Source organism: Pseudonocardia halophobica, assembly GCF_027922425.1.
GTDB lineage: Bacteria > Actinomycetota > Actinomycetes > Mycobacteriales > Pseudonocardiaceae > Pseudonocardia > Pseudonocardia halophobica.
In genome coordinates, this window is record NZ_BSFQ01000018.1 from 1 (window position 1) to 55,480 (window position 55,480).

57 protein-coding genes (1 of these 57 cut by a window edge) are annotated in these 55,480 nt (G+C 73.9%); 26 read left to right on the forward strand and 31 right to left on the reverse strand.

Translation table 11 applies throughout. From position 1 onward, the window contains the following. A partial coding sequence (locus PKE99_RS20485) for a hypothetical protein (protein WP_271214900.1) occupies positions 1-269 on the reverse strand: 269 nt, incomplete at its 3' end. A gap of 318 nt (positions 270-587) precedes the next feature. On the opposite strand from PKE99_RS20485, the gene PKE99_RS20490 reads away from it, so the two are divergent. Further along, a complete protein-coding gene (locus PKE99_RS20490; protein ID WP_037043052.1) occupies positions 588-1,055 on the forward strand; it encodes a hypothetical protein in 468 nt (155 codons plus the stop codon). Between the two features lie 103 nt (positions 1,056-1,158). Here the strand turns inward: PKE99_RS20490 and PKE99_RS20495 are convergent, their stop codons facing one another. Further along, complete coding sequence (locus PKE99_RS20495) at positions 1,159-1,623, reverse strand: hypothetical protein (RefSeq protein ID WP_037043050.1); 465 nt, start codon at positions 1,621-1,623, stop codon at positions 1,159-1,161. 64 nt (positions 1,624-1,687) lie between these two features. Here PKE99_RS20495 and PKE99_RS20500 point away from each other — a divergent pair, with 64 nt between their 5' ends. Beyond that, on the forward strand, positions 1,688-2,485 hold the full coding sequence (locus PKE99_RS20500; RefSeq protein WP_197040537.1) for a sulfite exporter TauE/SafE family protein: 798 nt from the start codon (positions 1,688-1,690) through the stop codon (positions 2,483-2,485). Positions 2,486-2,489: 4 nt separating this feature from the next. Here PKE99_RS20500 and PKE99_RS20505 read toward each other — a convergent pair whose 3' ends face one another. The 3 genes from PKE99_RS20505 to PKE99_RS20515 all read right to left on the reverse strand — a co-directional run bounded on the left by PKE99_RS20505 (position 2,490) and on the right by PKE99_RS20515 (position 5,806). Beyond that, a complete protein-coding gene (locus PKE99_RS20505) occupies positions 2,490-2,747 on the reverse strand; it encodes a helix-turn-helix domain-containing protein (RefSeq protein ID WP_197040536.1) in 258 nt (85 codons plus the stop codon). 861 nt (positions 2,748-3,608) lie between these two features. Beyond that, positions 3,609-4,571, reverse strand: a complete 963-nt coding sequence (locus PKE99_RS20510; protein WP_081923931.1) for an alpha/beta hydrolase — start codon at positions 4,569-4,571, stop codon at positions 3,609-3,611. Positions 4,572-4,633: 62 nt separating this feature from the next. Then, a complete protein-coding gene (locus PKE99_RS20515; RefSeq protein ID WP_051737092.1) occupies positions 4,634-5,806 on the reverse strand; it encodes a serine hydrolase domain-containing protein in 1,173 nt (390 codons plus the stop codon). 158 nt (positions 5,807-5,964) lie between these two features. Here PKE99_RS20515 and PKE99_RS20520 point away from each other — a divergent pair, with 158 nt between their 5' ends. After that, complete coding sequence (locus PKE99_RS20520) at positions 5,965-6,489, forward strand: GNAT family N-acetyltransferase (protein ID WP_051737091.1); 525 nt, start codon at positions 5,965-5,967, stop codon at positions 6,487-6,489. 34 nt (positions 6,490-6,523) lie between these two features. On the opposite strand, the gene PKE99_RS20525 is transcribed toward PKE99_RS20520, so the two are convergent. Further along, positions 6,524-7,072, reverse strand: a complete 549-nt coding sequence (locus PKE99_RS20525; RefSeq protein WP_269322956.1) for a GNAT family N-acetyltransferase — start codon at positions 7,070-7,072, stop codon at positions 6,524-6,526. A 196-nt stretch (positions 7,073-7,268) separates the two neighbouring features. Between PKE99_RS20525 and PKE99_RS20530 the strand changes: the two genes are divergently transcribed. Then, complete coding sequence (locus PKE99_RS20530; RefSeq protein ID WP_051737089.1) at positions 7,269-7,691, forward strand: ATP-binding protein; 423 nt, start codon at positions 7,269-7,271, stop codon at positions 7,689-7,691. 256 nt (positions 7,692-7,947) lie between these two features. Here the strand turns inward: PKE99_RS20530 and PKE99_RS20535 are convergent, their stop codons facing one another. Then, positions 7,948-9,615, reverse strand: a complete 1,668-nt coding sequence (locus tag PKE99_RS20535; RefSeq protein ID WP_037043047.1) for an FAD-binding dehydrogenase — start codon at positions 9,613-9,615, stop codon at positions 7,948-7,950. Positions 9,616-9,730: 115 nt separating this feature from the next. On the opposite strand from PKE99_RS20535, the gene PKE99_RS20540 reads away from it, so the two are divergent. Continuing rightward, positions 9,731-10,477, forward strand: a complete 747-nt coding sequence (locus PKE99_RS20540) for a DUF899 domain-containing protein (protein ID WP_037043045.1) — start codon at positions 9,731-9,733, stop codon at positions 10,475-10,477. A gap of 180 nt (positions 10,478-10,657) precedes the next feature. On the opposite strand, the gene PKE99_RS20545 is transcribed toward PKE99_RS20540, so the two are convergent. Further along, positions 10,658-10,879: a hypothetical protein gene (locus PKE99_RS20545; RefSeq protein ID WP_037043043.1), complete on the reverse strand. Its 222-nt coding sequence runs from the start codon at positions 10,877-10,879 to the stop codon at positions 10,658-10,660. Positions 10,880-11,122: 243 nt separating this feature from the next. Between PKE99_RS20545 and tatA the strand changes: the two genes are divergently transcribed. Further along, the gene (gene tatA / locus PKE99_RS20550) at positions 11,123-11,398 is read left to right on the forward strand and encodes a Sec-independent protein translocase subunit TatA (RefSeq protein ID WP_037043042.1); all 276 of its coding nucleotides are present in this window, start codon (positions 11,123-11,125) and stop codon (positions 11,396-11,398) included. Positions 11,399-11,402: 4 nt separating this feature from the next. Here tatA and PKE99_RS20555 read toward each other — a convergent pair whose 3' ends face one another. After that, positions 11,403-11,879 (reverse strand): NUDIX hydrolase, encoded by a 477-nt coding sequence (locus PKE99_RS20555; protein WP_037043041.1) that lies wholly within the window; start codon positions 11,877-11,879, stop codon positions 11,403-11,405. Positions 11,880-11,967: 88 nt separating this feature from the next. Here PKE99_RS20555 and PKE99_RS20560 point away from each other — a divergent pair, with 88 nt between their 5' ends. The 3 genes from PKE99_RS20560 to PKE99_RS20570 all read left to right on the forward strand — a co-directional run bounded on the left by PKE99_RS20560 (position 11,968) and on the right by PKE99_RS20570 (position 13,954). After that, a complete protein-coding gene (locus PKE99_RS20560; RefSeq protein WP_037043039.1) occupies positions 11,968-12,405 on the forward strand; it encodes a hypothetical protein in 438 nt (145 codons plus the stop codon). A 122-nt stretch (positions 12,406-12,527) separates the two neighbouring features. Beyond that, complete coding sequence (locus PKE99_RS20565; protein WP_037043038.1) at positions 12,528-13,346, forward strand: Bax inhibitor-1/YccA family protein; 819 nt, start codon at positions 12,528-12,530, stop codon at positions 13,344-13,346. 152 nt (positions 13,347-13,498) lie between these two features. Next, entirely contained in the window at positions 13,499-13,954 is a 456-nt protein-coding gene (locus tag PKE99_RS20570; RefSeq protein ID WP_037043035.1) for a pyridoxamine 5'-phosphate oxidase family protein, read from the forward strand. Between the two features lie 59 nt (positions 13,955-14,013). Here the strand turns inward: PKE99_RS20570 and shbA are convergent, their stop codons facing one another. Then, positions 14,014-14,589 carry an RNA polymerase sigma factor ShbA gene (gene shbA / locus PKE99_RS20575; protein ID WP_037043249.1) on the reverse strand — a complete coding sequence of 192 codons (576 nt, stop codon included), beginning with the start codon at positions 14,587-14,589 and terminating at the stop codon, positions 14,014-14,016. A 457-nt stretch (positions 14,590-15,046) separates the two neighbouring features. Here shbA and PKE99_RS20580 point away from each other — a divergent pair, with 457 nt between their 5' ends. The 5 genes from PKE99_RS20580 (at position 15,047) to PKE99_RS20600 (ending at position 21,258) form a co-directional block, all read left to right on the forward strand. Beyond that, positions 15,047-16,699 (forward strand): helix-turn-helix domain-containing protein, encoded by a 1,653-nt coding sequence (locus PKE99_RS20580; RefSeq protein ID WP_037043033.1) that lies wholly within the window; start codon positions 15,047-15,049, stop codon positions 16,697-16,699. A 21-nt stretch (positions 16,700-16,720) separates the two neighbouring features. Beyond that, positions 16,721-18,082, forward strand: coding sequence for a cystathionine beta-synthase (locus tag PKE99_RS20585; RefSeq protein WP_037043031.1), 1,362 nt, complete (start codon positions 16,721-16,723; stop codon positions 18,080-18,082). Positions 18,083-18,151: 69 nt separating this feature from the next. Continuing rightward, positions 18,152-19,099, forward strand: coding sequence for an endonuclease/exonuclease/phosphatase family protein (locus PKE99_RS20590; protein ID WP_037043029.1), 948 nt, complete (start codon positions 18,152-18,154; stop codon positions 19,097-19,099). Between the two features lie 10 nt (positions 19,100-19,109). Continuing rightward, positions 19,110-20,258, forward strand: coding sequence for a cystathionine gamma-synthase (locus tag PKE99_RS20595; RefSeq protein WP_037043027.1), 1,149 nt, complete (start codon positions 19,110-19,112; stop codon positions 20,256-20,258). Between the two features lie 121 nt (positions 20,259-20,379). After that, a complete protein-coding gene (locus PKE99_RS20600) occupies positions 20,380-21,258 on the forward strand; it encodes an alpha/beta fold hydrolase (protein WP_037043025.1) in 879 nt (292 codons plus the stop codon). A 39-nt stretch (positions 21,259-21,297) separates the two neighbouring features. Here the strand turns inward: PKE99_RS20600 and PKE99_RS20605 are convergent, their stop codons facing one another. Continuing rightward, positions 21,298-21,558, reverse strand: a complete 261-nt coding sequence (locus PKE99_RS20605; protein ID WP_051737088.1) for a hypothetical protein — start codon at positions 21,556-21,558, stop codon at positions 21,298-21,300. Positions 21,559-21,693: 135 nt separating this feature from the next. Here PKE99_RS20605 and ilvA point away from each other — a divergent pair, with 135 nt between their 5' ends. Continuing rightward, on the forward strand, positions 21,694-22,920 hold the full coding sequence (gene ilvA, locus PKE99_RS20610; RefSeq protein ID WP_231498128.1) for a threonine ammonia-lyase: 1,227 nt from the start codon (positions 21,694-21,696) through the stop codon (positions 22,918-22,920). Between the two features lie 3 nt (positions 22,921-22,923). Here the strand turns inward: ilvA and greA are convergent, their stop codons facing one another. Beyond that, a complete protein-coding gene (greA, locus tag PKE99_RS20615) occupies positions 22,924-23,412 on the reverse strand; it encodes a transcription elongation factor GreA (protein ID WP_197040535.1) in 489 nt (162 codons plus the stop codon). A gap of 396 nt (positions 23,413-23,808) precedes the next feature. On the opposite strand from greA, the gene mca reads away from it, so the two are divergent. From mca to abmR, 4 genes are all read left to right on the forward strand, one after another. Next, positions 23,809-24,702: a mycothiol conjugate amidase Mca gene (mca, locus tag PKE99_RS20620; RefSeq protein ID WP_037043021.1), complete on the forward strand. Its 894-nt coding sequence runs from the start codon at positions 23,809-23,811 to the stop codon at positions 24,700-24,702. 101 nt (positions 24,703-24,803) lie between these two features. Then, on the forward strand, positions 24,804-25,127 hold the full coding sequence (locus PKE99_RS20625) for a hypothetical protein (RefSeq protein ID WP_197040534.1): 324 nt from the start codon (positions 24,804-24,806) through the stop codon (positions 25,125-25,127). Positions 25,128-25,216: 89 nt separating this feature from the next. Then, positions 25,217-27,226, forward strand: coding sequence for a thioredoxin domain-containing protein (locus tag PKE99_RS20630; protein WP_037043019.1), 2,010 nt, complete (start codon positions 25,217-25,219; stop codon positions 27,224-27,226). A 97-nt stretch (positions 27,227-27,323) separates the two neighbouring features. Next, positions 27,324-27,926, forward strand: coding sequence for an ATP-binding transcription factor AbmR (abmR, locus tag PKE99_RS20635; protein ID WP_425566425.1), 603 nt, complete (start codon positions 27,324-27,326; stop codon positions 27,924-27,926). Between the two features lie 39 nt (positions 27,927-27,965). Here the strand turns inward: abmR and trhA are convergent, their stop codons facing one another. Then, positions 27,966-28,595 (reverse strand): PAQR family membrane homeostasis protein TrhA, encoded by a 630-nt coding sequence (gene trhA / locus PKE99_RS20640; RefSeq protein WP_081923950.1) that lies wholly within the window; start codon positions 28,593-28,595, stop codon positions 27,966-27,968. Between the two features lie 178 nt (positions 28,596-28,773). Between trhA and PKE99_RS20645 the strand changes: the two genes are divergently transcribed. Further along, positions 28,774-29,541: an isoprenyl transferase gene (locus PKE99_RS20645; protein ID WP_037043014.1), complete on the forward strand. Its 768-nt coding sequence runs from the start codon at positions 28,774-28,776 to the stop codon at positions 29,539-29,541. Positions 29,542-29,643: 102 nt separating this feature from the next. Here PKE99_RS20645 and PKE99_RS20650 read toward each other — a convergent pair whose 3' ends face one another. The 3 genes from PKE99_RS20650 to PKE99_RS20660 form a co-directional block, all read right to left on the reverse strand. Next, the gene (locus PKE99_RS20650) at positions 29,644-29,991 is read right to left on the reverse strand and encodes a hypothetical protein (RefSeq protein ID WP_271214901.1); all 348 of its coding nucleotides are present in this window, start codon (positions 29,989-29,991) and stop codon (positions 29,644-29,646) included. Positions 29,992-30,252: 261 nt separating this feature from the next. Continuing rightward, positions 30,253-30,600 (reverse strand): hypothetical protein, encoded by a 348-nt coding sequence (locus tag PKE99_RS20655; RefSeq protein ID WP_271214902.1) that lies wholly within the window; start codon positions 30,598-30,600, stop codon positions 30,253-30,255. A gap of 270 nt (positions 30,601-30,870) precedes the next feature. Continuing rightward, entirely contained in the window at positions 30,871-31,260 is a 390-nt protein-coding gene (locus PKE99_RS20660) for a hypothetical protein (RefSeq protein ID WP_037043008.1), read from the reverse strand. 327 nt (positions 31,261-31,587) lie between these two features. Here PKE99_RS20660 and PKE99_RS20665 point away from each other — a divergent pair, with 327 nt between their 5' ends. Further along, positions 31,588-32,847: a hypothetical protein gene (locus PKE99_RS20665; RefSeq protein WP_051737087.1), complete on the forward strand. Its 1,260-nt coding sequence runs from the start codon at positions 31,588-31,590 to the stop codon at positions 32,845-32,847. 338 nt (positions 32,848-33,185) lie between these two features. Beyond that, positions 33,186-34,469 carry an RNA 5'-3' helicase PhoH2 gene (phoH2, locus tag PKE99_RS20670; RefSeq protein ID WP_037043240.1) on the forward strand — a complete coding sequence of 428 codons (1,284 nt, stop codon included), beginning with the start codon at positions 33,186-33,188 and terminating at the stop codon, positions 34,467-34,469. Between the two features lie 40 nt (positions 34,470-34,509). On the opposite strand, the gene PKE99_RS20675 is transcribed toward phoH2, so the two are convergent. From PKE99_RS20675 to PKE99_RS20725, 11 genes are all read right to left on the reverse strand, one after another. Then, positions 34,510-35,493: a hypothetical protein gene (locus PKE99_RS20675; protein ID WP_037043006.1), complete on the reverse strand. Its 984-nt coding sequence runs from the start codon at positions 35,491-35,493 to the stop codon at positions 34,510-34,512. A 121-nt stretch (positions 35,494-35,614) separates the two neighbouring features. Further along, positions 35,615-37,054 (reverse strand): GuaB1 family IMP dehydrogenase-related protein, encoded by a 1,440-nt coding sequence (locus PKE99_RS20680; RefSeq protein ID WP_037043004.1) that lies wholly within the window; start codon positions 37,052-37,054, stop codon positions 35,615-35,617. Positions 37,055-37,250: 196 nt separating this feature from the next. Continuing rightward, positions 37,251-38,687, reverse strand: a complete 1,437-nt coding sequence (locus PKE99_RS20685) for an FAD-binding oxidoreductase (protein WP_037043003.1) — start codon at positions 38,685-38,687, stop codon at positions 37,251-37,253. 183 nt (positions 38,688-38,870) lie between these two features. Then, positions 38,871-40,400 (reverse strand): ATP-dependent DNA ligase, encoded by a 1,530-nt coding sequence (locus PKE99_RS20690; protein ID WP_197040533.1) that lies wholly within the window; start codon positions 40,398-40,400, stop codon positions 38,871-38,873. 35 nt (positions 40,401-40,435) lie between these two features. Further along, positions 40,436-40,954, reverse strand: coding sequence for a DinB family protein (locus PKE99_RS20695; RefSeq protein ID WP_037043001.1), 519 nt, complete (start codon positions 40,952-40,954; stop codon positions 40,436-40,438). 118 nt (positions 40,955-41,072) lie between these two features. Further along, complete coding sequence (locus PKE99_RS20700) at positions 41,073-42,584, reverse strand: solute symporter family protein (RefSeq protein ID WP_037042999.1); 1,512 nt, start codon at positions 42,582-42,584, stop codon at positions 41,073-41,075. Between the two features lie 2 nt (positions 42,585-42,586). Further along, the gene (locus tag PKE99_RS20705) at positions 42,587-42,973 is read right to left on the reverse strand and encodes a DUF485 domain-containing protein (RefSeq protein ID WP_051737085.1); all 387 of its coding nucleotides are present in this window, start codon (positions 42,971-42,973) and stop codon (positions 42,587-42,589) included. Positions 42,974-43,315: 342 nt separating this feature from the next. Beyond that, a complete protein-coding gene (locus PKE99_RS20710) occupies positions 43,316-44,833 on the reverse strand; it encodes a class I adenylate-forming enzyme family protein (RefSeq protein WP_051737084.1) in 1,518 nt (505 codons plus the stop codon). Positions 44,834-44,835: 2 nt separating this feature from the next. Further along, the gene (locus PKE99_RS20715; RefSeq protein WP_051737083.1) at positions 44,836-45,756 is read right to left on the reverse strand and encodes an amidohydrolase family protein; all 921 of its coding nucleotides are present in this window, start codon (positions 45,754-45,756) and stop codon (positions 44,836-44,838) included. Beyond that, complete coding sequence (locus PKE99_RS20720; protein WP_051737082.1) at positions 45,757-46,566, reverse strand: enoyl-CoA hydratase/isomerase family protein; 810 nt, start codon at positions 46,564-46,566, stop codon at positions 45,757-45,759. Further along, the gene (locus PKE99_RS20725) at positions 46,563-47,798 is read right to left on the reverse strand and encodes a CaiB/BaiF CoA transferase family protein (protein WP_051737081.1); all 1,236 of its coding nucleotides are present in this window, start codon (positions 47,796-47,798) and stop codon (positions 46,563-46,565) included. Before PKE99_RS20725 ends, PKE99_RS20720 begins: the two co-directional genes overlap by 4 nt. 128 nt (positions 47,799-47,926) lie before the next feature. On the opposite strand from PKE99_RS20725, the gene PKE99_RS20730 reads away from it, so the two are divergent. The 4 genes from PKE99_RS20730 to PKE99_RS20745 all read left to right on the forward strand — a co-directional run bounded on the left by PKE99_RS20730 (position 47,927) and on the right by PKE99_RS20745 (position 51,987). Then, entirely contained in the window at positions 47,927-48,595 is a 669-nt protein-coding gene (locus PKE99_RS20730; protein WP_081923929.1) for a TetR-type transcription factor C-terminal domain-containing protein, read from the forward strand. Next, a complete protein-coding gene (locus PKE99_RS20735; RefSeq protein ID WP_037042995.1) occupies positions 48,592-49,944 on the forward strand; it encodes a phosphotransferase family protein in 1,353 nt (450 codons plus the stop codon). The genes PKE99_RS20730 and PKE99_RS20735 overlap by 4 nt, the downstream gene beginning before the upstream one ends. A gap of 38 nt (positions 49,945-49,982) precedes the next feature. Further along, on the forward strand, positions 49,983-50,948 hold the full coding sequence (locus tag PKE99_RS20740) for an NADPH:quinone oxidoreductase family protein (RefSeq protein WP_037042993.1): 966 nt from the start codon (positions 49,983-49,985) through the stop codon (positions 50,946-50,948). A gap of 67 nt (positions 50,949-51,015) precedes the next feature. Further along, the gene (locus tag PKE99_RS20745; protein WP_037042990.1) at positions 51,016-51,987 is read left to right on the forward strand and encodes a helix-turn-helix transcriptional regulator; all 972 of its coding nucleotides are present in this window, start codon (positions 51,016-51,018) and stop codon (positions 51,985-51,987) included. A gap of 37 nt (positions 51,988-52,024) precedes the next feature. On the opposite strand, the gene PKE99_RS20750 is transcribed toward PKE99_RS20745, so the two are convergent. The 4 genes in view from PKE99_RS20750 to PKE99_RS20765 are tightly spaced (at most 40 nt apart) and all read right to left on the reverse strand, a layout consistent with a single transcriptional unit that may run on beyond the window. Next, positions 52,025-52,882 carry an alpha/beta fold hydrolase gene (locus PKE99_RS20750; protein ID WP_037043229.1) on the reverse strand — a complete coding sequence of 286 codons (858 nt, stop codon included), beginning with the start codon at positions 52,880-52,882 and terminating at the stop codon, positions 52,025-52,027. Positions 52,883-52,922: 40 nt separating this feature from the next. After that, positions 52,923-53,918 carry an ABC transporter ATP-binding protein gene (locus tag PKE99_RS20755; protein WP_051737080.1) on the reverse strand — a complete coding sequence of 332 codons (996 nt, stop codon included), beginning with the start codon at positions 53,916-53,918 and terminating at the stop codon, positions 52,923-52,925. Beyond that, complete coding sequence (locus PKE99_RS20760; RefSeq protein WP_037043226.1) at positions 53,915-54,730, reverse strand: ABC transporter permease; 816 nt, start codon at positions 54,728-54,730, stop codon at positions 53,915-53,917. Before PKE99_RS20760 ends, PKE99_RS20755 begins: the two co-directional genes overlap by 4 nt. Beyond that, positions 54,727-55,480, reverse strand: partial view of an ABC transporter permease gene (locus PKE99_RS20765; RefSeq protein ID WP_051737078.1) — the 3' portion only. The gene runs 155 nt beyond the window's last position; the window shows 754 of its 909 coding nt (coding positions 156-909); the start codon falls outside the window, past its right edge; it ends in the stop codon at positions 54,727-54,729. The genes PKE99_RS20760 and PKE99_RS20765 overlap by 4 nt, the downstream gene beginning before the upstream one ends.

Consider the following 55,480-nt stretch of genomic DNA (forward strand, 5'->3'; position numbering starts at 1 on the left):
GCGCGGCGGGTCCAGGCCAGGGCGGCGCGGACTTCGTCGGACCAATCGCGTTCGCTCCAGCCGGGTTGGGTGGGGTCGTCGGTGCCGAGGGCGACCATCGCTCGGTAGAACCCGGCCCGGGAGTGGCTGTGCTGTCGGTGCCAGGCCTCGACCACGGTGAGCCGGTCGGGCAGCGGCAGGGTGAGCGGGTCGATCCGAGCCAGGGCAGCGGCGAGCGCCGGGCCGGGCGGGAGGTCCGCCAGGTCCTGGATCAGCTCGGTCTGCTGCACGGATCGAACATACATTCGAGCACCGACAAGTTCCGGCGCTCGCTGTCCCGCCCGTTCCCGAGCGGTGCCGCCTCTGGTCGCTGGGCTCCCTTCGCCCCAGGCTTCGCTGCGTTCACCCACTCCGAGCACTGCCGCTGTGCACGCGCGCTCATCAGGACGACCCTCCGACCGCTGCGGCCGCCCGTCGGTGACGGCCATGACCCGCACAGCTGCTGGTACCCGACTCGGCGATGAGGAACGAGGCGGCGTCGAGTCTCTCCTCCGAACCCGAACCCTAACCCGAACCCGGACCCGGACCCGGACCGAGGAGGAGACGCGATGGACGACGCCACCCGCACCGCGGCCCTGGAACGCTTGGAGCCGTTGGTGGGGGAGTGGGCGGTCGAGGCGCGGTTCACCCTCACCCCCGAGCCGATCCGCGGGACCCTCACCTTCGCATGGGAGCTGGGCAGGAAGTTCCTGCAGCAGCGGTCCACCACGAGCCATCCGGCGGCGCCGGGCGTCCTCGCGCTGCTGTCGGTGCCCGAGGAGGGCGACGGGCACGAGTACGTGCAGCACTACTTCGACTCACGCGGCGTGGTCCGCGTCTACCGCATGACGTTGCGCGACGGCGAGTGGACGCTTCTCCGGGACCGGCCGGACTTCACCCCGCTGGACTTCGCGCAGCGCTACACGGGCACGTTCGGCGACGCTGGGCGGACGATCACGGGCCGATGGGAGAAGTCACACGACGGCGGCGCGACATGGGAGCACGACTTCGACCTTGCCTACCGCAAGCTCACCTGATCGGCAGCGTGCCCGGCTGCGACCCCGGCCGCCGGCCCCGGCCCCGGTCGCTGGCCCCCGGCAACCGCCCCAGGTCCTTGACGAGGCTGCCCCGGTCTCGCGGTCATCGTCCTTCCACCGCAAGGCGTTCGGCGCACCGGGCGATGCCCTGCCTGATCATGCTGCCGTACCCGTCGTCGCCGAGGGCGTCGACCGCCCGTTCGGCCCGGGCGAGGTGATCGCGGGCGCGCCCGGCATCGCCGAGGCGGCGGTGGACGTCGGCGAGGTTGAGGTGGAGCGACGGGTAGAAGCCCGCCACCGCGAGGGAGTGGTGGTGCTGCTGCGCGCGCTCGTCCGTCAGCTCGTCCGCGGCCGCGAGCGCGCGGAGGTCCCACCGCAGCTCCTCGGCCAGGTCCTCCTGCACGTCCGCCGCGTAGTGCGCGAGCGCGCACCGGTGCAACGGGTCGCCGCGCGGCCCCAACCGCTCCCAGAGCTGCGTGAACCGCGCCCGCGCCTCCGCCGCCGAGCCGGTCTGCCCCAGCTCGACCACCTGCGCGATCTCCGCCATCACCGGGTCCGGGTGCTCCACCTTCGCCCTCCTCGTCCGTCCGGATCGGACCCTACGGAGGAGGACCGACAGTTCCGGACCCGCGGTGAGCGAGGATCCCCTCGTGTCCCCGCTCACGGCATTGCTCGCCTTCGGTGCAGGGCTGGTCGTCGCCGTGGTGACCACGCCCGTCGGGGTGTCCGGCGCGGTCTTCCTGCTCCCGGTGCAGTTCGACCTCCTGCGGGTGCCCAGCCCTGCCGTCACCCCGACGAACCTGCTGTACAACGTCGTCGCCACCCCCGGCGCCCTGCTCCGCCACCACCGCACCGGCGCGCTCGGCGGCCCGCTGACCCGGCGGCTCGTCGCCGGGACGCTGCCTGGGGTCGTCGTCGGGACCCTCGTGCGGGTGTTCCTCGCGCCCGGTGACCGGGTGTTCCGCGTGCTGGCGGCCGCGCTGCTGCTCGGCATCGGGATCTGGCTGTGCCTGCGGATCCGGGACCGCCCCGCACCCCCGCGCGAGCTGCGGGGGCCGGTCGTGACCGGGCTCGGCGCCGTCGTGGGGGTCGTCGGCGGGATCTACGGCATCGGCGGCGGCTCGCTGCTCGGACCGATCCTGGTGGGGACGGGCATGTCCGTCGCGACGGTCGCCCCCGCGGCCCTCGCGGCCACGTTCCTCACCTCGGTGGCCGGCGTCGCGACCTACGGCCTGCTGTCCCTGGTCGTCGACTGGCCGGTCGGGCCCGACTGGATCACCGGGCTGTGCTGCGGCGCCGGGGGCCTGATCGGCGGCTACCTCGGCGCCCGCCTCCAACCGCGGGTCCCGGAGACGGCGCTGCGCACGTTGCTCGGGGTCCTGGCGATCGGGCTCGCGGTGACCTACCTCGTCCAGGCCGCCCGCGGCTAGCGCGTCAGCCCGCCGTGGAGGCCGTGTAGGTCGGCGCGGGCAGGTCCAGCACCCGCGAGTTGCGTTGCCGCCACACCAGGTACGCGATGCCGAGCCGGGTGCGGCCGATGCCGTCGAACGGGTCGAACCCGACGACGTCCGTGATCGCGTCGAGCCGGGTCTGCAGCGTGCTGTGGTGCACCCCGGCCAGCCGCGCGGCCTGCCGGACCGACCCCGCGCGGACCAGCGCGTCGAGCGTGGCCGGGCCCCAGGCGTGCCCCATGACCTCGTCGAGGGGGCGACGTCGGGGAGGTCGGCGTCGAGCGGGGCGTCGGCGAGCAGCTCGATCACCCCGCCGTAGCGGTCGGCGAGCACGCAGGGTGTGGCCGGCGGCGCGCACAACCGCAGCGCGACGACGGCGGTGCGGAACGAGCGGTGCAGGTGCTCCACCGTGGTCGCGATTCCGATCCCCGACGGGCTCGCGCCGCACCGTGCCCGGTCCTGCGGGACGACGAGCGCGTGGATGGGGCCGTACGGGGTGGCGACGACGTCCTCGGCGCCGGTCGGGTGCTCCGCCCACACCGCGAACAGCGGCGCGGCGAGCACGCGGTACTTCGCCCCGGGCGCGAGGTGCAGGCGGGCCGCGGCGGTGCGGCGCTCCTCCACGGGGACCGAGCGGTCGAGCAGGAGGCCCAGCTCGCGCCGGTTGTCGGCGTCCCGCCGGCCCCGCCCGTGCCGGATCCGCACGGCCAGCGCGAGCCGCTCGAGGATGATCGAGTCGTTGGCGTGGGCGGGTCCCTCGCGCTCGAGCCACACCGTGAGGCCGTCGCAGTGGATCGACGAGTCCGCCGGTGGCAGTGCGTGCCCCTCGGCGAGCTCGCCCTTGGGCGTGACCCGCACGGCCCTCGGCGGCAGGTCCTGGCAGAACCCCGCCGTGCAGCCCGCGAGCGAGGCGGCCGCGCTGAGCAGGCCGCGGGTGTTGACGTTGCCCACGACGAGCTCGTCGAAGCAGGCGATCACCCGCAGGCTCACGCTGGCCTGGGGGTCGAGGGCGGAGATGCGGCCCAGGAGCTCCTGCACGACCACCTCACGACGTCGTTCCGAGGGGCCGAGTGTAGTGGCCCGGGTCACCCGTCAGTACGGGTCAGTCGGCCAGGATCTTCTCCACCCAGGCCTTGCGGGTGCGGATCATCCCGCGGGCGAGCGCGGTGTGCGGGGCGAAGATGTCGAAGGCGTGGAAGCCGCCCGCCCAGACGTGCAGCTCGGCGTCGCCGCCCGCGGCCCAGATCCGGTCGGCGTACGCGATCGCCTCGTCCCGGAAGATCTCCGCCGCCCCGACGTCGACGAACGCCGGCGGCAGTCCGCGCAGGTCGGTGGCCCGGGCGGGCGCGGTGTAGGGCGAGACGCCGGGGCCGCCGCGGGCCTCGCCGAGCAGCGCGGTCCACCCGGTCTCGTTGCTGACCCGGTCCCACACGCCCACGCCGTCGAACTGCCGGGTGGACGGCGTGCCGCCCCGGTCGTCGAGCATCGGGTAGTCCAGCACCTGCCCGCAGAGCGCTGGCCCGCCCCGGTCCCGGGAGGCCAGGGTCATCCCCGCCGCGAGGCCGCCGCCGGAGCTGGCGCCGGCGACCAGCAGCCGGTCGCGCCGGATCCCGAGCACCTCGGCGCTCGCCGCGACCCACTCGAGCGCCGCGTAGCAGTCCTCGCGCGGGTACGGGTCGGGGAACTCGGGCGCCAGCCGGTACTCGACGGTCACGAGCACCGCGCCGAGCCCGTCGACCCAGTCCAGCACGAGGTCCGCACCGCTGAACCGGTCGCCGAACATCAGCCCGCCGGAGTGCACGAAGAGCACGCCGGGCCGGGGCGTGTCGATCCCCGCCGGCCGCAGCACGGACACGGCGAGCGGGTCCCCGCGATGCCCCGCGATCACGTGCTCGCGCCGCTCGATCGCCCGCCCGCGCAGTGTGTCCTCGATCGGCGGGGACGCGTACGAGCGCCGCATGAAGGCGATCAGGTCGGGCGTGATCGTCGGCGGGAAGACCCCGCCGACCACGGCCAGGCCGGCCTTCAGCTCGGGGTCGAACTCCGGGCGCGCGACCGCCGTCATCGTCGGGGCCTCCTCCGGACGGGCCCGCCGCGGCCGGCGCACCGGCCGCGGCGGGGCGGGGATCAAAGGGCGGCGTAGAGCGCGGACTCGAAGTCCCCGTAGAGCTTCCAGGCCTCGTTCTCGGTGATGAACGGCAGCGAGTTGGTGTAGATGGACGCACAGACCCCGGATGCGCGGTCGACGAAGAAGTGGGTGTTGAACAGCCCCGCCCACGCCCCGGTGCCCGCGCGTCGGCCCCCGGGGACGTCCCGGGTGTTCAGCAGGAGCCCGAGGCCCCACTTCCACCCCGGCCCGACGCGCAGGGCGTCGGTGATCGGCGGGTCGGCCGTCGGGATCTCGGCGGGGAAGTCCAGGTCGCCGATCTGGTTGGTGAAGGCGGCGTCGACGGTCTGCTCGGTGAGGATCCGCGTGCCGTCGAGCTCGCCGCCGCGCAGCAGGGCGCGCTCGAAGCGGATGTAGTCGCGCGGGGTGGAGTAGAGGCCGTGGCCGCCGGCGTACCAGTCCGGCTGCTGCGGCAGCAGCTCGCCGGCCGAGGTCCAGTTCCCGTCCTCGCCCCGGACGTGGACGGTCACGCAGTTCTCGCGGCGGCCGTCGTCGAGCAGGAACATCGTGTCGTCCATGCCGAGCGGGCCGGTGATGCCCTCCTTGATCACCACGTCCAGGCCCTGGCCGGCGACTGCCTCCACGACCTTGCCCAGCCAGTCCGTGTTGATCCCGTAGACGTACTGCGTGCCGGGGTCGGCGACCAGCGGCGCCTTGAACGCCTCGGCGCCGCCCAGGACGTTCGGCAGCCCCGTGACCTTCTGGTACCTGTCGAGCGCCTCGTTCCAGAACCAGTACCCGAGGCCCGACGTGTGCGTGATCAGCTGCTTCACGGTGGCGCGGCTGCCGGCGGGGCGCAGCTTCGGGGTGTCGCCGTCGAAGCCCTCGAGGACCTGGATCTCGGCGAACTCCGGGCAGTAGGTGTCGACGGGCGCCTCGAGCTCCAGCTCGCCCCGCTCGACCTGCTGCAGCGCCGCGGTCGTCGCGACCATCTTGGTCATCGACATGATCCGGAACTGGGTGGAGGTGGAGACCTCCTCGGTGGCCTCGCCGACGATGCGGGGGCCCGCCCCGCCCTCGTAGATGATCCCGTCGCGGTCCGCGGCGATCGCCGCGACGTGCGGCACCGCGCCGGACTCGACCGCCTCCCGCAGGACCCGGTCGATGCCGCTTCCGTCGATGGCAGGACTCATGCTGACCTCCGTTGGTCATGTCGGGGAATCGGGTCGATCGTGCCGACCCGCCGCGCCCCGCGGTACCGACGATCACGCGCAGCTTCGGGTGCGGCGCCCGCCATTCGTCGGGTCGGAAGGGGCTGCCGGAGCGGCCCCGTCGTCGCCAGGATCGGGGGATGGTCCGGCGAGCCACCGTCACCGACGCGCGGGCGATCGCGCGCGTGCAGGTCGAGTCGTGGCGGAGCGCGTACGAGGGCCTGATGCCCGCGGAGCTCCTCGCCGCGCTCTCGGTCGACGAGCGGGAACGGATGTGGCGCGGGGTGCTGGGCTCGTCCGGCGCCGCGGTGCTGGTCGCGGAGGAGTCCGGCGCACTCGTCGGCTTCGTGGCGGTCCGTCCCCGCCCGGGCGATCCGGACGTCGGCGAGCTCCTGGCCCTGTACATCGCCCCCTCGCAGTGGCGACGCACGATCGGCACGCTGCTGCACAACGCTGCCGTCGAGCACCTGGCCCGGCAGGGGTGCGCGCGGGCCGAGCTCTGGGTGCTCGACGGCAACGAGCGCGCCGCGGCCTTCTACCGCGCCCGCGGATGGATACCGGACGGGCGGAGGCAGCGAGAGGAGCGGCCGGACGGCTTCGTGTTGCCCGAGCACGGGATGAGCCTCGACCTGCGCAGGACCGGCGGGACGGCCCGCCGGGTGTGAGACCGGCGGCCGTGCACACGGTGCCGACCGGCGCTCAGACCGTCGCGCCGTTCCAGTGGATCTCCCCGTCCGGCCAGTCCTTCTCGGTGACGGGCAGGACCAGCGTCGTCCTGGTGATCTCGTCGACGAAGGGGCGCGGCTCCGTGGTGTCGTCCGGCGAGTAGACGGAGCGCCGGGGCGAGAGCCGGCGCCAGCCGCCGCGCTCGTAGAAGGCGACGTGGTGCTCGGCGCACATGAGGATGCCGAAGGGCACCGCCAGCTCGCCGAGGAAGGCGCGCACCCGGTCGAGCAGTGCCAGACCGACGCCCTGCCGTTGCAGCCCGGGCCGCACCGCCACCAGGCCCACCACCGCGGTCAGCTGGTCGGTGCCGTCGACCTGCAGGAAGCGCCGCAGCACCCCGGCGTGCGCGGCGGGCCCCTCGCCGTCCCGGCCCATGACCCGGGCCTCGGGCCGCACGTAGGACCACGTCCGCACCCCGCCGAAGAACTCGGGGAGGTGTGCGTAGGCCGCGCGGAGCAGGACCGCGAGCTCCGCGTGTTCGCCCATCGTGATCCGGCCCTCGCGACATGCACTCCACTGCACGCCCCGACCCTCGCAGAGATCGCCGCCGGCGGCCGGATGGAGCAGCGTTCCAGCCGGTCACGGGCGTGATGATCGTGCGGGGAACGGTGGCCCGAGGGGACCCCGGGCCCCGGGCGGAGGCACCTCCGGTCGACCGGGTCGAGGGGTGTGCTCCACCGGACGCGTGAAGGACGGCCGAACGGGGTACTGCCGCATCATGACCATGGTCGAGGCGAACGAGAGGACGGACGTGGCCGGACGTCGCGTGGACGGCCAGCCCGCCTCGCTCGTCGCCGCGTTCCGGGACGCCACCTGCCTGCCCGGTCTGCGCGCCTGGCTGCGCGAGCAACTGGCACCCACGGACACCCTGCTCGACGCCGAGCTCGTCTGCACCGAGCTCGTGACCAACGCCGTCGAGCACGCGGGGGGCCCGCGGCGGCTGCGGGTCACCGTGCTCGACCGGGTCCGGATGCGGATCGAGGTCGACGACGCCGGCGCGGGTGACCCGCTGACGGTGGGGGAGTCACGGCTCGGCGCGCACCGCGGCCGGGGCCTGACCATCGTCAACGCGGTCTCGCGCTGGGGCGTCCGCCGCACCCGCACCGGCAAGACCGTCTGGGCCACGCTCGAGCTGGCCTGAGAGCCGATCCGGACGATCGACGAATTTCCGGCAACACCGTTTCCGTTCCGGCGCGGAGGGGTAGCCGAAAGGTGATCGTCGTGGGCCAGACTCGGTACCGGCGCCGCGTGGCCGGGGGTCCGGCGCCCGCGACGACTCCGGATCTGCCTCGCGCGCGCAACTGGGGAGCTACGCGCGCACCCCCGGAGGTAAGGCGGCCCGGCCGGCTCGACGGCGGCCGGGCCGCGCCCCGTTCTCAGCCCCTCGTGCGCCGCCCTCAGGCGGTGTCGCGGGCGGCCGACCGGCCCGCCCCGCGCCCGCTGAACAGGCAGCCGCCGAGGAAGGTGCCCTCGAGGGAGCGGTAGCCGTGCACGCCGCCGCCCCCGAAGCCGGCCACCTCGCCGGCCGCGAACAGTCCGGGGACCGGCGTGCCCGCGGTGTCGAGCACCCGGCCGGACAGGTCGGTCTGCAGCCCGCCGAGGGTCTTGCGCGTCAGCACGTGGAGCTTGACGCCGATCAGCGGGCCCGCCTTCGGGTCCAGGATCCGGTGCGGGGACGCCGTCCGTCCCAGCCGGTCGCCGCGGTAGCGCCGGGCGTTGTGGATGGCGCTGACCTGCAGGTCCTTGGTGAACGGGTTGGTCATCTCGCGGTCCCGGGCCACGATCTGCCGCTCGATCTCGGCCGCGTCCAGCAGCGGCTCGGCGGTCAGCTTGTTCATCCCGTCGACCAGCTCGGCGAGTGTCGTGGCGACCACGAAGTCCTCGCCGCGCTCCTTGAACGCCTCGACGGGCGCGGGGGCGCCGGGCCGGATCCGGCCGAGCGTCGCCCGGACGTCCTTCTCGGTGAGGTCCGGGTTCTGCTCCGAGCCCGAGAGCGCGAACTCCTTCTCGATGATCTTCTGCGTCAGCACGAACCAGGAGTGGTCGTGACCGGTGGCGCGCAGCGCCTGCAGCGTGCCGAGGGTGTCGAAGCCGGGGAAGTACGGCGCCGGCAGCCGGCGGCCGGTGGCGTCGAGCCAGATCGACGACGGCCCCGGCAGGATCCGGATCCCGTGCCCGGCCCAGACGGGGGCGTGGTTGCGGACGCCCTCGGTGTAGTGCCACATCCGGTCGCGGTTGACGATCCGCCCGCCCGCTGCCTCGGTGATGCCGAGCATCCGGCCGTCGACGTGCGCGGGGACGCCGGTGACCATGTGCTCCGGCGGCATGCCGAGCCGCGCCGGCCAGTTCGCGCGGACGAGGTCGTGGTTCGCGCCGATCCCGCCCGAGGTCACGATCACCGCCTGGGCCCTCAGCTCGAAGGTCCCGGTCTCGACGCGTGAGCTGGCCGCCCCGCGTGCGGCCGGGCTCGGCTCGAGCACGGCGCCGGACACGCCGTCGACCACCCCTCCGGTGCTGGTCAGGGCGTCGACCCGGTGCCGGAACCGCAGCTCGACCAGGCCGGCGCGCTCGGCGTCGCGCACCGCGGTCGCGAACGGCTCGACCAGACCCGGCCCGGTGCCCCAGGTGACGTGGAAACGCGGGACGGAGTTGCCGTGCCCGTCGGCGAGGTAGCCGCCGCGCTCGGCCCAGCCGACCAGCGGGAACCAGCGCACGCCGAGGCCGTGCAGCCAGGCGCGCTTCTCGCCGGAGGCGAAGTCGACGTAGGCGGTGGCCCACTGCCGGGCCCAGAAGTCCTCGCCGGCCGGGTCGTCGACCTCCCGGTCGAAGCCCGCGCTGCCCAGCCAGTCCTGCAGGGCCAGCTCGGCCGAGTCCCTGATCCCCATCCGGCGCTGCTCGGAGGAGTCGACGAGGAACAGCCCGCCGAACGACCAGAACGCCTGGCCGCCCAGGTTCGTCTCCGGCTCCTGATCGACCAGCACGACCTTGCGGCCCGCGGCGGCGAGCTCGGCGGTCGCGACGAGACCGGCCAGCCCGGCCCCCACGACGATCACGTCGGCGTTCACGGTCCCACCCTGGCCTCCCGCGGCCCCGGCGGCAATCCCGACAAATCGGCGTGACCGATGACTTCCGGGGACGCGCGGGGTCGGCCCTCGTGACACCGATCCGAGGAGGAGACCCATGACCCTGCCGGAGATCGTGACCCGGGAGGAGTGGCGGGCGGCCCGCCTGGCGCTGCTGGAGCGCGAGAAGGAGCTGACCCGGGCGCGCGACGCGCTGAGCGCCGACCGCAGGCGGCTGCCGATGGTCGAGATCGAGAAGGACTACGTGTTCACCGGCCCGGACGGCCGGGTCGGCCTGCTCGACCTGTTCGAGGGCCGGCTACAGCTGCTCGTCGGGCACTTCATGTTCAAGCCGGAGTGGGAGGACGGCTGCCCGAGCTGCTCCGCGGGCGCCGACGAGGTCAACGAGGGGCTGCGGGAGCACCTCGCGGTCCGGGACACCACGCTGGCCTACGTCTCGCGCGCGCCCCTCGGGAAGATCGAGCGGTACAAGGCGAAGAAGGGGTGGACCTTCCCCTGGTACTCGTCGTACGGCAGCGACTTCAACTACGACTTCCACGTGACGCTCGACCCCGCCGTCGCACCGGTCGAGTACAACTTCCGCACCGCGGAGGAGCACGCCGCGGCCGGCACGGGCTACTACGTGGAGGGCGACTTCCCGATCGAGGGGCCCGGCCTGTCCTGCTTCCTGCGGGACGGCGAGCGCGTCTTCCACACCTACTCGCAGTACGCCCGCGGCGCCGAGTGGATCGGCGGCTCCTACGCCTTCCTGGACCTCACGGCCCTCGGGCGACAGGAGGAGTGGGAGGAGCCGAAGGGGCGGTCCGCGGCCGCGCGGCGCACCGGCCCGAGCTTCGCGGGCTGAGCGGTTCTCCTCACGTCGACGTCATCATCTCGACGTACGTCCGTCCATCCGCGTAACGCCGGTCCCTCACCGCGCGAGGTATGGGCACACCGCGTGTTGCTGGGGAGCGAGCAGGCGCTGCCGGGCGCCGCGATCCGGACCCTCGGGAGGATCGCGGCGCCCCTTCTCCGTGCCGGTCCGTTACCGCGCAGGGCGGTCCTTCGCCGTGGTCCGCGCGGCGAGCGGGCCCTTCGAGCGGCGCTGCAACCAGCCGCGGGCCTGGTTCAGCGTGCGGCTCACCGTGTTGGGCCCGCGGCGCTTCTCGATCAGGTCCGCGACTTTGCCCGACAGCCAGCCGCCGACCGGGACGGCGATCGCGAGGATCAGCCACATCCGCAGGCGGCGGGAGAAGAAGGCCCACATCGGTCCGGTGCTCCTGGGGGTCGTGCCCGGGACGTTCCCGGGCGGGACCGTGAGGTTAGGCCGCGCGCCGACGGGCCGCACCGCGGAGATCCGAACGCGGGCGTCACGGGGGTGACCCCCGCGCGTCCGGGTCGTTGCACGGGGAAGAAGGGCGGCCCGCGACGGCCGCGGTCGACGGCGACCGCGGCCGGGCCGCCGGACCGCGCGGGTCGGCCGGCCCGCGCGACACGGAAGGACCACGTCGTGCCGAACCTCGGTGGCTGGGAGATCGTCATCCTCGTCGGTGTGCTGCTGCTCCTCTTCGGGGCGAAGCGGCTGCCGACCATGGCCCGCTCGGTCGGGCAGAGCGCCCGGATCTTCAAGGGGGAGATGCGCGGGCTGCGCGCCGACGCCCCCGAACCCACGGTGAACGCCCAGCCGCCGGCCCCGACGGCCGCGCTGCCCGTCGTCGCCGCGGAGGCGGCCGCCGACAAGGCCGCCGCCAAGGCCGCCGACAAGGCCGAGGACCGGGTCGCGTAGCGGCTCAGGAACCGAGCACGGCGCTGCGCGCCGGGTCCTCCGAGCCCCAGGCCGCCAGCCCGGTCTCGACGAGGGGGACCCGGACCAGCCCCGCCACCTCGTCGAGCGGGACCCAGGCCGCCCTGTCGGTGGTGCCGCCGACCTCGTGACGCAGTTCACCGCCAACGACGTGCGCGGCGTAGACGATCCGGATGCCGAACATGTCCAGCGGCTCGCCCGCGTGGCTCACCGCGTCCGGGAAGTGCACCGAGTCGACGGTCAGCAGCCGGTCGAGCGCGACCGTGAAGCCGGTCTCCTCCTCGACCTCCCGCACCGCGCCGGCGCGCGGGTCCTCGCCGTGGTGCAGCCCGCCGCCGGGCAGCGTCCACTCGGGCCCGCGGGGCCCGGTCCAGCGGGCGAGCAGGACCTGTCCGTCCTCGACGCAGACCGCGTAGGCGGCGGGCCGGACGAGCCGGCGGGGCGCGGGTTCGGGGTGCGGCACCCGCCGAACCTAGCGCGCGGCCGACGGGTGACCCTCCCGACGCCTTCAAGATCCCTCTGACCTGCGAATCCTCGGTACCGTATCTCGGGTGTCGGCAGACCGCCCGCTCGTCCTCGGCGTGCTGGTGTACGTCGCGGTCGCCGCTGCGCCGACGCTCCTCATCTGGGGGGTGGCGCGGTTCTTCCCGGTGCTGCTCGGGCTGCCCGACCTGCTGCGCCGGCTGTGCCGCCGCGGGGGCCCGCCCCCGGTCACCGGGCAGTCCTTCGAGTCGCTGGTCGCCGACCTGCACCGGTTGCGCCGCGAGGTGCGGGGCCGGCAGCCCACCACTCACGTCCGCCGGGTCGCCCTGATGGCGGCCTACGACGACGTCCTCCACGATCTCTGCCGGGCCGTCGGCATCGCGCGCCCGCCGCTGTGCGAGGTCCCCGAACGCGAGCGGCCCTTCGCCCGGCTGCAGACCGAGGCGGCGATCGAGGAGGCCGGCGTGGTGCTGGACCCGCCCGATCGAGGCTCCGCGGCCGCATGACCGCCGCGTGACCGACGCCCGCCCGCGCGTCTGGGTAAAGTCGGCTTTACCGAGTGGGAACCGATCGGGTCCCGCCGGCGTTGACCACGTAGCGCGGCGAGACACGCGACGAGGAGGAACCGGTGCGCACCACCAGCAACCCGGCGTTCCGCAACCTGCCATCGGGGCAGGGCGGCTACGCCACCTTCGACCGCCAGGGCGGCGGCATGATGGGCGGCGGGGCCGCCTATGCCGACTCCCGGGCCTCGCGCGCCGAGTTCGGCCGGGCGGGCGCGAGCGAGCGGCCCCTGACCGTCGACGACGTGGTGATCAAGACCGCGATCACCGGCGGCGTGGCGCTGGTCGCAGGGATCCTGACGGCCTGGTCCGGCCTGTTCGGCCTGGCCCTCCCCGCGATCATCGTCGGCTTCGTCGTGTCGCTGATCGTGATCTTCAAGCAGAGCACCAACCCGTTCCTGGTGCTGCTGTACTCGGCGTCGATGGGTGTCGCGCTCGGCGCGCTCACCGGGGCGCTCGAGTTCTCCGGCACGAACTTCCAGGGCATCGGCTTCCAGGCGATCGTCGGTACCGCCGGCGTGTTCGTCGGCATGCTGATCGTCTACAAGACCGGCGCCGTCCGGGTCACGCCGCGGTTCACGAAGTGGCTGATCGGCGCGTCCATCGGCGTCGTGCTGCTGATGCTCGCGAACATGGTCATGAGCTTCTTCACGATCGGCGGCCTCGGCCTGCGGGACGGGTCGCCGCTGGCCTACCTGTTCAGCATCGTCTGCATCGGCGTGGCCGCGTTCAGCCTGATGCTGGACTTCGACATGGCCGACCGGGCCGTCAAGGAGGGCGCGCCGGCGAAGTTCGCCTGGTACATCGCCTTCGGCCTGATGACCACGCTGGTCTGGCTGTACATCGAGATCCTGCGGCTGCTGAGCTACCTCCGCCAGGAATAGGGGTCGGCTCCCGGGGAAACCGGGACCCGGCCGGGTTCCCCCTCCACCCGGCCGGAGGGCGCCGCGGAGGGCCTTCGGGCCGTCCGCGGCGTTCCTGTGTGTCCGCGGCTCCCTGACGACGGTTGTCAGGGATCCGCGGGACGCTCACTCCCATGGCCTCCTGGAAGGACGTCGAGGAGCAGGCTCCGGAGCTGGCGGCGCGCGCCCGCCGGCTCTTCGACGCGCACACGCACAAGACCATCGCCACGCTGCGGGCGGACGGCGCGCCGCGCATCTCGGGCATCGAGGCGCAGTTCGACGCGGGCGAGCTGACCTTCGGGTCGATGCCGGACTCGCGCAAGGGCGCGGACCTGCGCCGCGATCCGCGGTTCGCGCTGCACAGCACGTCCGTGGACCCGCCGGAGGGCGCCCCGGCGGAGTGGGCGGGCGACGCCAAGATCGCCGGCCGGGCGGTGGCGACCGGGCCGCTGGACGGGGAGGTCTCCGGCGACGCGTTCCGCGCCGACGTCACCGAGGTCGTGGTGACGTGCCTGAACGAAGCGGCGGACCGGCTCGTCGTCGAGTTCTGGCGCGAGGGCTCCGGGGTCCGGCGCGTCGAGCGCGAGTGAGGCTCCCCTGACGTTTCCGAGCGCGGTGCCGTGCGACGGGCTGCCGCACGGCACCGCGCTCACCCCTCGTTCAGCCAGGTCCTGAGTTTGGCGAGCGCGCGGTGCTGCGCCACCCGCACCGCGCCGGGCGTCGAGCCGACGGCCGTGGCCGTCTCCTCCGCGGACAGCTCGCCGAGCACGCGGAGCACCACGATCTCCCGCTGCTGGGCGGGCAACCGGTCGATCAGCGCCATCAGCTCCGTCATCTGCGCCGCGCCGACCGCCGCGGCCTCGGGCCCGGCCCGCACGTCCGTGGCCTCCGGCAGGTCGTCGGACGGGTCGGAGCGGTCCCGGGCCGCCGAGCGGTACGCGTCGGCGATCTTGTTGCGCGCGATCCCGTAGGCGAAGGCCATGAACGGCGTCTCCAGGTCCCGGTAGCGCGGCAGGGCCGTGCAGACCGCCATCACCACCTCCTGGGCGACGTCCTCGGGGGTCGCGAGCCCCGGCGCCCGGTGCCCGAGCCGGCCCCGGCAGTAGCGGACCAGCAGGGGGTTCGCGGCGCGCAGCAGCGCGTCCAGCGCGCGCCGGTCGCCGTCGGCGGCGACCCGGGCGAGATCCGTGAGGCGGGCGTCGAGCTCGGCGGTGCGGTCGGGGATCCGACGGGCGGGGCGCCGGCCGGGGGCCCACGACCCCGTCCCGTCCTCCCCGCGGGACCCCTCCTCGCCCGCGTGCACCCGACGTCTGCCTCCTCGGTCCTCGCAGCGGGGCACGGGACGGGAACGGGGCCCGCGGCGCCCGGCGGTGGTGGGCGCCGCGGGTGCTCGAGACCGGGCCTGGCGACCCGGACGGGGAGCGCGGCGACGTGGGCGACGGCGGCGTGCCCCTCCGGCCGCCGCCCGCGTCGGAATCCCGGAATCTAGTCCGAACGGACGGCCGACGTGCTCCGGAGAGACGCCCGAACGGGGACTCGTACAACTTCGTACAGCCGGTCCGGCCCCTGACGTCGCCATCCGGCACCGGTGCCGGACGACGCACGCGACCGCCGTGCCGCCCTATCCTGCCCCGGCACCCGGGGACGGCCCCCGGGCGCGGGCGCCGAGGGGGAGCCGGGGTATGCCGCCGCAGCCGTCCGGCGATCCGGACGCCGTCGCCGACCGGGCGGGGCTGGCCGAGCAGCTGGGCCGGATGAAGGACGCGACCGGGCTGAGCTTCCGCGCGCTCGCCAGGCGCACGCAGGAGTCCGGCGTGCCGCTGCTGCCGTTCACCACCTTCCGGGACTACGTGCAGGGCCGGTCGCTGCCCTCGCCGGTCCGGCTCGACGCCCTCCTCACCGCGTTCGGCGTGGCCGCCGACGACCCCGTGCGCGAGCGGTGGCGGGCCGCGCTGCGGCGCGCGGCCGCGGCGCCGTCGAAGCCGCCGCCCGGACTGCGCCCGTATCCCGGCGCCGCGCCGGTTGCGGGGCCGTTGTTCGGGCGCAGTGCCCTGGTGGCCGAGGTCGTCGGGCGGGTCCGGGACGCGCGGGCCTCGGGCGGGGTCGTCGTGGTGACCGCGCCGTCCGGAGCGGGGACGAGCTCGCTGCTGCGGGCCGGGGTCCGGCCGGCGCTCGGGGACGCCGTCGGGGCGGCCCCGGACGCCGATCTCGCGGCCCTGCTCGGTGAGGCACGGACCGTGCTGGTCGACGACGTCCACCGCGCCGCGGAGGCCACGGCGCTGCGGGAGGTGCTCGGCGCGGTGCCGGCCGGGCGGGTCGTGCTGCTCGGGATCCGCGAGGACGCCCTGGCCGCGCTGGGCGAGCCCGGGCACGATCCGGTGCGCGTGCCCGGGATGTCCGCGGCGCAGCTGCACCAGGTCGTCACCGGACCCGCCCGTGCAGCCGGGTTCCCGGCCGCCGACGGGCTGGCCGAGCTCGCGCTGGGGGAGCTCGAGGTGCCGCCCGGAGCGCCGTCGTCGCCGCCGGGGGCGCTGCCGCTGCTGGCCCTGGCCCTCGCCGCCGCCTGGGAGCGGACCACCGCCGCCGGCGGGCCGGAGATCACGATCGCGCACCACCGCGAGGCGGGCGGCGTGCACGGCGCGGTCGAGCGCACCGCCGAGGCGGCGTACGCGGCGCTCCCGCCGGAGCGGCAGGCGCTGGTCCGGCCCCTGCTGCTGCGGCTAGTCCGGGTGCCGGGGACGGCAGGCGTCGCCGACCCCGTGCGCCGGCGCATCCGCCGCTTCGGGCTCACCCACGGGCTCGCCGCCGGGGCGGCCGCCGAGACCGACGCGACCGTCGAGGCGCTGGTCGCCGCCCGGATCCTGGTCGCCGGCGAGGGCACGCTCGAGCTCGCGCACGACGTCGTGCTGCGGGCGTGGTCGCGGCTGGCCGACTGGGTGCGGGAGGACCGCGAGCGCCGGCCGGCGCGCGGGACCGTCACCGACGGAGCGCGGATCTGGCACGACAGCGGGCGGGACGAGGGCACGCTCCTCGGCGGTCGCGCACTGGCCGGGGCGTCGGCGTTCGCGGCGGCGGAGCCCGCCGAGCTCTACCCGCTCGAGCACGAGTTCCTCGCCGCGAGCCGGGAGCGCGAGGAGGCGGGCGGGCCGCGGCGGACCCGGCGGCTGCAGGTGGCCGTCGCGGTGCTCGCCGTGCTGCTGGTGGTCGCGATGGCGGCCACGGCCTACGCCCTCACCCGGCTCCCGGCCGACCGGAGCGGGCACGGCGGCACCCCGCCGGGTGACGCGGGCGTCGTGGTGGCTGCCGGTGCGGAACCGCGCGCTCCGTCGCCCTGAGCCATCGGGCACGATGGCGGCATGCGCTACGCCGAGCACATCTCCGACCTCGTCGGGAACACCCCGCTGGTGAAGCTGGGCGGCATCGCCGAGGGCCGGTCCCCGCTGGTGCTGGCGAAGGTCGAGTACATGAACCCCGGCGGCAGCGTGAAGGACCGCATCGCGCTGAAGATGGTCGACGAGGCCGAGGCGTCCGGCGAGCTGCGGCCCGGCGGCACGATCGTCGAGCCGACGTCGGGCAACACCGGCATCGGCCTGGCCATGATCGCCCAGCGCCGCGGCTACAGGTGCGTGTTCGTCTGCCCGGACAAGGTCGGCGAGGACAAGCGCAACGTGCTCAAGGCCTACGGCGCCGAGGTCGTCGTGTGCCCCACGGCGGTCGACCCCGACCACCCCGACTCGTACTACTCGACGTCGGACCGGCTGGTCCGCGAGATCGAGGGCGCCTGGAAGCCGAACCAGTACGCCAACAAGAACAACCCGGCGTCGCACTACGAGGCGACCGGGCCGGAGATCTGGGAGCAGACCGAGGGCCGGATCACGCACTTCGTGGCCGGCATCGGCACCGGCGGCACGATCTCCGGCACCGGGCGGTACCTCAAGGAGACCTCCGGCGGGCGGGTGCGGGTGATCGGCGCCGACCCGGAGGGCTCCGTGTACTCGGGCGGGACCGGGCGGCCGTACCTGGTCGAGGGCGTCGGCGAGGACTTCTGGCCGACGACCTACGACAAGGAGGTGTGCGACGAGATCGTCGCCGTCTCCGACGCGGACTCCTTCCACATGACCCGCCGGCTCGCCCGCGAGGAGGCGCTGCTGGTCGGCGGCTCGTGCGGGATGGCCGTGGTCGCGGCGCTGCGCGTGGCGGAGACCGCCCCGCCGGACTCGGTGATCGTCGTCCTGCTGCCCGACGGCGGCCGCGGCTACCTCGGCAAGGTCTTCAACGACTCGTGGATGGCCAGCTACGGCTTCCTGCCGCCCAGCGCGGGCGCCACGGTCGGGGACGTGCTGCGGCGCAAGGACGGCACGCTGCCCGACCTGGTGCACGCGCACCCGAACGAGACGGTCGCCGACGCCGTCCACTACCTGCGGGAGTTCCACGTCTCGCAGATGCCGGTGGTCCGGGCCGAGCCGCCGGTGATGGCGGCCGAGGTCGTCGGGTCGGTGGTGGAGCGGGACATCCTCGACCTGCTGTTCACCAACCGTGCCAAGCTTTCCGACCGGCTCGACCAGCACATGTCCCCGCCGCTGCCCACGATCGGCGCGGGGGAGCCGCTGGAGACGGCGATGGGGGCCTTCGCCACCGCCGACGCCGCGCTGGTGCTGGTCGACGGCAAGCCCGCCGGCGTCGTCACCCGCTCGGACGTGCTGTCCTTCCTGGGCTGACCCCGGCGGGCGGCGAGGCCGATCGCCGCTCACAGGGACCCCTCAGCCGGCGCGGCTACCGTCGGGGCCATGCGGAGATCCCTGCTCGCGACCGTGCTCGGCGCGGGCGCCGCCGCCGTCGTGCTGCCGGACCGGCTCGGGCTCGACCGGCGGCACCCCTTCACCGCGTTCGGGGCCCTGCGTCCGCACACCACGGCCGCGGCGGCCGTCGCCGCGGGTGTCCTGGCCCTGGCCCGGCCCACCCGGCCGGCCGCGCTCGCGGTCGGCGCGGTCGCGGCCGCGGGAGCGGCGGGACTGGTCGGACGGGTCGTGCCGCGCCGGCGGCCCACCGGCACCGCGAACCTGACCGTGCTGGCCGCCAACGTCTGGGACGGCCAGGCCGACGCCGGCGCGCTCGCCGCCCTGATCGCGCGCGAGCGCCCCGACCTCGTGTCGCTGCCGGAGTCCGGGCTCGAGTACCGCGACAAGCTCATGCCGCTGCTCGACGGCCTCGGCTACCGCTCCTGGGTCTCCACCGAACCCGGCAAGCCCGACGGCTGGTCGGTCACCCTGCTCGTCGCGGAGCGGATGGGCGACGTGGAGGTCGGCTCCGGGCCGGAGCTGCGCCGCCAGCACCTCTGGGCGCGCGGCGGGTTGCTGGGCAACCGCCGCTTCCACGCGGTGCACCCGCAGGCGCCGATGGCCCGCTGGCAGGCCCGCGTGTGGTCCCGGGACATGGACAGCATCGCCCGATGGTGTGCCGCGCTGCCCGCGCCGATCGTCGCCGGGGACTTCAACGCCACGCTCGACCACGGCCCGCTGCGCCGCGCGCTGACCGGCGTGCGCGACGCCGCCGAGGGCACCGGCAGGGGCCTGACCGGCACGTACCACGCCGGGCTGCCCCGGTGGGCCGGCATCCGCATCGACCACGTGCTCGTACCGCGCGAGGCGACCACGACCCGGTACGAGATCGTCGACCTCCCGGGCACGGACCACCGGGCGGTCCTGGTGGGCATGGAGGTGCCGGGACCCGCGTAGCCTCGCGGCCATGCGCGGCTTCTCCACCCGGGCCATCCACGCCGGCCAGGACCCCGACCCGACCACGGGCGCGGTGATCGTCCCGATCCACGCCAGCTCGACCTTCGCCCAGGACGGCGTCGGCGGGCTGCGCGGCGGGTACGAGTACTCCCGCTCCGCCAACCCCACCCGCACCGCGCTGCAGGAGTGTCTGGCGGCGCTGGAGGGCGGGCGGCACGGCTTCGCGTTCGGCTCGGGCATGGGCGCGTCGGACGTCCTGCTGCGCGTGCTGGTCAAGCCGGGCGACCACCTCGTCATCCCGCACGACGCCTACGGCGGCACGTTCCGGCTGGTCGACAAGGTCCTCACGCAGTGGGGCGTGGAGTACTCGACCGTCGACCTGGCCGACGTCGACGCGCTGCGGGCCGCGCTGCGCCCGACCACCAAGGTCGTGTGGTGCGAGACCCCGACCAACCCGCTGCTCGGGATCGCGGACATCGCCGCCCTGGCCGAGGTCACCCGCGGGGCCGGCGCACGGCTCGTCGTCGACAACACCTTCGCCTCGCCCTACCTGCAGCAGCCGCTGGCCCTCGGCGCGGACGTGGTGCTGCACTCCACGACCAAGTACGTCGGCGGCCACTCGGACGTCGTCGGCGGCGCCCTGGTGCTCGACGACGACGAGCTCGCCGAGCAGCTCAGGTTCACCCAGAACTCCGTGGGCTCGGTCCCCGGTCCGTTCGACGCCTGGCTGACCCTGCGCGGCGCCAAGACCCTCGCGGTGCGCATGGAGCGGCACAGCGACAACGCCGAGCGGATCGCCGACGCCCTGGCCGCGCACCCCGCCGTCGCGCAGGTCCTCTACCCGGGCCTGCCCGGCCACCCGGGGCACGAGGTCGCCGCCAAGCAGATGCGCCGCTTCGGCGGGATGGTGTCCTTCCTGGTCGCGGGCGGCAAGGAGGCCGCGCTCAAGGTCTGCGCCTCCACGCAGCTGTTCACGCTCGCCGAGTCCCTCGGCGGCGTCGAGTCGCTGATCGAGCACCCCGGCCAGATGACCCACGCCTCGGTGGCGGGCTCGGCGCTGGAGGTGCCGGACTCCCTGGTCCGCCTCTCCGTGGGCATCGAGGACGCCGAGGACCTGGTCGAGGACCTGCGCACCGCCCTCGACGCGGCCGCGTCCTGACCCCGGCCTCCCCGTGGCGCTCGTTCGAGCGCCACGGGGCGGCCCGGACCGGGTGAACGCGATGGCGCGGGGCGCCGGTCTTGAACTCCGTGGGCCTCGACGCCCCGAGGAAGGACATCCCATGAGCACCGTGACCGTCTCGCACCTCGGCGGCTCGACCATCGGTTACTCGTTCGCCCAGCCCTACGACCCCGCGCTCCCGACGCTCGTCCTGGTCAACTCGTTCACCACCTCCGCAGAGCTGTACCGCCCCCAGTTCGCCGACCAGGCCCTGACCTCGACGGCCAACCTGCTCGCGATCGAGCTGTACGGGCACGGCCGGACCCGGTCCACGTACTCGCACTTCACCTACTGGGACAGTGCGATCGCGAACCTCCAGGTCCTCGAGCAGCTCGGTATCCGGGAAGCCTTCGTCCTGGGCACCTCGCAGGGCGGGTGGGTCGCGGTCCGCATGGCACTGCTCGCCCCCGACGTCGTGCGGGGCATCGTTCCGCTCGGCACGTCGATGGACTACGAGAGCGCGCGCAGCCGCGACCTGGGCTGCTGGGACGGGATCGCCTTCTGCACGCCCTCCGTCGACGGCCTCGCCGAGTCCGTCGGCGACGACTGGGTCGTCCCGGACGAGTTCGTCGACGGCGTCCTCGAGGCGGGGCTGGGCCCGGACGTGTCCGCCGAGGAGCGGGACTTCTGGATCGCCGAGTACCGCCGCAACTACACCGGCGACGACGGCCGGCACCGGCTGCGGGTCAGCACGGTCAACCTGCGGGACCGGGACGGGCTGCACGGCAGGCTCGACGAGGTCCGCTGCCCGGTCCTCTGGATGCACGGCACCGCCGACGCCGTGTACTCGGTTCCCAACGCCGAGGAGGAGATCCGGATGTTCGTCCGCTCCCGGGACGCGCGGCTGCAGGTCGTCGACGGCGGCCAGCACTTCCTGAGCGCCTCCGACGCCCCCGCCGTGAACGCCGCGACGGCCGAGTTCGTCGAGCGCTGGGCCTGAGCGGCTCGCACGTGCGGCCGTCGGGCCGCGTCCCAGATCTCAGGACCGCGGGGGCACCGGGGCCGCGGGGAGGGCCGGGGCCGCCGGCGCGGCGGGGACCACGAGGTCGTCGGGGGAGAGGCAGCCGCCGACGAGCTCATACCCGCCGGGGACGGCGACGTAGTGACCCGGGTCGGCGCAGCCCGCCTGCTCCACGGTGACGATCGCGAGGGTGCCGAGCACCGCCGCGGCGAGCAGCGGAACAGCCGCGCGAGCGCCCTTCGGCCCGCCCGACAGCCGGTGACTCACCCCGCCCCGCATCGTGCCTCCCCCGCAGCAACCGCCCGTTCGCGAGGCTACCGGGCCCGGTGGCACGATGCGGGGGTGAACGCCGACAACGGGACGGCCGGCCTGCGAACGGTCGACCGTGATCCCTCGACGGCGGCCCCGGTCGGGATCGAGGAGGTCCGGGCGGCTCGCGAGCTGCTCGCCGGCGTCACCCGGACCACGCCCGTCGCCCGGTCCCGCGTGCTCGACGAGGCCGTGGGCGGGCCGGTGTGGTTCAAGTGCGAGAACCTGCAGCGCACGGGGTCGTTCAAGATCCGCGGCGCGTTCACCCGGTTGGCTCGGCTGTCCGACGAGGAGCGGGCCCGCGGGGTGGTCGCGGCCAGCGCCGGCAACCACGCGCAGGGCGTGGCGCTGGCCGCGAAGCTGCTCGGCATCGGCGCGACCGTGTTCATGCCGGCGGGCGCCGCGCTGCCCAAGGTCGAGGCGACCCGGGGCTACGGCGCGCACGTCCGGCTCGGCGGGGCCACGGTCGACGAGGCCCTCGCCGGCGCGCTCGAGCACGCCGAGCGGACCGGGGCGGTGCTCATCCACCCGTTCGACCACCCGGACGTGATCGCCGGGCAGGGCACGGTCGGCCTGGAGATCCTCGAGCAGGTGCCGGACGTCGCCACCGTCCTGGTCGCGACGGGCGGCGGCGGGCTGCTCGGCGGCATCGCCGCGGCCGTGAAGGCGCAGCGGCCCGAGGTGCGGGTGGTCGGCGTGCAGGCTGCGGGCGCGGCGGCCTGGCCCGCGTCGCTCGCCGCCGGCGAACCCGTGCCACTGGGTGGCATGCGGACCATCGCCGACGGCATCGCGGTCGGGCGGCCCGGCGACGTCACCTTCCGGCAGGTCGAGGCCCTCGTCGACGAGTTCACGGTGGTCGGCGAGGACGCGCTCTCCCGCGCCCTGCTGTTCAGCCTGGAGCGGGCGAAGATGCTGGTCGAACCGGCCGGCGCCGCCCCGGTGGCCGCCCTGCTCGACGACCCGGCGCGGTTCACCCCGCCCGTGGTCGCGGTGCTGTCCGGCGGCAACGTGGACCCGCTGGTCCTGCTGCACGTGATCCAGAACGGCATGGCCGCGACCGCGCGGTACCTGTCCCTGGTGGTGCGCATCGGGGACCGCCCCGGCGCCCTGGCCACGCTGCTGACCCGGGTGGGCGAGCTCGGCGCCAACGTGATCGACGTCGAGCACACCCGGATCAGCGCGACCGTCCCGATGGGCGAGGTCGACGTGGCCGTGAGCCTGGAGATGCGCGGCCCGGAGCACTGCCGCGAGCTGGTCACCGCACTGCGGGACGCCGGCCACCGCGTGACGGTGACCGGCGTGCCGGAAGGCGATCCGCGGCTCGGGGCGTGAAGGTCAGCCGGTGAAGGGCTGGATGTCGACGAGCGTGACGCGCATGCTGCCGCCGTCGGGCAGCGCGTACTCGCGGTCCTCGCCCTTCTTCGCGCCCAGCAGCGCGGCGCCGAGCGGCGAGTTCGGCGAGATCACCTGCAGGTCGCCGTGGCTGCCCTCCTCGCGGGAGCCGAGCAGCACCTTCTCGGTGTCGTCGTCGTCCTCGTACTTGATGGTGAGGACGGTGCCGGGGGCCGCCTGCTCGGCGCTGGTCGGCGAGGTGCCGACCTGGGCGGTGCGCAGCAGCTCCTGCAGCTGGCGGATGCGGGCCTCCTGCTGGCCCTGCTCCTCGCGGGCGGCGTGGTAGCCGCCGTTCTCCTTGAGGTCGCCCTCCTCGCGGCGGGCGTTGATCTCGGCGGCGATGACGGGACGGTTCGCGATCAGCTCGTCGAGCTCCGTCTTGAGCCGGTCGAAGGCATCCTGGGTGAGCCAGGTCACCTGAGTCTCCGTCACGGTCATCACTCCTCCAGCGAACCGGGCACCGCACCGCGCGGGCCGGGCGCCCGGCACGTCGCACGGGCACGATCGGGGCCGTCCACCTACAGGCCCCGAGTAAGGAAAAACACGACCCGCCTGCGGGCCGTGTGCGAGCAACCCTAGCACGGGGCCGACCGCTCGGCGCGGTCCTTCGACGAACGGTCGGGAGTCCGACGAAGTTCCCGGGGGCGGCGTTTGCGCTGGTCGGGGGGTTCCGGGAAGAGTTGCGGGGGGTTCGGCGTTGACCTCCCGCGGGAAGAACGTCGGTGGTGCATGCCAGGATCGGCCTCGATCGGCCGAGGCGGCGCCCCGGCCCTGCGACACACCGCCCGCCCCCGCGGGCGCGAGGACACGGAAGGACCCCGGTCACCCATGACGTCCGAACGCGAGCCGTTGCGGCTGATGACCGTCCACGCCCACCCGGACGACGAGTCGAGCAAGGGTGCGGCGACCACGGCCCGGTACGTCGACGAGGGCCACGAGGTCATGGTCGTCACCTGCACCGGAGGCGAGGCGGGCAGCATCCTCAACCCGGCCATGGACCGGCCGGACGTCCTCGAGAACATGCCCGCGATCCGGGAGCAGGAGATGGCCCGGGCGGCGCAGATCCTCGGGGTGCAGCACCGCTGGCTCGGCTTCGTCGACTCGGGCCTGCCCGAGGGCGATCCCAAGCCGCCGCTGCCGGAGGGCTGCTTCGCGCTGGTCCCGTTGGAGGAGTCCACCGAGGCGCTGGTCCGCGTGATCCGCGAGTTCCGTCCGCACGTCCTCGTGACCTACGACGAGAACGGCGGCTACCCGCACCCGGACCACATCCGCACCCACGAGGTGTCGATGGCGGCGTTCGACGCGGCCGCGGACCCGGACCGCTTCCCGGGGGCCGGCGCGCCGTGGCAGGCGCTGAAGCTGTACTACTCGCACGGCTTCTCCAAGAAGCGGATCCTCGCGTTCGACGAGGGGCTGAAGGCCCGCGGCCTCGAGTCCCCGTACGCCGAGTGGATCGCCAACTGGAAGGACCGGCCGGACCCGGGCGAGCGCGTCACCACCCGGGTGGAGTGCGCGGACTGGTTCGACCGCCGGGACGACGCGCTGCGCGCCCACGCCACCCAGATCGACCCGACCAGCCGCTGGTTCTTCACGCCGCTGGACCTGCAGCGCGAGATCTGGCCGTGGGAGGAGTACGAGCTGGTCCGCTCGCTGGTGCCCAGCCCCACCCCGGAGGACGACCTGTTCGCGGGCCTGCGCGAGCCGGCGCTGCGGGCGGGCTGAGCGGCCGCCGGCCGGCGCCTCCGACCGGGGCCGCACGCGCGTCGTGCGGCCCCGCGTAGCCTGGACCTCCGAGGACGTGACCTGCGGAGGAGTGACGGAACGTGCTGGTCGAGCTGGGCGCCGTGCCCATCGGGGCGACGGTCGCGACGGTCCTGGCGCAGAACCCGGAGCCGCCGCCCGACAGGGGTGAGGAGTTCGGCAAGGCCTCGCCGGTCGCGCTCGTCGTCATCCTCTGCCTGGCCGTGGCCACGATCGCGCTGATCGTGTCGATGAGCCGGCGGATCCGGCGGCTGCCGCAGTCCTTCGACGACGAGCCCGACGCCGAGTCCGGCGTGGGGCCGGACGCCGCGTCCGGCGATGACGTCACCGAAGCGAACCGGGACGACAGCGGAGCGACCGCCCGGGAGCGTCCCGAGCAGCGGTGATCCCGCGCTGATCCCGCGGCCGATCCGCGGTGGGGCGCTGCCGGGGTGTCCGGGCGGCGGGTGGCGCCCGCCGGTGACAGGGTGGGCGCATGCCCAACCGGCTCGCGGAGGCGACCAGCCCGTACCTGCTCCAGCACGCGGACAACCCCATCGACTGGTGGGAGTGGTCCGACGAGGCGTTCGCGGAGGCGCAGCGCCGGGACGTCCCGGTGTTGCTCTCCGTCGGGTACGCCGCCTGCCACTGGTGTCACGTCATGGCGCACGAGTCGTTCTCCGACGCCGAGACGGCCGCGCAGGTCAACCGGGACTTCGTGGCGATCAAGGTCGACCGCGAGGAGCGCCCGGACATCGACGCCGTCTACATGGCGGCGACCCAGGCCATGACCGGGCAGGGCGGCTGGCCGATGACCTGCTTCCTCACCCCGGTCGGTGAGCCGTTCCACTGCGGTACCTACTACCCGCCCACGCCGCGCCACGGCATGCCCGGCTTCCGGCAGCTGCTCGACGCCGTCACCCAGGCCTGGACCGAGGACGGCGCTCGGATCCGCGGGGCCGCGGGCGAGATCGCGGCCCGGCTTGCCGACGCCGCCCGGGCCGAGCCCACGCCGGTCGCGGTGGGCCCGGACGTGCTCGACGCCGCGGTGGCCGGCCTCGCAGGGGACTTCGACGCCGAGCGCGGCGGGTTCGGCGGCGCCCCCAAGTTCCCGCCGTCGATGGTGCTCGAGTTCCTGCTGCGCCACCACGAACGGACCGGGTCGGCCGACGCCCTGCGGATGGTCGAGCGGACCTGCGACGCCATGGCCCGCGGCGGCATGTACGACCAGCTCGCCGGCGGGTTCGCCCGGTACAGCGTCGACGCGGCCTGGGTGGTGCCGCACTTCGAGAAGATGCTCTACGACAACGCCCTGCTCCTGCGCGTCTACGCGCACTGGGCTCGCCGTACGGGTTCCCCGCTGGCGACCCGGGTGGCCGCGGAGACGGCCGGGTTCCTGCTCGGCGACCTGCGGACCCCCGAGGGCGGCTTCGCCTCCGCGCTCGACGCCGACACCGACGGCGTCGAGGGCCTGACCTACTCGTGGACGCCGGGGCAGCTCGCCGAGGTGCTCTCCCCGGAGGACACCACCTGGGCCGCCCAGCTCCTCGAGGTGACCGAGGCGGGCACCTTCGAGCACGGCGCCTCGACGCTGCAGCTGCTGCGCGACCCGGACGACCCCGAGCGCTGGGAGCGCGTGCGCACCGTGCTGTCCGCGGCGCGCTCCACCCGCCCGCAGCCCGCGCGGGACGACAAGGTCGTCACCGCGTGGAACGGCCTGGCCGTGCAGGCGCTCGCCGAGGCGGGCGCCGCGCTCGCCCGGCTGGACTGGGTCGTCGCCGCGGAGGAGACGGCCGACCTGCTCCTGCGCCTGCACGTCGTCGACGGGCGGCTCCGCCGCTCCTCGCGCGACGGCGCCGTGGGCTCGGCGATGGGTGTGCTCGACGACCACGCCGCCCTCGTCGAGGGCCTGCTCGCGCTGCACCAGGCGACCGGCGACCCCGGCCGGCTCGCCGCGGCCGTCGAGATCCTGGACCTGGCCGTCGCCCGGTTCCGCGGGGACGGCCCCGGCAGCTGGTTCGACACCGCCGACGACGCCGAGGAGCTCCTGCACCGGCCGCGCGAGATCACCGACAACGCCACGCCCTCGGGCGGGTCCGCCATGACCAACGCGCTGCTCACCGCGTCCGTCCTGGTCGACGAGGAGCGCTCCGGCCGGTACCGCGAGCTGGCCGAGGAGTCCGTGCACGCCGTCGGCGGGCTGTTCGGCCGGCACGCCCGCTTCGCCGGGCACTGGCTCACCGCCGCCGAGGCGCTGACGTCCGGCCCGCCACAGGTCGCGCTGGTCGGCCCCGTCGGCGACCCGGACCGGGAGGAGCTGCTGGCCCGGGCCCGCGCGCTGGTGCCCGGGGGCGGCGTGGTCGTGCCGGGGGACCCGGACGCGCCGGGGGTGCCGTTGCTGGCCTCCCGCCCGCTCGTCGCGGACCGGCCCGCCGCGTACGTCTGCCGCGGGTTCGTGTGCGACCGGCCGGTGACCACGCCGGAGGAGCTCGCCGCCCTGCTCTGACTCCCGCTTCCGCCGTCTTCCGTCCGCCGTCGGAGAACGTTCTGACGCGGCTTGTGTAGCTGTGTAATCTCGTAAGCATCGCAGCAGGAGGTGCGGGATGACGGGACGGATGCACAAGGGCTGGCACGGCGGCGGGCGCGGGCAGGGGCGCGGGCCCCGAGGCGGGTGGCAGCAGGCGGACCTGCCGGACACGGGCGACGCGGCCGCGTGGTTGCGCGGCCGGCTCCCCGACGACTGGTTCGTCGCCGCGCCCGAGGTGACGATCGACCGGGAGGAGATCGTGATCGTCGGCGAGCTGCCGGCGGTGCAGGGCGACTTCCCGGACACGGACGCCGGGCGGGCCGAGAAGGCGGCCGCGGCGGCCGGGCGCATCTCGCGGTTCCGCGAGGAGACGCGGGACGAGCGGATCGACATCGCCCGTCAGGCCGAGCACCGCTACCAGCGGAAGGTCGCGTGGGGCGCGCGGATCGGCGACGTCGAGGAGCTGTTCACCACCGCGTCGGTCCCGGTGATGACGCGGCTGCGCCAGCCCGAGCGGATGGTGCTGGACACGCTGGTCGACTCCGGCGTGGCGCGCTCCCGGTCCGACGCCCTGGCCTGGGCCGTGCGCCTGGTGGGCCGCAACGCCGACACTTGGCTCGCCGACCTGCGCGAGGCCATGGCCAAGGTCGACGAGCTGCGCACCCGCGGCCCCGAATGACCTGTGAGTGGCGATAGTCGCTCTAGCGACTATCGCCACTCACGACGGGAAGAGGGCGAACCAGATCGCGATCTGGTGGCAGATCGCGGCCAGCACCGTGGCCGCGTGGAAGAACTCGTGGTAGCCGAAGGTCTTCGGCCACGGGTTGGGCCAGTGCACGGCGTAGAACACCGCGCCGGCGGTGTAGAGCGCGCCGCCGACCAGCAGCAGGACCAGGGCGGCCACGCCGGCGTTGTGCAGCAGGTCGGGCAGCACGAACACCGCGACCCAGCCGAGTGCGATGTAGATGGGCACCGCGAGCCACTTGGGCGCGTGCGGCCAGCACGTCTTGAGGACCACGCCGGCCAGCGCGCCGCCCCACACCACGCCCAGCACGATCCGGCCGGTCGCCGGGGCCATCGCCAGCATCGCGACCGGTGTGTACGTGCCCGCGATGAAGACGAAGATCATCGAGTGGTCGAGCCGGCGCATGATCAAGCGGCTGCGCGGCGTGGTCCAGGTGCGGCGGTGGTAGAGCGCGCTGACGCCGAACAGGCCGAGGATCGTCACGCTGTAGACCGAGGTCGCCAGCGCGGCGGCCCCGCCCACGAGCGACGCGGCGACGGCGATCAGCGTGGCGCACGCCGCGACCGAGGTGACGAACGACCAGAAGTGCAGCCAGCCGCGCATCCGCGGCTTGACGAAGGGGAGGTCCGACGGCGGCTGGAGGGTCCCGGCGGTCACCCGCCCGAGGGTACGGGATCTCCACGCGCGTGCAGGTTGCCGACCGGTGGCGCGTCGGTGAAGCGCCCCCGGGCGACGGCCTTCGGGCGCAGGTGGTCCCGGGCCGCGGCGTAGGCTCCGCCCCGTGGGTGTCCGTGACCTCCTCTATTCGACCTACGAGGCGAGGCTCGCCCGGCGGCTGGTCGGTGCGGAGCGCCCCCGGCACGTCGCGCTGATCCTCGACGGCAACCGGCGATGGGCGCGCGACGCCGGGCTCGAGGACGTCAACGACGGCCACCGGGTCGGCGCGGCCAAGATCTCCGACCTGCTCGGCTGGTGCGGCGACGCCGGCGTCGAGGTCGTCACGCTGTTCCTGCTGTCCACGGACAACCTCTCCCGCCCGGCCGACGAGCTCGAGCCGCTGCTGGAGATCATCGCGGACGTCGTCGACGAGCTCAGCGGCCCCAGCGCGCCGTGGCGTCTCCGGGTCGTCGGCGCGCTGGAGCTGCTCCCACAGTGGATCGCGCAGCGGCTGACGGCGGCCGCCGCCCGCACCACCGACCGTCCGGGCCTGGAGCTCAACGTGGCAGTCGGCTACGGGGGCCGGCAGGAGATCGCCGACGCCGTGCGCAAGCTGCTGCTGCAGCACGCCGAGGCCGGCTCGTCGATCGAGGAGCTGGCCGAGGTGCTCGACGTCGACCACATCGCCGCGCACCTCTACACGTCCGGTCAGCCCGATCCCGACCTCGTGATCCGCACGTCGGGGGAGCAGCGGCTCTCCGGTTTCCTGCTGTGGCAGAGCGCGCATTCGGAATTTCATTTCTGCGAGGCCTACTGGCCCGAGTTCCGTCGCGTCGACTTCCTCCGGGCGTTGCGTGACTACGCGGCCCGGCACCGCCGGTTCGGCGGCTGACGAGCGGCTCGACCGGGGCCGGAAAGACAGACCGGGAAAAGGCCTGAGAACGCGGAACGGCGCCGATCCCGAAGGATCGACGCCGCTCGGCGAAGGTGGGTCTCAGTCGTCGACCGAGTCGCCCGCGGCCGACTCGAGCCCGCAGACGCGGTCGTTGTCGGTCTTCACCTTGCTGTCGGCGGAGGCCTTGCCCAGGATGCCCAGGGCGCCGGTCGCGGTGCCGGTGATGTCCTTGAGGTTGGCCTGGCCGGCGATGAGGCCGACGTTCACCGGGACGTCGTTGTTGCAGGCCTGGACCGGCACGTTGGCGTTGTTGCCGGAGACGTTGATCAGGCCCTTGCCCGACTTGTCGATGCCGGTCTCGTGCGACTCGTGGGCGAACGCGAGCGGGCTGATGGCGACGACGGACGCGGCCGAGGCGGCGGCGACCAGGGCGACCTTCTTCAGCATTGTTCTCTCCTGTGTGTGTACGGGCCCGGGGAAGGCCCGGACTGACGAGTCGGTGTCCGACCGGGGAGCCCGCACCGACTGCGGAAGACGCTATCCGAGAAGGCCGGGAATTGTGAAACCCATACCACGATCGTGTCTGATCGCGTTTCTTCCGGCGGTTATTCCCTCGATCGGATGATCTTCTCCGGACGCCGTTGTCCGGAATGGCGGAAGCCCGGCCCGTGAACGGGCCGGGCTTCCGGATGAAGCGCTGGGAAAGCGTCAGCGCACCGAGTCGCCGGCGGCGGCCTCGAGCCCGCACACGCGGTCGTTGTCGGTCTTCACCTTGCTGTCGGCGTCGGCCTTGCCGAACAGGCCGAGGGCGCCGGTCGCGGTGCCGACGATGTCCTTGGCGTTGCCCTGGACACCGGCCAGGAGGCCGACGTTCACCGGGACGTCGTTGTTGCAGGCCTGGACCGGCACGTTGGCGTTGTTGCCGGAGACGTTGATCAGGCCCTTGCCCGACTTGTCGATGCCGGTCTCGTGCGAGTCGCTGGCGAACGCGAGCGGGCTGACGGCGACGACGGACGCGGCCGAGGCGGCGGCGACCAGGGCGACCTTCTTCAGCATTCTTCTTCTCCTGTATGGGTTCGGGCCCGGGGAGGGCCCGGACTGACGAGTCGATGCTCGACCGGGGAGCCCGCACCGACTACCGAGGACGCTATCCGAGAGATTCACGAATTGCGAAACGCCTACCACCATCGTGTCGGAAGGTGTTTCCGCAGAAAGTTACTTCGCTCGATCGGATGAGTTGTGGAACACCTGCGCGGATGTCCGGAAAAGCGCGACGCCGGCCCGGGGAACCCGGACCGGCGTCGGCGGTGCTGCAGTGACGGGACGTCAGGCGACCGAGTCGCCCGCGGAGGAGCCGAGGCCGCACACGTCGTCGTTGTCGGTCTTGACCTTGCTGTCGGCCTTCGCGTCGCCGAACAGGCCCAGGGCGCCGGTCAGCGCACCGGTGATGTCCTTGGCGTTGCCCTGCAGGGCCAGCGCGCCGACGTTGACCGGCACGTCGTTGTTGCAGACCTGGATCGGGACGTTCACGTTGTTGCCCGACACGTTCAGCAGGCCCTTGCCCGACTTGTCGATGCCGGTGACCGACGAGCCGTGGTGGCCCTTGTCGCCCTTGTCGTGGTGGTCGTGGCCCTTGTCACCGGCGAAGGCGAGCGGGCTGACCGCGACGAGAGAGGCGGCGACGCCGGTCGCGACGATTCCAGCCTTCTTCAGCACAGTTTCTCTCCTGTAGGTCTGCGGAACCGGCGAGCCGGCACCTTTCAGGTCAGCGTCCGACCGGGGAGCCCGCGCTGACTGCTCCGAAAGCTATCCGCAGTCGCGCGTATACAACAAATCTCGTACCACCATCGTGTGAGCTACGAACGGTGCGTTTGGTTACTCCCCGGATAGGTGGAATCCGGCGCCGCCCCGAATCGTCATTCCGGCTATTTTCGCGAACCGTGGGTAGCTGATCCACTCGTTCGGGACGGTTGCCTTCCCGATCGTGTACGGGGCGCCGGACGGGCGCCCGACGGGTAGCGTCCGGGTGATGCGGAGAGTGCCGTGAGAGCGGACGCGGTCGCGCGCCAGGTCGCGCTGCTGGCGCTGCGGCTGGACCGCCTGGCACCGGGCACCGTGGAGGCCTTCGACGGCGACCCTGCGCTGCGCCGGCACGTCCGCGCCGAGCCCGCTCCCGCGCCGTCGGATCTCGTGCGCGAGGCCGCGCGGCTGCGGCGGGCGGTCCCGTACGTCGGCCTCCCGGCGCTGCGGGAGGCGTTCCTCGAGGGCGAGCTGGGCGCCCTCGAGCGCACCGCGCGGACCCTCGCGGGCGAGCAGGTGCCGCTGCGCACCGAGATCCGGGAGACCTACGGCGTCGACGTCGCCCCCGGCGACCCGGACCGGTACCGGGCGGCGCACCGGGCCGTCGGCGCGCTGCTGCCCGGGCCGGGACCGCTCGCCGACCGGCTGGCCGCGCACCGCGCGCGGGACGAGCTCCCGCGCGACCGGCGGAGCGTGGCGATCCGGGCACTCGTCGCGGCGTTGCGCGAGCGGGCCGCCGCTGTCCTCGACCTGCCGGCGGGTGAGGACGTCGAGATCGAGCTCGTCGAGGGCCGGCCCTGGAGCGGCTTCACCCGGTACCTCGGCGGCGGCCGCTCGCTCGCCCGGTTCAGCGCCGACGCGCCACAGCGGGCGGGGCAGCTCGCCCGGCTCGTCGCGCACGAGACCTACCCGGGACACCACGTCGAGCACCTGCGGCGGGCCGCCGCGGCCCGGTCCGAACCCGAGCGGGCGCTGAGCCTCACCCGCAGCCCGCGCGCGCTTGTCGTCGAGGGGGTGGCGGACCTCGGGCTCGACGCCGTCGTCGGGCCGGGGTGGGGGCCGTGGGCGGCCGACGTGCTCGCCGACGTGGGGGTGGTCACGGACGGTGAGCTGGCCGAGGCGCTGGAGGAGGCGATGCTCCCGCTGCAGCACGTCCGGCTCGACGCGGCGCTCCTGGTCGACCGGGTGGGGACGACGGCGGCCCGTGACCACCTGCGCCGGTGGCTCCTGCTCGACGACGCCCGCGCGGACCGTGCGCTCCGGTTCCTCACCGACCCGCGTTGGCGGGCGTACACGGTCACCTACGTGGTCGGATACCCACTGGTGCGTGCCTGGTGGGCGGAGGACATCGCGCGGTTCCGCCGGGCGCTCGACCGGCCCGTCACGCCGGGGGTACTGGCCTCACCGGGCGCTCGGGACTGGTCCGGACGGTCGGCGGCCGACCGGGGCGTGCCGGCGACGGACGGTGTCGATCATGCGATGAGCGGTCGGCCGTTCTGTTAATTCTCGGAATCGGTCACGGACGCGACACGATCTCACCCTTGACCGCATGAGGGTGACCGCTAGTAGCGTCAGCGGTGGCGGTGCGTACCGATCGCACCGTCCGGGGAGGCCCTGGACGTGGTGTTGCGAAGCACCCGAGAGGGCCGGCACCCGGCCCTTGCGGGCGTGCGGGCGGCGTCGCAGACGTGGTTCGTGCAACCGCACCGGGGTCGGCCGGCCCACCGGAACTGTGGGCGTGGTGCCGCGCCCGCGAGGGAGCACCCGTGACCGAACGTCGTACGGCCCCGGTTCAGGAGAGCGGCTCCGACGTCCCCGCGGACGTCACGCCCCGCTGCTACGTGCTCGACACCTCGGTTCTCCTCTCCGACCCGTGGTCGCTGACCCGGTTCGACGAGCACCAGGTCGTCCTCCCGCTCGTGGTCATCTCCGAACTCGAGGGCAAGCGGCACCACCCGGAACTCGGGTGGTTCGCGCGGGCGGCCTTGCGGCAGCTCGACGACATGCGGATCAAGCACGGCCGGCTCGACGCGCCCGTCCCGATCGGGGACGCCGGCGGCACGCTCCACGTCGAGCTGAACCACAGCGACCAGTCGGTGCTGCCGAGCGGCTTCCGCACGGACAGCAACGACAGCCGGATCCTCGCCTGCGCGCTCAACCTGCAGGCGGAGTACGGGGCCGGGCGGCGGGTCGTGCTGGTCACCAAGGACATGCCGCTGCGGGTCAAGGCCGCCGCCGTCGGACTCCCCGCCGACGAGTACCACGGTCAGGACGTCGTCCCCTCGGGCTGGACCGGGATGGCGGACGTCGAGGTCGCCGCGGAGGAGATCGACACCCTGTTCCGGAACGGCGTGCTGGACCACGCCGAGGCGGGCGAGCTGCCCTGCCACACCGGCATCCGGCTGTTCGGCGGCACGTCGTCGGCGTTGGGCCGGGTCACGGCCGACAAGCAGATCAAGCTCGTCCGCGGCGACCGCGAGGCCTTCGGGCTGCACGGGCGCTCCGCGGAGCAGCGGGTCGCGCTCGACCTCCTGCTCGACCCGGAGGTCGGCATCGTCTCCCTCGGCGGCCGGGCGGGCACGGGCAAGTCGGCGCTCGCGCTGCTCGCCGGCCTCGAGGCGGTCATGGAGCGCCAGCAGCACCGGAAGATCGTGGTGTTCCGGCCGCTCTACGCCGTCGGCGGGCAGGAGCTCGGGTACCTGCCCGGCAGCGAGGCGGAGAAGATGGGCCCCTGGGCCCAGGCGGTCTTCGACACCCTCGGCGCGCTGGTCAGCCAGAACGTGCTCGACGAGGTGATCGCCCGCGGGATGCTGGAGGTCCTCCCGCTGACCCACATCCGCGGCCGGTCGCTGCACGACACGTTCGTGATCGTCGACGAGGCGCAGTCGCTGGAGCGCAACGTGCTCCTGACCGTGCTCTCCCGGCTCGGCACCGCCTCGCGCGTGGTCCTCACCCACGACGTCGCCCAGCGCGACAACCTCCGGGTGGGCCGCCACGACGGCATCGCCGCGGTGATCGAGAAGCTGAAGGGCCACCCCCTCTTCGCCCACGTCACCCTCACCCGCTCCGAGCGCAGCCCCATCGCCGCCCTCGTGACGGAGATGCTGGAGGGCCCCGGCAACTGACCCCGTGAGTGGCGATAGTCGCCATAGCGGCTATCGCCACTCACGAGCATTTCGGGCAGGTCGTCGAGGTGCCCTGCCAACCCAGTCGGCGGAGCACCCCCACGACCTCACGGGCGGCACCGCACGGATCGGCCGAGAGATCACGCCACCCGTAGACCAGCCGCGACCGCCCGGCGAGCTCGGCCGCGTTGTCCCGCCTCCGGTCGCGGAAGGCGACACCGTCGACCAGGTGGGTCCGCCCGTCCAGACGCACGGTCAGCGGCGCTCCGACGTCGTCGTAGACGACGTCCTCGTACAGCTCGGTGCCATCGACCGAGAACGGGCTCTGGCGACGGCCCGGCGCCAGGCCGTGCGCCTTCTCGACGTCGGTCGCGTACAGCTCCTCCAGCGCCGACTGCACACCCTCCCGGACGAGCGCGATCGCTTCGCGCAGGGCCTTGCGGTGCCGTCGCGGCAGCCGGTCGGCCATCCGTCGTTCGACGGCGGCGGCGGTGACCCGCCCGGTCGTCAACATCGCCACCAGGGCTCGCCGCGCCGAGTCCGGGTCCTCCTCGGCAACGGCGACATCGATCGCGGTGTCCGCCCGGCTCGTCCGCGGCGGGTCCGTGGTCACGAGGATGTGCCGGTGCGCGCGGGAGCGGTGCACCTCGACGAGCGGTGGTTGCGAGACCGCCGAGCTCGTGTACGGGACGGTGATGTGCACCGGTCCTTCGCCGGGTCGGACGAGACCCCAGAGTTCGGCCGCCGTGCGGTGGCTGAGCACCGCCGCGGGTCCGCCGTAGAGGAGGGCCGCCGTTGTCCTCGCCTCCGCGGACAGCGAACCCGTGAAGAGCGCGTAGACCCGCGGCAGCACCCGCTGCCAGCGGCCGGCCTCGAGATGGGCGACCACGGCGCTCCAGCTCACCCCGAACCCGCGGAGCTGATCGAGCCCGGCCATTCCGTTCTGCGCATCGAGCAGCCGCAGCCACTCGACGAGCCTCGACGGTTCTACGACCTGGTCCACGGCCCTGCGCGACAACGTCATGGGTCGACCATGGGCGACGTCCGCGCCGGTCCACAGGTCCTTCTGGATCCTGTGGACAGTCACCAGCCTCTGTGGACAAGTTCTCGTGAGTGGCGATAGTCGCTATAGCGACTATCGCCACTCACAGGCCGTGGGGGGTGCCTTCCGTGAAGCCTGCGGTGGTCTGGATGCCCACCACCGCGCGCTCGTGGAGCTCGGCGAGGGAGCGGGCGCCGGCGTAGGTACAGGCGGAGCGGACGCCGGAGCAGATGCCGTCGAGCACGTCCTCGACGCCGGGGCGGCCGGGGTCGAGGAGCTGCTTCGAGCTGGAGATGCCCTCCTCGAAGAGGCTCTTGCGCGCCCGGTCGAAGTCGCCGTCGCCGCGGGTCCGCGCGCTCACCGCCCGCTTCGACGCCATGCCGAAGGACTCCTTGTACGCGCGGCCGGACTCGTCGCGCAGCAGGTCGCCGGGAGACTCGTAGGTGCCGGCGAGCCAGGAGCCGATCATCACCGAGGCGGCGCCGGCGGCGAGGGCCAGGGCGACGTCCCGCGGGAAGCGCACACCGCCGTCGGCCCAGATCGCCACGCCGTGGTCGCGGCCGGCGGCGGCGCACTCCAGCACCGAGGAGAACTGCGGGCGCCCGACGCCGGTCATCATCCGCGTGGTGCACATGGCACCCGGGCCGACCCCGACCTTGATCACGTCGGCGCCGGCCTCGGCGAGGTCGCGCACGCCCTCGGCCGTGACGACGTTGCCCGCCGCGATCGGGACCGACAGCCCGGAGTCACGGACCACGGCCCGGACCGCCTTCAGCGCCTCGATCATCTTGTCCTGGTGCCCGTGCGCGGTGTCGACGACGAGGACGTCCACCCCGGCCTCGAGCAGCGCCTTGGCCTTGGTCGGGACGTCGCCGTTGATGCCGATCGCCGCCGCCGTGCGCAGCCGGCCGTGGCTGTCGAGGGTGGGCGTGTAGATGCCGGCCCGGATCGCGCCGAGCGCGGTGAGCAGGCCGGCGAGGCGGCCGTCGTCGTCGAGGCCGAGGGCGACGCCGCGCCCGCCGAGCGTCTCGAAGATCTCGCGGGGCGCGGTGCCGAGCGGGAGCATGACCGGTGACCCGTCGAGGACGTCGGCGAGCCGGGTGAAGCGGTCGACGCCCGAGCAGGCGGCCTCGTCGACCGTGCCGACCGGCCGTCCGCCGTCGTCGACCACGACGACGGTGCCGTGCGCGCGCTTCGGGAGCAGGTTGAGCGCGTCGGCCACCGCGTCGCCGGTGCGCAGCACGAGCGGTGTGTCCCACACGGGATGCCGCGACTTGATCCAGCTGACGATCTCGGCGACCGCCTCGGGAGCGACGTCCTGCGGCAGGACGGTCAGCGCCCCGCGCCGGGCCAGCGTCTCGGCCATCCGGCGGCCGGCGACCGCGGTCATGTTGGCTGCGACGACCGGCACCGTGGCGCCCGTGCCGTCCGCGGTGGTCAGGTCGACGTCGAAGCGGGACGCGACGGAGGACCGCCCGGGGACGAGGAAGACGTCGTCGTAGGTGAGGTCCGAGGTGGGCCGGTGCCCGTCGATGAAGCGCACGGAGAGCCAAGGGTAGCGGCGAGATCGGCCGCGCGCCGCCGGAGCGGGTGAGATATACGCGGCAGATGGCAGCCCGATCCCGCGGGTCGGCGCTTCCGGGACACCGAACTCCACCTGTCGGGTGCTCCCGGGATGTGCAACTCGGTCGCCTCGGAGTGCCGACTCGCGGGTGACGGGAGGGCGCCGGCCCCGGGCGTCAGCCCGGGGTGGGGATGATGTTGTTGTTGAGCTGGAAGAAGTTGTCCGGGTCGAGAGCGGCCTTGATGCGGCCGAGGCGCTGCAGGTTGCGGCCGAAGGCGGTGTCGGTGCCGGCCTGGAGTGGCTCGTCCTGCCGACCGGTGAAGTTCAGGAACACCCGGCCGTTGCCGTACTTCGTCAGCTCCTCGAAGGTCGACCGGCTCCAGGCGATCGCCGCCTCGTCCTGGTCCGGATCCGTCCAGTTGGTGTCGATCGACACCATGTAGGGCGAGGTCCGCTCGGCGAACGCGGTCGCCTCCGGGTCCACGGCGCGCACCGCGTCGCCCACGCGGAAGATGTTCAGCATCGTGAAGGGGGCCGGCCGATCCTGTGCGCGCCGCGCGAGGGCGTCGATCGCGTCGTCGGTCAGCTCGTCGAGGTACTGGGACTTCCAGTAGGACCGGTGCACGCCACGGGGGAAGAGCGCGTCGAACGCGGACTGGACGGCCGTGTACGGCATCGGTTGCGACAGGTCGAGCAGAGGGGTGCCCACCTCGCGCAGCGGCTGCAGCACCCGCATCCCCATGTCCGGGTCGGGTCCGCAGTGCACCCCGGCAACGACCACGACCGGCCGGTCGTGGACGACCTCGGGCATGCCGGGCGCCGCCGGGAACGTGAACCCGTAGACCGCGGTGGTGACCTCGGACGGCGCCACCTCGGCGTACTCCCGCCACTTGCGCTCGACGGCGGCAACCTCCTCCAGCGGATACATCACGCCGGCGAACCCGACGATCGGGCCGACCGGGTGCAGCCGGAAGGTGAAGGAGGTGACAACGCCGAAGTTGCCGCCGCCGCCCCGGAGCGCCCAGAAGAGGTCCGGGTTCTCGGCCTCGGAGGCGGTGCGGACGCTGCCGTCGGCGCACACGACCTGCGCCTCGACGAGGTTGTCGCAGGCCAGCCCGTACCTCGACTCGAGGTTCCCGACGCCGCCGCCCAGCGTCAGCCCGGCGACCCCGGTCTCCGACACGCGCCCCAGCGGGGTCGCCAGGCCGAACGCCTGGGTCTCCCGGTCGACGTCGCCGAGAACGGCCCCGCCCTGTACCCGAGCCAGCCTGCGCTCCGGGTCGACGAGCACGCCGCGCATCCCCGACAGGTCGATCAGCAGGCCGTCGGGGTTGCTCGACAGACCCGCGACGGAGTGGCCGCCGCCGCGGACCCCGAGCAGCAGCCCGCGAGAGCGGGCGAAGCGCACCGCCTCGACGACGTCCGCGGTCCCGGTGCACCGCGCCGTCAGCCCCGCCGGGCCGCCGAACATCGCGTTCCACTCCTGACGTGGCTCAGGCTCAGCGGCGTCACCGGAGACGAGGCGGCCGCGCAGCGCGGCATCGAACTCGTCGAGGACGTCGTCGGACAGTTGCTCGCGGGCACCGTCGGCCCGCGTCAGCGTGACGGTCATGGCGCACCTCTCGACCCGGCCGCCGCGTGGGCGGTCGTGTGACGTGCCGATCGCGGACACGATCGGGCGTGAGCAGGCACGGCCGTGGGCCGGTGAGGCTACCGACGCCGGTGCGCGCACGAAGCGGTCGATCGGCCCGGTTGCGGAAGGGCGTGCTCCTCTGGGGGGTCGTGTTCGGGCGGGTTACAGCAGAGCGCGGATCGCGTCGATCGTGTCGGCCTCGGCGGGGGTCTTGTCGGGGCGGTAGCGGAGGACCCGGGCGAAGCGGAGGGCGACGCCGCCGGGGTAGCGGACGCTGCGCTGGGCGCCGTCGAGGGCGATCTCGACGACGAGCTCGGGGCGCATCTCGACCACGTGCCCGTCGTCGTGCACCGCGTGGCCGGGGAACTCCTTCGTCTGCCAGGCGAGCAGCTCGTCCGTCATGCCCTTGAAGGTCTTGCCGACCATGATCGGCGGGCCGCCGTCCGGGTCCCGCGCGCCGAGGTGGATGTTGGAGAGCGTGCCGGTGCGGCGGCCGTAGCCCCACTCGGCGCCGAGCACCACGAGGTCGAGCGTGTGCACCGGCTTGACCTTCTGCCAGCTCTTCCCGCGCCGCCCGGCCGCGTACGGGGCGTCGAGCGCCTTGACGACGACGCCCTCGTGCCCGGCCGACAGCGCCCCGTCGAGCACGTCCGCGGCCTGGTCCGGGGTGGGCCGGCGGACGCCCGGCATACGCAGCGGGGCCTGCGCCGGCTCGGCGAGGAGGCCGGCGAGCGCGTCGAGCCGGGTGGCCAGGGGCTCGTCGAGGAGGTCGCGGCCGTCGAGATGGAGCAGGTCGAAGAAGAACGGGCTGAGGAGCACCTCCTCGGAGCCCTCGGACCCGAAGCGCGACATCGTGTCCTGGAACTTGCGGGGACGGCCGTCGTCGTCGAGCGCCAGGGTCTCGCCGTCGAGCACCGCGGCGGTGCACGGCAGCGCCCGCACCCGCGCGACCAGCTCCGGCACGCCCTCGGTGACCTCGCGCAGCGTGCGCGTCCACACCCGGACCTCCTCGCCCGAGCGGTGCACCTGGATGCGCGCGCCGTCGAGCTTGTACTCGACGGTGACCTCCTCGCCCAGCGACTCGAGCGCCGCGTCGAGCGACGACCCGGGGCCGGCGAGCATGGGCCGCACCGGCCGCCCGACCTCCAGCCGCACCCCCTCGAGCCCGGCGGCGCCCTCGGACAGGGCCAGCGCGGCGGTCTCCGGGAGCCGGCCGGAGAGCATGAACGCGCGCCGCACCACGGCCGCGGGAACCTCGGCGGCCGCGGCGATCGCGTCGAGCATCACGCCCTCCAGCGCCCCCTGCCGCAGCTCCCCAGTGAGCAGCCGGACGAGGAAGGCCTGTTCCTCCTCGGTCGCCGCGCCGAACAGCGACGAAAGCAGCTCGCGACGGCGCCTCGCCGACCCTGCCCCGGAGGTGCCGGCCAGCTCGGTGAGGAGCGAGTCGACCTGTGCGACGGCGAGCGTCGGTTCGGCGGCGGGGGCACCGGCCAGGCCCGAGAGGGTGCGCCAGCCGGTGCCGATCCGCCCCTGGCGCGGCTCGCCCGCGAGCCAGGCCGTGGCCGGCGCGACCTCCTCCGGCCCGGCCAGGTTCAGCAGCGCGGCCAGCGCCGCCGACTTCTCCTTGCGGGAGCGGGTGGCGCCGACCGCGGCCGAGGTCCCGACGACGTGGTGGAGCAGCACGGTCCGCATTGAAGCAGTGCCCACCGACAGTCGCGCGGCGATCGTCAGCCCATCGTCTTCTGGCCGTCGATCGTCTCGCGCAGGATGTCCGCGTGCCCGGCGTGCTGGGCCGTCTCGGCGATGATGTGGGTGAGGACGCGGCGCGCCGACCAGGCCTCCTCGGTGAACCAGGGCGCCTCGGGCAGCGGGTGGGAGAGGTCGAGCGAGGGCAGCGCGGCGACCACGGCCTCGGTCCGCTCCGCGATCCGCTCGTACTCGGCGAGGAGGCCCTCCAGGGTCTCGCCGGGGAGCATCCGGAAGCTGTTCGTGTGCTCGGCGAACGACGCCTCGGTGAACTCCATGGCGGAGGTCCCCTCCAGCACGAAGGTGATCCAGTTCCGCTCGCCGTACGCGACGTGCTTGATCAGCCCGCCGAGGCACAGCTCGCTCGCGGTCGGCGTCAGTGCCGCCTGCTCGTTCGTGAGCCCCTGGACGGTGTGCCGGAACAGGAACCGGTGCTGGGCGAGCGTCCCCAGCAGGTCCGCCTTCTCGCCGGTCAGGGTGGGGATCTCGGTGGTGGTCATGGCGTCCGCCTCTCGTCGGTTCCTGCTGACGGGTACGACGCTACGGACCCCTCCGGTCAGATCCTGTCCTCAATTCGGAGCCCGCCCGAGATTTCCCGGGCGGGCCCGAATCGCCTGGTCAGACGACCGAGCGCCCGGTCATCGCCTGCACGTGCATCTCGTCGTACGGCGCCTCGGCCCCCGGCCGCGGCCTGCTGAGGACGGTGCCGAGCCAGCACCCGAGGAAGCCGATCGGCACCGACACGAGAGTCGGGTAGGAGAGCGGGTAGAGCGCCGCGGTCCCCATCACGCCCGGCCCGACGAGCACCAGGACGACCGAGCTGACCAGTCCGGCCACCACGCCGACGATCACGCCGGTGGTGTTCAGCCGCCGCCAGAACAGCAGCAGCACGAGCACCGGGACGTTGGCGCTGGCCGCGACCACCACCGCCATCAGCGCGAGCAGGGCGATGTTGGTGTTCTGTGCGCCGAGCGCCAGCACGATCGACACCGCGGCGATGGCGACGGCGGCGATGCGGCCCGCCTTGACCTGCTCGGCGTCGGACGCCTTGCCCTTGCGGATCAGCGAGCTGTAGATGTCGTGCGCCACCGCGCCCGAGCCCGCGATGACCAGGCCGGCGACGACCGCGAGGATCGTCGCGAACGCCACGGCGGAGATCAGCGCGAACAGCACCGGGCCGCCGAGCATCTCGGCCAGCTGCGGGGCGGCGAGGTTCCCGGCCTTGTTCGCCGCGGCCACCTGCGCCTGCCCGACGATCGCCGCCGCGCCGTAGCCGATGAACGGCATCGCGAGGAACGCGAGCCCGAGGATCCACAGGGCGACGCTCATCGACTTCCGGGCCACCTTCGCGTCGGGCACGGTGAAGAACCGGATCAGGATGTGCGGCAGGGCCGCGGTGCCGAGCACCTGGGCGATCGCCACGGACAGCAGGTCCAGCCCGGGGACGAACCCGGTCGCGCGGGAGAACAGGTCGGTCGGCGACGCCTCGGAGACCGCCTGGAACAGCGCCATCGGGTTCCAGCCGAACCGCGCGAGGACCAGCACCACCAGCACCGCCAGCGCGGCGAGCAGCATGACGGCCTTGACGATCTGGATCCAGGTCGTGGCGAGCATGCCGCCGATGGTGATGTAGACGGCCATCAGCACGCCGACGACGATCACCGCCACCCAGTACGGCACGTCGATCAGCAGGCTGATCAGCACGCCGGCGCCGACCAGCTGCGCGATCATGTAGAAGACCGTGACCACCAGGGTGTTCACCGCCATCACCGCCCGCACACCCTTCGACCGGAAGCGGCTCGAGAGGACGTCGGCGATCGTGTAGCGGCCCAGGTTGCGCAGCGGCTCGGCCACGAGCAGCAGGACCAGGAGGAAGGCGACGAGCCCGCCAGCGACCAGGTAGAAGCCGTAGACACCCTGCAGCGCGAGGATGCCGGCGACGCCGAGGAAGGTCGAGGCGGAGAGCAGGTCGCCGCAGATCGCGAGGCCGTTCTGCCAGCCGGTGATCTGCCCGCCCGCGACGTAGTGCGAGCCCGCGTCGCGGTTGCGGCGGCCGGCCCACGCCGTGATGGCCAGTGTCAGCAGGATGACCGCGACGAAGATCGCGATCGTGATCGGGTCGGCACTCATCGCTACAGCCCCTTCTCGGCCGTCGGGGCGGTGGCCCGGGTCTCGACGCCGGACTCCGCGATCGCCCGGTCCGCCAGCTCGTCCCACTGCGCGGCCCGCCGGGTGTAGAGCCCGCACAGCAGCCAGACCAGCGGGAAGATCAGCGCGGTGAGCACGAACGTCCAGCTCAGCTGCCCCACCGCCTTGCCGTTGAGCACGGGGGTGAAGCCGGACAGCACGATGACGAGCAGGTAGGCGCCGAAGCCGAGCGCGGCCGCGGGGACGGCGAAGCGGTTCCGGCTGCGCACGAGCTGGGCGAACGCCGGCGTCGCGGTGACGGCGGCGGCGCGGGACAGCGCGGAGCCCGGGGTGTCGGGAGCCGGGGGTGCCGGCTCGGAGGGGTCGGTCATGGGTGCCTCTCCTGGTTCGTCGCTGGGGTCGTGCGGGGGTCGTGCCGAACGTCGAGCGGTGCCGCTGCACCACACCGGCGACCGGTGGGGAGGGCACGGTGCGGACCCGCCCGGGTCGGGCAGGTGATCGCGATGGACGTGTCGTGACGGCGGCGCGGATCGCCGCCGCTCCACGCTCGCGAGGCGGGAACTCCCGACTCGCGGTGCCGGAGCTCCCGACTCGCGGTGCGGGAGCTCCCGACTCGCGGTGCGGGAGCTCCCGACTCGCGGTGCGGGAGCTCCCGACTCGCGGTGCCGGAGCTCCCGACTCGCGGTGCCGGAAGTCCCGACTCGCGGGTGGCGTCAGTTTCCGAAGCGCTCCCGGAGCACGTGCTTCTGGATCTTGCCGACCGCGGTGCGGGGGAACTCGTCGACGAAGTGGACCTGCTTGGGCGTGTTGTAGCCCGCCAGGTGCGCCTTCACGAACGCGGTGAGCTCCGCGGCCAGCGCCTCCGAGGGCTCACCCGTCGGCACCACGACCGCGACGACCTGCTCCTCGTACACCGGGTCCGGCAGGCCGATCACCGCCGCGTCGGCGACGCCCGGGTGCTTGGCCAGGCAGTCCTCGACCTCCTTCGACCACACGTTCTGGCCGCCCGAGCGGATCATGTCCTTCTTGCGGTCGACGATGGTGAGGAACCCGTCGGCGTCGGCGACGGCGATGTCGCCGGTGTGCAGCCGGTCGCCGGCGAGCGCCGTCTTCGACGCCTCCTCGTTGCGCCAGTACCCGCTCATCCGCGGGCCCCGGACGCAGATCTCGCCGGGCTCGCCGGGCGGGACCTCGTTGCCGTCGTCGTCGAGGAGGGCGACGTCGACGCCGGGCATGGCGCGCCCGATCGAGCCCCACCGGTCGAAGACGTCCTCCGGCGGGCACCAGGTGACGAACGGGCCGCCCTCCGTGAGGCCGTAGGTGTGCGCGAACTGCACCTTGCCCTCGCGGGCGCCGAACGCGTCGGCCGTGCGGTCCATGATCCCGCTGGGGTCGTAGGCGCCGTAGTAGAGCAGCCGGACCGACGAGGTGTCGGTGTCCGGGAAGCGCGGGTGGGTGATCAGCGCGTGCAGCATCGTCGGCACGCCGAGGATCACCGAGACCCGGTGCCGCGGGAGCAGGTCCAGCACCACGTCGGGATCGAACTCCCGCAGCAGGATCACCGTCGCGCCCATGAGCAGGAACGGCTTCATGTGGTCCCAGTTGCCCACGTGGAAGGGCGGGAAGTAGTTCATGAAGACGTCGCGGTCGTTCGCCCGCAGCGTCGATGCCATCGCCAGTCCGTCGTCGACGGTCCGGCGGTGGGAGAGCATGGCGCCCTTGGGTTTCCCGGTGGTCCCCGAGGTGTAGAGGATCATGTGCGGGTCGCGCTCGTCGACCGTCACGGGCGGCACGTCGACGGCGGCGGCGCTGAACGCCTCCCAGTCGGCGCGGTCGCCCTCCGGGCCCGGGATCCGCAGCACCGGCAGCTCCGGGTGCGCGGCGCGGGCCTCCTGCGACACCTCGTCGTACTGCGCCTCGACGAACCAGAGCGCGGGCTCGGAGTCGCCGATCGTGTACGCGTGCTCGGCACCGCGGTGCCAGAAGTTGAGCGGAACGAGGATCGCGCCGAGCGCGGCCGTCGCGAAGTAGAGCTGGACGTACTCCAGGCTGTTCTTCGCCAGCACCGCGACCCGGTCGCCGTAGCCGATCCCGCGGGCCGTGAGCGCCCCGGCGGTCTCCTCGACGAGCTCCTGGAGCGCGGCGTAGGTGATCTCGCGCCCGTCGACGACGAGGGCCACCGAGCCGCCGCGGGCCCGGGCGTTGTTCCGGATGATGTCCGAGACCAGCACGGCTACTCCCTCCCGAGGAGGCGCAGGGCGTTGCCGCCCAGCCACTTGTCCATGACGTCGTCCTTCAGCGGGAGTGCACGGACCTCGGCGACCAGGTCGGCGGGCGGGACGCCGAGCAGCGTCCAGGTCGAGGCGAAGAGGACCTTGTCGGCGAGCTGCCGGTTCCCGAACTGCAGCAACGACTCCCAGCCCGAGTTCGGCCGCGTGAAGGTGCGCGGACGGTGCGCCGACAGGTCGACGTACACGTTCTCGTGCCGCCAGGTCACCATCATCATGTCCTCGACCCACGGCCACGCCGCGTGCAGTGCGACGAGCTTCAGGTCCGGGAACGCGGTCGCGACCGCGTCGATGTACCGCGGGTGGCCCACGTCGTAGGCGGCGTCGAGCGACCAGTTGATCCCGGTGTGCAGCAGGACCGGGACGCCGAGGGCCTCGCAGCGGCCGTAGACCCGGGCCATCCGCGGGTCGTCCGGCAGCAGCTGCTGCTTGAACGGGGACAGCACGACGCCGGAGAGCCCCAGCTCGACGGCCTCGTCGACGGTGCGGGCCGCGTCGATCTCCCACGGGTCCACGCCGCCGAACCCGACGACCTTGTCCGAGTGCCGCTTGACGAAGTCCGCGACCACCCCGTTGTCCGCGGTGGGCACGCCCAGCCGGGAGCCGAAGGACTCGGTGTAGACGCCGGCGAGCCCGATGCCACCGTCGGCGAGCATCCGGAGGAAGTCCTCCTCGGAGGGCACCCGCCCCCGGGCGGCCTCCCGCGCGGCCTGCCAGCGCTCGGTGACCTCGGCGTGGGTGCGCGCGGGCTTCAGGGTGCCGCCGAAGTGCTCGGCGTAGCCGCGCAGCCGGCCGTTCGTGACGGCCTCGGAGAGGGTGAACGCGTCCTCGTCGGGCACGGCGCCCGCCAGGAAGTCGACGATCATCTACTCGCCCTTCAGGATCTCGTCGGTCGACGCGGGACGCTGCGCGGTGAACCGGGGCCGGCGGCCCTCGAGCGCCGCCGCCGCACCCTCGGCGTAGTCCGGTCCGCGGAAGGTGGCGAACGCCGCGGCCTGCTCCTCGGCGTCGTAGGCCCGGCTGGGTCCGTCGCCGGCCAGGCCGTAGCAGCGGTGGATGCCCAGCTTGGTGAGCGGCAGGGCGTAGGCGGAGTACGCGGCGTACCGCTGCGTCGCCTTCTCGACCTCGGCGGCGAGGTCGTCCGCCACCGTGGTGACGAGGCCCAGCTCGAGCGCCTCCGCGGCGGGCACCAGCCGGCCGCTGTAGATCAGCTCCTTGGCCTTGCCGATGCCGACGTAGGCGGTGAGCCGCTGGGCGGGGGAGACGAAGCCGACCTTCATCTCCGGCAGCCCGATCCGGACGTCCGGCGTGCAGATCCGGAAGTCGCAGGCCAGCGCCAGCTCGGTCGCGTTCCCGACGCAAGGCCCCGCGAGCGCCGCGACGGTGATCAGCGGCAGGTCCTCCACCTCGGCGAACAGCGTGTACTCGGTGGCGATGTAGTGCTTGTAGGCGTCGTCGTCGAGCGAGCCGAGGTAGCCCAGGTCGGCGCCGCCGGAGAAGACGGTGTCCTTGCCGGTGAGCACCAGGACGCGGACGGCGCGGTCGGCCGCGACCTCGGCCACCTTCTCCCGCAGCGCCTCCAGCGTGTCGACGGTGAAGACGTTCATCGGGTGGTCGCTCGCGAACCTGAGGGTCGCGATCGTGCCGTCGGCGTTCCGGTCGAGCGTGACGGTCATCGGGCTCCTTTCCCTGTGTCGTGGGGACCGTGGACGGCCCCGTCGTCGAAGAGGGCCGCGACCGCCGCGTCGTCGAGGCCGAGCACGTCGGCGAGGACCTCGGCGGTGTCGGCGGCGATCGGTCCGGCGGGTCGCCCCGGGCGGACCTCGGACCCGGAGAAGCGGTACGGCGCGGTCTGCAGGAGGACCTCGCCGTGCCCCGGCTGCCGGACCGGGCTGAGCGTGCCGCGGGCGACGAGGTGCGGGTCGGCGAGGTTCTCCCGCACGGAGCGGACCCGGGCCGCGGAGAGCCCGTGCGCGACGAGGTGCTCGACCAGCGCGTCGGCCGTCGGCCAGGTGGCCGCCCAGGCCTCGATGCGGTCGTAGAGCGGCCCCGGGTTCCCGACGCGCTGGGCGACGGTGCCGTACTCCTCCTGCAGCTCCGGCGCGTCCATGGCCTTCACCAGGCGCGCGAAGAAGACGTCGCCGCTCATCCCGTAGGCGAGGTGCGTGCCGTCCGCGCAGGTCGCGACGCCCGACGGCACGCTCGTGGTGTGCCGGTTGCCGTACTTGCCACGCACCGCCTCGCCCTGCGTGAAGGCGCCCGCGGCCGGCTGCTGGTCGATCATGGCGAACAGGGCGTCGAAGGCGGAGATGTCGACGTGCGTGCCCTCGCCGGTGCGCTGCCGCTGGTGCAGCGCCGCACCGATGCCGGCGAGCGCGTGCACCGCGGAGTTGACGTCGGCGAGCGCGGTGCCGAAGTGCATCGGCGGCCCGCCCTCCTCGCCGGTCAGCGACATCAGCCCGGACCAGGCCTCGGCGACCAGCCCGAAGCCGGACAGGTGCGAGTAGGGGCCCACGGCGCCGAAGGTGGACAGCGAGCAGAGGATCGTGCGCGGGTCGCGGGCGTGCAGCACCTCCCAGCCGAGGCCGAGCCGGCCCAGCACCCCGGGCGCGAAGTTCTCGACCACGACGTCGGCCCAGTCCGCGAGCCGCAGCGCCAGGTCGAGCCCGCGCGGGTCCTTGAGGTTCAGCCCGACCGACCGCTTGCCCGTGTTGTACTGCGCGTACGCGCTGGAGACGTGGTCCTCGGGGTCGCCGACGGCCACGGGCAGCGCCCGCATCAGGTCGCCGGTGGGCTGCTCGACGCGAATCACGTCGGCGCCCATGTCCGCGAGCATCCGCGTGCAGAACGGCCCGGCGATCACGTGGCTGAGGTCGAAGACCTTCAACCCCGCGTAGGGACCGGCCATGGGATCGCACCTCCGTCGGTGCCCGGGTCCGGCCTGTCGCCGAACGCTCGTTCAACGCACCGTAGGACGAGTCACCTGCTGCGTCAACAGGGCTTTGAACGATCGTTCAGAGCGGTTAAGGTGGCGGCATGGTCAGCGCCGAGAAGCCGGCCGCGTCCTCCGGGGCGCGCCGCGGGAGCCCCGGGGAGGGGCTGCCGCCCACCACGCTCGTGCTGCCGGGGGACGAACCCACGGCCGCTGCGCTGATCGCCGCGGCGGTCGAGGTCATGGCCGTCCACGGCTACCACGGGACCTCGGTGCGCGACATCGCCGCGGCCGCCGGGACCAGCCCGGCGATCCTCTACCACCATTTCACCTCGAAGCAGGGCCTGCTGGCGACGATGCTCGACCGCGGGCTGGACGTGCTGATCGCCGCCACCGAGGAGGCCCTCGACCTCGCCGGCGAGGATCCGGCCGACCGGCTGCGGGCCGTCGTCGGCGCGCACGTGCGGGTGCACCTGGAGTCGCAGCGGGAGAGCCTGCTCGGTAACAGCGAGCTGCGCTCCCTCGAACCCGGGGCGCGGGCGCTGGTGGTGGCGAAGCGCGACGTCCAGCAGCGGATCTTCGACCGGGTGGTGCGCGACGGGGTGCGGCGCGGGGTGTTCGGCGCGGACCAGCCCGACGACGCGGCGCGGTTCGTGAGCACCGCCTGCACGGCCGTGGCCGCCTGGTACCGGCCGGGTGGGCGGCTCGGGCCGGACGAGATCGTGGCGCGCTACGAGGAGATCGCGCTCGACGCCGTGAGGTACGGGCGATGACGGCCGTCGTCCCCGACTCCCTGTCCGACGCGCTCGCCCGCGTCCTCGGCGCCCCGGTCACGGACCTGCACCGGTTGTCGGCCGGGGCGAGCCGCGAGACCTGGTCGTTCGACGCCGGTGGGCGCGGCCTGATCCTGCGCCGCGACCCGCCGGAGGTCCCGGAGCCGGAGGGGATGGCGCGCGAGGCCGAGTGCTTCCGCGCCGCCGCGCGGGCGGGCGTCCCGATCCCGGAGCTGCTGGCCGCGGGGGACGGGGCGGACGGCGTCGGCAGCCCGTACCTGCTGATGGAGCGGCTGGCGGGGGAGACCCTGCCGCCACGGCTGCTGCGCTCGGAGCGGTGGGCCGCGGTCCGGCCGCGGCTGGCGCGGCAGTTCGGCGATATCCTCGGCCGCATCCACGCGATCGACCCCGCGGACGTGCCGCGGCTCGAGCACCACGCAGACGCGCTCACCCTGCTGCGGGAGAGCCACGCCGCCTTCGGCGAGCCCCGGCCCGCGATGGAGCTGGTGTTCCGCCGGCTCGCCGAGACCCGGCCCGACCCGGTGCCGCCCGCCCTGGTGCACGGCGACTTCCGCAACGGCAACCTGCTGGTCGACGACTCCGGCGTGCGGGCGGTGCTCGACTGGGAGCTGGCGCACGTCGGCGACCCGCGTGAGGACCTCGGCTGGGTGTGCGCCCGGGCCTGGCGGTTCGGCGCGGCCCCCGAGGTCGGCGGCTACGGCACCCGCGAGGAGCTGTTCGCGGGGTACGAGGCCGCGACCGGCGTGCGCCCCGATCCGGAGGCGGTGCGCTGGTGGGAGGTGTTCGCCTGCGCCCGGTGGGCGGTGATCTGCCGCATCCAGGCCGAACGGCACCTCGGCGGCAGCGAGCGGTCGGTCGAGATGGCGGTGCTTGGCAGGCGGATCGCGGAGGCCGAGCACGACGCCCTGCTGGCCCTCGGCCTCACCGAGCCCGCCGTCGTCGCCGACGCGATGGGCGGTCCCGTCCCGGTCGAGGAACCCGTGGTGCACGACCGGCCGTCCGTCGACGAGCTGCTCGAGGCCGTGACCGGGTTCCTCCGCGAGGAGCTGACCCCGCCCGACCCGCGCACCGCCTACCTGGCCAAGGTGGCCGCCAACGCCCTCACGATCGCCCGCCGCGAGCTGCGGCTCGGTCCGGCGCAGCGGACCGGGCACCGCGCCCGGCTGCACGCCCTGGGCTGCGCCGACGACGGCGAGCTGGCCGCCCGGATCCGCGACGGCGCCCTGCCCGCGGACGGCCCCGACGTCGTGGCCGCGGTCCGCGCCTCGGTCACCGCGCAGGTCGCGGTGGCCAATCCGCGGTACCTGGCGCCCCCGCACCGGACCTGACATGTTCGACGACGAACGCGACGACAGGAGAGACAGGCATGCGCGCAGCACGGGTGACCCGCACGGACGGGCCGCAGGCGCTGGAGATCGGTGAGGTGCCGGACCCGGTGGCCGGGCCGGGCGAGGTGCTGATCGAGGTCAAGGCGGCCGGGGTCAACTTCCCGGACCTGCTGCTCACGCAGGACAAGTACCAGTACAAGCCCGAGGTGCCCTTCACCCTGGGCGGCGAGCTGGCGGGCGTGGTCCGGGAGGCACCGGAGGGCTCGGAGTTCTCGCCGGGCGACCGGGTCGCCGCGAGCACCTCGATCGGCGCCTTCGCGGAGCTGGCCACCGCCCCGGTGCAGAGCGTGTTCCCGCTGCCGGACAACGTGGGTTTCGCGGCGGGCGCCTGCCTGCCGATGAACTACCTGACGATGACCTTCGCGCTGATCACCCGCGGTCAGCTGCAGAAGGGCGAGACCGTGCTGGTGCACGGTGCCGCCGGCGGCATCGGCACCGCGACCATCCAGCTGGCGAAGGCCCTGGGCGCCCGCGTGATCTCGGTCGTCTCCACGCAGGAGAAGGCGGACTTCGTGAGGTCCGTCGGCTCGGACGAGGCGGTGCTGACGGACGGGTTCAAGGACGCCGTCAAGGAGCTGACCGACGGCACCGGCGTCGACATGGTCGTCGACCCGGTCGGCGGCGACCGCTTCACCGACTCGCTGCGCTCCCTCGCCCCCCTCGGCCGGCTGCTGGTCATCGGGTTCACCGCGGGCGAGATCCCCACGGTCAAGGTGAACCGGCTGCTGCTCAACAACATCGACGTCCGCGGCGTCGGCTGGGGTGCGTACGCCATGCCGCGCGAGGGCTACACCCGCGCGGAGTGGGACAAGCTGATCCCGTACCTGGAGTCCGGCATCGTCGACCCGCCCATCGCCGGGACCTACCCGCTGGAGAAGGCGGGCGAGGCCGTCGCGCTGCTGGGTGAGCGGGGCGTGCTGGGCAAGGCGGTCGTCGAGCCCTGATCCCGGGCTGAATCCGGTCGCCGGAATCCGGTCGGTATCCGGCCGCAATACGCCGGATACTGACCGGGTGACCTCACCGAGCTCGCGGACGCTGCGGCTGCTCTCGCTCCTGCAGACCCACCGGTACTGGCCGGGGCCGGAGCTGGCGTCCCGGCTGGAGGTGTCCGTGCGGACCCTGCGCCGGGACGTCGACCGGCTCCGCGAGCTCGGGTACCCGGTCATGGCGACCCGGGGTGTCGACGGCGGCTACCAGCTCGCCGCGGGCGCCGCGCTGCCGCCGCTCGTCGTCGACGACGAGGAGGCGGTGGCGCTCGCCGTCGGCATGCAGGCCGCGACGCAGGGCGCCGTGGCCGGGATCGAGGAGCCCGCGCTGCGGGCGCTGACGAAGGTCGTACAGGTCATGCCGCCGCGGCTGCGGCGCCGGGTCGACGCGCTGCGCGGGGTCACCGTGCCGAGCACCTGGGGCGGCGCCCCGCGGACGGACGCCCTCGATCCCGAGGCGTTGATCGTGGTCGCCCAGGCCTGCCGGGACTCCGAGCGGATCGAGTTCGGCTACACCGCCCGCGGCGCCGATCGGGCGACCCGGCAGGTCGAGCCGCACCGGCTCGTCCCGCTCGGCCGGCGCTGGTACCTGGTGGCCTACGACCTGGACCGGCACGACTGGCGCAGTTTCCGGCTCGACCGGCTCGCCGAGCCCCGCCGCACGGGCGCCCGGTTCCGCCCGCGGGCGCTGCCGACCGCCGACGCCGCGGACTTCGTCCAGGCCGGCATCCGCAACCGCCCCTCCACCTACACCGTCGAGGCGCTGGTCGAGGCCCCCGCCGAGCAGCTCGCCCACCTGGCTCGGTGGGCCACGATCGAGCCGCTCGGTCCCGACCGCTGCCTGCTCAGGATGGCGACCGACGACCTCGACTGGCCCCTGCTCGCCCTCGGCAGCTGCGGCGCGGAGTTCGACGTCCGCTCGCCCCCGGAGCTGACCGCAAAGCTGAGCGAGTGGGGGGAACGCTTCCTCCGCGCCTCCGGCACCCGTGCGCGGTAAGTGGTGCTCCAGCACCACTTACCGCGCACGGGCGGCGTCAGCCGCAGAACGCGAGCAGGGCGCGGGCGAGGTCGTCCGGGGCCTCCTCGGCCATGTGGTGACCGGACTCGATCCCGTGTCCGCGCAGGTCGTCGGCCCACTCACGCCAGACGGTCAACGGGTCCCCGTAGAGGTACTCCATGTCGTCCCGGGTCGACCAGAGGACCAGGACCGGGCAGCGCAGGCGGCGGCCCGCGGCCCGGTCGGCCTCCTCGTGGGCCCGGTCCACGCCGAGCCCGGCGCGGTAGTCCTCGAGCATCGCGTGCACGGTGCCCGGGTCGTGGATCGCGGCCCGGTACTCGGCGTACGCCTCCTCGCCCATCACGGCCGGGTCGCCGCCGTACCAGGCGTCCGGGTCGGCGGTGATCGCCCGCTCGGGCTTCTCGGGCTGCGCGAAGAAGAACCAGTGCCACCACGCCGTGGCGAAGCGGTCGGTGCAGCGGGCCAGGGCCTCGCTGATCGGGACGCTGTCGAGCACCGCGAGCCGCTCCACGGCGTCCGGATGGTCGAGCGCCAGGCGCAGGGCCACGTAGCTTCCGCGGTCGTGCCCGGCGACCGTGAACCGCTCGTGGCCGAGCCGGCGCATGAGCGCGGCGAGGTCGGCGGCCATCGCCCGTTTCGACGCCTGCGCGTGGTCGGGGGCCGACGGGGGAGCCGTGGAGACCCCGTAACCCCGCAGGTCCGGGCACACCACCGTGAACCCGGCGTCGCGCAGGACCGGGGCGACCCGGTGCCAGGTCGCCGACGTGCGCGGGTGGCCGTGCAGGAGCAGCACCGCGGGCCCGCTGCCGCCGTGCCGCACCCGCAGCACCACCTCGCCCATATCGACCCGCTCGTCGTCGAAGCCCGGGAACACGCTCCCGATCATCTGCCCGCGCGCCCGGCGGCGCACGGCCTCAGCCGCTGATCTGGACCGTGGTGTGCTCGCCGATGGCGGGGAGGCCGGGGCGGGTGACGGCGTCGGCGGTCAGCTCGCCGACCTCGGTGCGGATCACCAGGCGGGTCACCGGGCCGAGGAAGGTGCTGGTCAGCACCGTGCCGGCGAGGCCGTCCGGCGCCCCGACGAGCAGCGCCTCCGGACGGACCTGGGTGGTCTCCGCCGCGCCCGGGGTGATCCGGCCGCCCGACACGGGGACCGTGTTCATCACGCCCACGAACTCGGCGACGAACGGGGTCGCGGGCCGCGCGTAGACCTCCTGCGGCACGTCGACCTGCTCCATCCGCCCCGCGTTGAGCACCGCGACCCGGTCGGCGACAGCGAGCGCCTCCGACTGGTCGTGGGTGACGAACAACGTGGTGATGCCCTCCGCGAGCTGCAGCCGGCGGATCTCGTCCCGCAGCTGCACGCGCACCCGGGCGTCGAGCGCGGAGAGCGGCTCGTCGAGCAGCAGCACGCTCGGCCGCACGGCGAGCGCCCGCGCCAGCGCCACCCGCTGCTGCTGGCCGCCGGAGAGCTCGTGCGGGTAGGAGCCGCCGCGGTCGCCGAGCCCGACGAGCTCCAGCAGCTCGGCCGCCCGCCGCCCGCGCTCGGCCCCGCCGACCTTGCGCATCCGCAGGCCGAAGGCGACGTTCTCCGCCGCCGTCATCGTCGGGAACAGGCTGTAGGCCTGGAACACCATCCCGGTGTCGCGCTTGCTCGCCGGGACGCCGGTGACGTCCCGCCCGTCGATGCGGATCTCCCCGCTCGTCGGCCGGTCGAACCCGGCGAGCAGGCGCAGCGCCGTCGTCTTGCCGCAGCCGGACGGGCCGAGCAGGGCCAGCAGCTCGCCGCGGCGCAGGGCCAGATCGAGCCCGTCGAGCGCGCGGGTCTCGCCGAACACCCGGCTGACCCCGCGGAACTCGACGGCGGCGTCCGTCGCCGTCTCCGCGGGGGACTTCTGCACAGCGGTCACGGTGTTCTCCTCCGCACCGATGGTCGGCTCCGCAAGCTCCGCCTCCGGCGCCCGCCGACGAACGACACGGCCAGCAGCAGCACCCACGTGAGCAGCAGGCTGGCCAGGGACAGGGCCACCGACACACCCGCCGCGCTGCGGCCGGTCTCCACGACGGCGATCGGGAAGGTGTCGGTGTAGAGCAGGATCCGCGCGATCACGATCTCGCCCAGCACCAGCGCCAGGGTGAGGAAGGCGGCGCCGAGCACCGCGCTGCGGATCGCCGGCAGGATCACCCGGACCAGCGCCGTCGTCATCCCCGCGCCGAGGTTGCGGGCGGCCTCGACGAGGGTCCGCAGCGGGATCGCGGCCAGCCCGTTGTCCACGGCGCGGTAGGCGAAGGGCAGCGCGAGGATCACGTAGAAGGGCGTGAGCGCGCTGGTCGAGGAGTCGAACAGCGCCCGGAACACCGGCCCGCCCAGGTTGGCCTGCACGAACGCGATGCCGGCCGCCATCACCACGGGCGGGATGACGATCGGGAGGATCGTCGCGCTCTCCAGCACGGCGGCCAGCGACGGGAACCGCAGCCGGACCCACACCGCCGTCGGGACCACCAGCAGCAGCACGATCACCGCGGTCAGCACGGCGATCCGCAACGAGGTGAACAGCGCGGAGAGCAGGACCGGGTCCTCGGCGATGCGGGTGTAGTTCGCGACGCCGTAGCCGCCGCCGGGTGCGCGGAGGCTGAACTCCGCCGACGCGACCAGCGGGACCAGGAAGTAGAGCGCGGCCAGGGCGAGCACGACGACCCGCCAGCGCCGCCCCCGCGTCACCGCCGGCTCCAGCGCGCGGCGCGCCGCTGCAGCCACAGGTACGCGACCATCACGATCGCGATCACCACCACCATGTCGAGGCCGAGCGCGAGACCGACGTTGGCCTGCCCGACGAGCACGTTGCCGGACAGCGCCGACGCGATCGCCGTCGGCACGAGCGGGATGGAGCCGCTGGTCAGGGCCAGGGCGGTGGCGTAGGCGGCGAAGGCGTTGCCGAACAGGACCAGCGTGGCGCCGGCGAAGGCGGGCGCCAGTACCGGCAGCGCCACCAGCCGCCAGTACGACCAGGCCGACGCGCCCAGGTTCTCCGCCGCCTCCCGCCACTGCGGCAGCAGGCCCTCCAGCGCCGGGGTGATCAGGATGACCATGAGCGGGATCTGGAAGTAGACGTAGGTCAGGGCGAGGCCGGTCAGCGAGTCGATCCGGAAGCCCGACGCGTACAGGTCGATCCCCGCCGACCGCAGCCAGGCCGTCGCCAGCCCGGTCTGCCCCAGCGCGGCGATGAACGCGAACGCCAGCGGGACGCCGCCGAAGTAGGCGAGCACGCCCGAGGCGGTGGAGACGGTGCGGCGCAAGGGTGAGCGCGGCCGCGCCGTGAGCACCGCCTGGGCCAGGAAGGTGCCGAACACCGCGCCGATCACGGCCGTGACCGCGGACAGCAGCAGGCTCTGCCGGAAGGCCAGCAGGTACTGCGGAGACATCAGGGACGCGACGAGGTTGCCCAGCGTCGGGCGGCCGTCGGCGTCGGTG

What these genes read in the sequence shown, in the direction of transcription:
- PKE99_RS20675 (WP_037043006.1), bottom strand. Translation starts at nt 35,493, where the DNA reads ATGACGTTGTCGCGCAGGGCCGTGGACCAGGTCGTAGAACCGTCGAGG.
- PKE99_RS20690 (WP_197040533.1), bottom strand. Translation starts at nt 40,400, where the DNA reads ATGCGGACCGTGCTGCTCCACCACGTCGTCGGGACCTCGGCCGCGGTC.
- PKE99_RS20740 (WP_037042993.1), top strand. Translation starts at nt 49,983, where the DNA reads ATGCGCGCAGCACGGGTGACCCGCACGGACGGGCCGCAGGCGCTGGAG.
- PKE99_RS20520 (WP_051737091.1), top strand. Translation starts at nt 5,965, where the DNA reads ATGGTCCGGCGAGCCACCGTCACCGACGCGCGGGCGATCGCGCGCGTG.
- PKE99_RS20590 (WP_037043029.1), top strand. Translation starts at nt 18,152, where the DNA reads ATGCGGAGATCCCTGCTCGCGACCGTGCTCGGCGCGGGCGCCGCCGCC.
- PKE99_RS20595 (WP_037043027.1), top strand. Translation starts at nt 19,110, where the DNA reads ATGCGCGGCTTCTCCACCCGGGCCATCCACGCCGGCCAGGACCCCGAC.
- PKE99_RS20730 (WP_081923929.1), top strand. Translation starts at nt 47,927, where the DNA reads ATGGTCAGCGCCGAGAAGCCGGCCGCGTCCTCCGGGGCGCGCCGCGGG.
- PKE99_RS20600 (WP_037043025.1), top strand. Translation starts at nt 20,380, where the DNA reads ATGAGCACCGTGACCGTCTCGCACCTCGGCGGCTCGACCATCGGTTAC.
- PKE99_RS20685 (WP_037043003.1), bottom strand. Translation starts at nt 38,687, where the DNA reads ATGACCGTCACGCTGACGCGGGCCGACGGTGCCCGCGAGCAACTGTCC.
- PKE99_RS20540 (WP_037043045.1), top strand. Translation starts at nt 9,731, where the DNA reads ATGACCCTGCCGGAGATCGTGACCCGGGAGGAGTGGCGGGCGGCCCGC.
- PKE99_RS20545 (WP_037043043.1), bottom strand. Translation starts at nt 10,879, where the DNA reads ATGTGGGCCTTCTTCTCCCGCCGCCTGCGGATGTGGCTGATCCTCGCG.
- mca (WP_037043021.1), top strand. Translation starts at nt 23,809, where the DNA reads ATGACGTCCGAACGCGAGCCGTTGCGGCTGATGACCGTCCACGCCCAC.
- PKE99_RS20650 (WP_271214901.1), bottom strand. Translation starts at nt 29,991, where the DNA reads ATGCTGAAGAAGGTCGCCCTGGTCGCCGCCGCCTCGGCCGCGTCCGTC.
- PKE99_RS20715 (WP_051737083.1), bottom strand. Translation starts at nt 45,756, where the DNA reads ATGATCGTCGACTTCCTGGCGGGCGCCGTGCCCGACGAGGACGCGTTC.
- PKE99_RS20735 (WP_037042995.1), top strand. Translation starts at nt 48,592, where the DNA reads ATGACGGCCGTCGTCCCCGACTCCCTGTCCGACGCGCTCGCCCGCGTC.
- abmR (WP_425566425.1), top strand. Translation starts at nt 27,324, where the DNA reads ATGACGGGACGGATGCACAAGGGCTGGCACGGCGGCGGGCGCGGGCAG.
- PKE99_RS20580 (WP_037043033.1), top strand. Translation starts at nt 15,047, where the DNA reads ATGCCGCCGCAGCCGTCCGGCGATCCGGACGCCGTCGCCGACCGGGCG.
- PKE99_RS20705 (WP_051737085.1), bottom strand. Translation starts at nt 42,973, where the DNA reads ATGACCGACCCCTCCGAGCCGGCACCCCCGGCTCCCGACACCCCGGGC.
- trhA (WP_081923950.1), bottom strand. Translation starts at nt 28,595, where the DNA reads ATGCGCGGCTGGCTGCACTTCTGGTCGTTCGTCACCTCGGTCGCGGCG.
- PKE99_RS20700 (WP_037042999.1), bottom strand. Translation starts at nt 42,584, where the DNA reads ATGAGTGCCGACCCGATCACGATCGCGATCTTCGTCGCGGTCATCCTG.
- PKE99_RS20695 (WP_037043001.1), bottom strand. Translation starts at nt 40,954, where the DNA reads ATGACCACCACCGAGATCCCCACCCTGACCGGCGAGAAGGCGGACCTG.
- PKE99_RS20515 (WP_051737092.1), bottom strand. Translation starts at nt 5,806, where the DNA reads ATGAGTCCTGCCATCGACGGAAGCGGCATCGACCGGGTCCTGCGGGAG.
- PKE99_RS20725 (WP_051737081.1), bottom strand. Translation starts at nt 47,798, where the DNA reads ATGGCCGGTCCCTACGCGGGGTTGAAGGTCTTCGACCTCAGCCACGTG.
- PKE99_RS20490 (WP_037043052.1), top strand. Translation starts at nt 588, where the DNA reads ATGGACGACGCCACCCGCACCGCGGCCCTGGAACGCTTGGAGCCGTTG.
- PKE99_RS20570 (WP_037043035.1), top strand. Translation starts at nt 13,499, where the DNA reads ATGGCCTCCTGGAAGGACGTCGAGGAGCAGGCTCCGGAGCTGGCGGCG.
- PKE99_RS20530 (WP_051737089.1), top strand. Translation starts at nt 7,269, where the DNA reads ATGACCATGGTCGAGGCGAACGAGAGGACGGACGTGGCCGGACGTCGC.
- PKE99_RS20605 (WP_051737088.1), bottom strand. Translation starts at nt 21,558, where the DNA reads ATGCGGGGCGGGGTGAGTCACCGGCTGTCGGGCGGGCCGAAGGGCGCT.
- PKE99_RS20630 (WP_037043019.1), top strand. Translation starts at nt 25,217, where the DNA reads ATGCCCAACCGGCTCGCGGAGGCGACCAGCCCGTACCTGCTCCAGCAC.
- PKE99_RS20505 (WP_197040536.1), bottom strand. Translation starts at nt 2,747, where the DNA reads ATGGGGCACGCCTGGGGCCCGGCCACGCTCGACGCGCTGGTCCGCGCG.
- PKE99_RS20720 (WP_051737082.1), bottom strand. Translation starts at nt 46,566, where the DNA reads ATGACCGTCACGCTCGACCGGAACGCCGACGGCACGATCGCGACCCTC.
- PKE99_RS20585 (WP_037043031.1), top strand. Translation starts at nt 16,721, where the DNA reads ATGCGCTACGCCGAGCACATCTCCGACCTCGTCGGGAACACCCCGCTG.
- PKE99_RS20655 (WP_271214902.1), bottom strand. Translation starts at nt 30,600, where the DNA reads ATGCTGAAGAAGGTCGCCCTGGTCGCCGCCGCCTCGGCCGCGTCCGTC.
- PKE99_RS20510 (WP_081923931.1), bottom strand. Translation starts at nt 4,571, where the DNA reads ATGACGGCGGTCGCGCGCCCGGAGTTCGACCCCGAGCTGAAGGCCGGC.